This is a genomic window from Bacillus cereus (assembly GCF_002564555.1).
GTDB classification, from domain to species: Bacteria; Bacillota; Bacilli; order Bacillales; family Bacillaceae_G; genus Bacillus_A; species Bacillus_A cereus_K.
Genome location: NZ_NUVD01000017.1, coordinates 1 through 57671 on the forward strand (window position 1 = coordinate 1; position 57671 = coordinate 57671).

Here is a 57671-nt window from a genome sequence, read left to right on the forward strand (position 1 = left end):
TGCTTTTCTTGTTTATCTTGTTTACCTTGTTTATCTTGTTTGTCCTGTTTGTCTTGCGTGTCCTGCTTATCTTCAGTTTCTTGCTTGTCTAGCTCAAATTTGTCAGAGTCTAATTCAGAAGGCTTGTCTTTTTTAAAGCCCGTTCTTCTATAAATCTTTATTTTGTTCTGTTTTCTATGCTTTGGCATAGGAATCCCCTTTCGAATTGTGTTATTTTATTCTATTCTATGTAATTTAGTAGAGTTTGCTTGGACGATAGTTAGACGAGTATCTTGAATAGGTATTTGTTTTTGATTTGAGCCGAAATATTATATTTTCCGTTATTATATTTTCACGCTTTAAAAAAATTAGTGTTTTTTGTTTTAAACACAACTAGACAACTAAACACTAATCTATTTTCATACAGTTATGTGTTAAAAGCGTGTTGTTTTATAACACACTGTGTGTTTTTTGAGTGACACACTAATTGAAAGCGTTAACACACAAAGGGAATGCTCGGAAAAGTGCTGGTTTTAGTGGTTTTTAAAAGTTGGCGCGATAATTGCATTAACAAATAGCGTAAAGAAAAATAAATAACATAAACTTTTTATACTACACAAGGGGGATTTATAAATGAATATTTTATTATGTTGCTCAGCAGGGATGTCTACAAGTTTACTAGTTACAAAAATGGAAGCGGCTGCAAAAGCTCGCGGTCTAGAAGGAAAGATTTGGGCTGTATCTGGGGATGCCGTAAAAACGAATATCGATCAAGCAGATGTATTATTACTAGGGCCACAAGTTCGTTATATGCTTTCTTCAATGAAAACGCTCGCTGATGAGAAAAACGTTGGAATCGACGTTATCAATCCAATGCACTACGGCATGATGAATGGAGAAGCAGTTTTAAATCACGCATTAACACTTAAAAAATAATTAGGGGGGAAGCGAAATGCAAAAGTTTATTGCCTTCATGGAGAAATATATTGTTCCTGTCGCTGGTAAAATCGGATCGCAACGTCACTTAGCTGCGATCCGTGACGGATTTATTGCAGTTATGCCACTTATTTTAGTTGGTGCACTGGCATCACTAATTAATGGTTTTCCATCTGAAGCTTTCCAAGATTTCATGAAAGGTTTGTTTGGTGAAACGTGGAAACAAGTTGGCGGTGGAATGTGGACTGGTTCTTTCGCGATTCTAGCACTAATCATAGCATTTACAACAAGTTATAACTTAGCAAAATCTTACGGCGTTGATGGTTTGTCAGCAGGTATTATTTCATTTGGTGCGTTAATTATTCTTACACCAACAACACCGAAAGAAGGCGGATTAAACTTAGCCTGGACAGGGGCACAAGGGTTATTCGTAGCAATTATTGTGGCACTCCTTGTTACTGAGGTATTCCGTTTCTTTGTACAAAGAAACATTACTTTTAAAATGCCTGATGGAGTACCACCGGCAGTTTTAAGATCTTTCGCAGCTATAGTTCCAGCATTTGTTATCTTAACAGCAGTTGCAGGTATTCAATTAGCGGTGAAATTAGCTGGTACAAGTGTTCATGAATTTATCTTTAATACGATTCAATCACCACTGCAAAGTTTAGCAGGGACATTACCAAGTGCAATTGTCATTGTATTACTTGTTCATCTTCTTTGGTTCTTCGGTTTACATGGTCCAAATATCGTTGGTGGTATTATTGAGCCATTGTACTTACCGGCATTAGAGAAAAACATGAAGTTATTCCAAAGTGGTACATCTGCATTTGATGTTCCAAACATTGTTACAAAACCATTCTTTGATACTTTCGTATATCTTGGTGGTTCTGGTGCAACATTAGCGTTCTTAGTAGTTGTATTACTTGTAGCAAAAAGTGCACAATTACGCGGTGTATCTCGTCTATCGATTGGGCCAGGTGCATTCAACATTAACGAACCAGTAATCTTTGGTACACCAATTATTTTAAATCCAATTTTATTCTTACCGTTTATCCTAACACCAATTGTATTAGTAATTACTTCTTATACAGCTATATCTATTGGATGGGTACCAAAAACAGTTGTGATGATTCCATGGGCAACACCACCAATTATTAGTGGTTATCTTGTAACAGGTGGACATCTTTCAGGTGCAATTCTACAGTTATTCAACTTTGTAATTGCGATGGTAATCTATTATCCATTCGTTGTGTTATGTGACCGTTCAGTTGTTCGTACTGAAAAAGCAGCAGCGCAAGGAAATAACAACTCTGTACCTATGTAACATAAAGATTGTTCTCACAGACAGTATTGTCTGTGAGAACAATTACCTTTATATCATGTTCAAAAGATGTAATACATCTACAAGAACACCAAACTATCATTCATAAAATAATAATTTAATAGACATGTTCAAACTGAAGGGGTATTTCAATCGGTTGAACCTTATAGAGAGGGCGGTAATTATGATGACTACAGCAGAACAAATTCCATTCCAATTGATTTTAAATAGTGGTAATGCACGAAGCTTTGCAATGGAGGCACTTCAATTTGCCAAACAGGGGAAAATGGCAGAAGCAGATGAAGCGATGGTAAAAGCGAAAGAAGCGATTAATGAAGCACATCATTTCCAAACAGAGCTCATACAATCAGAAGCAAGAGGAGAAAAAACAGAGATTAGTGTTCTATTAATTCACGCACAAGATCATTTAATGAATGCGATTACAGTGAAAGAATTGGCAGCAGAATTTATCGACCTTTATAAAAAGCTTGAAGCGAAAGGGGAATAAAGCATGACTGGAATTAAAATTGCTACAATCGGCGGTGGATCTAGTTATACACCAGAGTTAATTGAAGGATTTATTAAACGTTATGATGAGCTTCCTGTTCGTGAAATTTGGTTAGTAGATATTGAGGCAGGAAAAGAAAAGTTAGAAATTGTTGGTGACTTAGCGAAACGTATGGTGAAAAAATCTGGTTTACCAATTGAGGTACATTTAACGCTTGATCGCCGCGAAGCATTAAAAGATGCTGACTTCGTAACAACGCAGCTTCGCGTAGGTTTATTAGAAGCTCGTGCAAAAGATGAAGCAATTCCGTTAAAATATGATGTAATCGGTCAGGAAACGAATGGTCCTGGTGGTTTGTTTAAAGCACTGAGAACGATTCCTGTCATTTTAGATATTTGTAAGGACATGGAGGAGCTTTGTCCGAATGCATGGCTTATTAATTTCGCAAATCCAGCAGGTATGGTAACTGAAGCTGTACTTCGCTATACAAATATTCAAAGAGTAGTTGGTCTATGTAACGTTCCAATCGGAATTCGTATGGGTCTTGCGAGATTACTGGAAGTAGATGCAAGTCGCGTCCATGTTGATTTCGCAGGTTTAAACCACATGGTATACGGACTAGATGTATACTTAGATGGCGTAAGTGTAATGGATCGTGTGCTAGAGCTTGTAACAGATCCAGAAAAGCAAATTACGATGGAAAACATCGCCGCGCTTAACTGGGAGCCAGACTTTATTCGTGGACTTCGTGCAATTCCATGTCCATACCATCGCTACTACTACAAAACACGTGAGATGCTAGAAGAAGAGAAAGAAGCTTCGATTGAAAAAGGTACACGTGCAGAAGTAGTAAAACAATTAGAAGATGATTTATTCGAGTTATATAAAGACCCGAACTTAGATATTAAACCACCACAATTAGAAAAACGTGGCGGCGCTTATTACAGTGATGCAGCATGTAGCTTAATTACGTCTATTTATAATAATAAAGGTGATATCCAGCCTGTTAATACACGAAACAACGGAACAATTGCAAGCTTACCACATGATTCTGCTGTTGAAGTGAACTGTATTATTACGAAAGAAGGTCCAAAACCAATTGCGGTCGGAGATCTTCCAGTACCAGTTCGCGGTTTAGTACAACAAATTAAATCATTTGAGCGCACAACAATTGAAGCTGCTGTTACAGGTGATTATCATAAGGCGCTGCTTGCTATGACTATTAATCCACTTGTACCATCAGATAAAGTTGCAAAACAAATTTTAGATGAAATGTTAGAAGCTCATAAAGAGCATCTTCCACAATTTTTTAAGAAGATAGAAAAGTAAAAGCGGCGCTATTTAGCCCGCTTTTTTTATTTCGATAGGAGGTATTAGGATGATTAAGCTAATTGTAAATGCAGATGATTTCGGTCTTACAGAAGGTACAAATTACGGCATTATTGATGGGCATATAAATGGACTTGTAAATTCAACGACGATGATGATGAACATGCCAGGAACAGAGCATGCGGTCCGCTTAGCGAAAGAGTATAAAACATTAGGAGTAGGAGTGCATCTTGTGTTAACGGCAGGAGAACCGCTTCTTGGGGACGTACCATCACTTGTGAGTAGCGATGGATTGTTTCATAAACAAAGCGTCGTATGGGAAGGAAAGGTAAGTCCAGAAGAAGTGGAGAGAGAATGGACTGCTCAAATTGAGAAGTTCTTATCTTATGGATTAACACCAACTCATTTAGATAGCCATCATCACGTACATGGATTGCCGATCTTGCGCGATGTTCTTGAGAGATTAGCTGCTAAATATAATGTTCCGATTCGTCGTTGTGAGAAAGAGCGAGCAGTACGCCCGTTTTCAGATGTGTTTTACAGTGATTTTTACGCGGATGGTGTGATGGAAGATTACTTTGTGAAGTTAAAAGAAAGAGTACAAGGTGAACAAACGGTAGAAATTATGGTTCATCCGGCTTATGTTGATCCAGAGCTTGTGAAGCGTTCTTCTTATGTAATGGATCGAGTGAAGGAGTTGCGTATTTTAACAGAGAGTAAGTTGCCAGAAGGAATGGAGCTTGTGAAGTTTTAAAAGGAAAACGACGGCTAAGTGGCTGTCGTTTTTTGAATTACAAAATGGATAGAACATATCCACCAAAGGCTCCAAGTATAACGATAACCCAAGGTGGTGTTTTCCAAAAAGCGAGCAAACAAAAAAGAAGAGAAGCAACGACGAAATCTGAAGAATTCATAATTGTGCTTGTCCAAATAGGATCATAAAAAGCTGCTAATAAAATACCGACAACAGCTGCATTGACTCCAAGTAGTGCACCTTGTATGTAGGATATTTTTCTCACACTGTCCCAAAACGGTAAAACACCAATAACCAGCAAGAAAGCCGGAAGAAAGATAGCGATTGTCGCGAGTATGGCCCCAAGCGTTCCGTTTAGCACTGCTCCTATATAAGAGGCGAATGTAAATAGTGGTCCTGGTACGGCTTGTGTTAATCCGTATCCAGCCAGAAATTGTTCTTTTGTCATCATTCCATTTTGTACGAACTCGCTCTCAAGAAGGGGAAGTACGACATGCCCGCCTCCGAATACAAGTGCACCTGAGCGATAGAAACTATCAAATAAGGCGATGTAATACGAGAACGGCCTTAACATTGGCAGTAGTAGTAATAGGCCAAAGAATAAGACGAGACAAGAAACTGCTACCATTTTGGAAATAGGTACTTTTATATTTTGAGATTGGTTAATTGGTTGGTTACGATATAAAAGCCAACCGATAAAACCAGATACTATAATGAGTAGGACTTGTGTCCAGCTACTTGGCCATAATAAGGCGATCGCTGCAGTGACAATGGCAATCGTTGCACGATTTCGGTCTGGTGTTAACTTTTGGGCCATTCCCCATATTGCGTGAGCAACAATTGCGACCGCTACAAGTTTGAGTCCGTGAATCCAGCCTGAACTTCCAAGTTCGAATTGATTAAGGAATGAAGCGAAAAAGACTAAAACGAGAACAGATGGGAGGGTGAATCCAATCCATGAAATAATCGCTCCTAATAGTCCGCCCCGTACCAATCCAATTCCCATACCGACTTGACTACTAGCAGGGCCAGGAAGGAATTGACATAGTGCTACTAAGTCGCCGTAACTTTTTTCATCCATCCATTTTCTTTTTTGTACGTATTCGTGATGGAAATAGCCGAGATGAGCGACAGGGCCTCCAAATGAAGTAAGTCCTAATTTAAATGAGACGAGAAAAATCTCTAATAATGATTGAAAAGAATAGTTGTTGTTTTTCAAAACTACCTCCTAGAATGTTGTTCTAAGTGCATTATACAAGAGGCTGTAAAACAAAAGAAACGATTCTAATGTAAAGATTGTGTGAATCTTTTCTTCGTAATTAAAATTGAAAAAGTCATAAATGATTATATGTAAACCATAAAGTAGTAGAAGAAGTGCTGGGAAATTTATATAAGGAGAATGCCTGTATGACAACACACTTTTTTGCTAGGCTAACGGGGAAGAGGGAAGTACCTCCTGTAAATACAGAAGCTTATGGAGTAGTAGAATTTATTTTTAGTGATGATTTAACGAAGTTGCATTACAGGGTAATATTAAAAAATATAGAAAAGATCACGTCATGTCAAATTCATTTAGGGAAATCCACTCAAATTGGTCCCGTTGTTTTTTATTTATATGGTCCGCTAGAACAAGGAATTAGTTTGAATGAGGGGAGCATTACTGGTGTAGTGAATGTGGAGAATTTCGAAGGACCTTTACAAGGGAAATCGTTTGTTCATTTCCTCCAAGAAATCATTCAATCTAATGTTTATGTAAATGTTCATACGAAATCACATAAAAAGGGAGAAATAAGAGGGCGGATTAGAAAAGTGAAGAAGTAAATGAAAAGGCTGTCCAAAAAAAATTTGGAACAGCCTTTTTGAGTTAGATAGGGTGACCCTTATTGATAGTAAATTCATATATTTTGAAAATCAACTAGTTTAACTTTTAACAGGTTGATTTTTAATGAAGAAGTCCATGACATAAAATACTTCATCATCGGGTATTTGTATTTCAAATGTATTTTCAATTGGTTGCAGTGCTTTTTTCACTTTCATATACATCCAGTACTCATCTTGTCTTCTTTTCTCTTTATCAGGATGAGGGAGAAGGCTTTCCCCTTTTTGAAGACGGTCAACCATACAGCTCATGTGCAAAATGACTCCCATTAAGCTATCCGGAGTTAACTGTAGGGAGATTAGTTCTTGAATCGTATTTAATGCGTAACGAATGGTTTTAATTAGTAATGCCCCGTCATTACGCTGCATTTGTTGTTCAAGAATCTCAGCCATTTTCGCGTACGTTTCTTCATACGTAATTAATTCTTGAATGGGTTGAATCGCTGTGTAGTTCACAATATCTTGGAAATGATATGTTAAGCATGGTACTTGCACATCGAAATTCGTGACGATACAAATAATGTTACGCTCTTTTTTTATGTTCTCAATCATTTTCGTTAAATCTTTTTCATGGACGATACTAATCGGAATGATTTCAATTAATTCCTTATCGAATCTTAAATAATTCTCTAACATTTTTTGAATAGCTAAAGCACTGCCTTCCCCAGTTAAACAAGCTGTTAAAATAACAGATTTCATTGGAGAGAGTGGCTTTTTCTTTTCTTCTTGTACGTTTAAGTAAAACGGTGTTAAATTTTTTACCGTCTCATATAGTGCGTCTAATGAATAACCAAGCTGAGCTTTTCGTGCCGCTTCTAGTGCGTGTGGTGTGCTCGTCATGGAAAGAACACGTACAGGAATTTTGAACTCTGTTTCTAATATGTCACCGATATAAGCAAGCGATCCCATATCAACGAGTAAGAGAAGCCCGTTTACATTTTGAAGTGTTTTCATATACACTTTCACACGTTCTAAGAAATCTTTCGGTGATTCGTGTAGCGGCATATCAATACCGGTCACTTCATCAATACCGAGAAGCTCGTTTGCCACGTTTGCCATTTCTGTTGCGATGCCATTACCGTGCGCTAATATTAATACTTTTACTTCTGTTTGTGAGGCAGGGATTAGATCGACAACGAAGAACATTGTTAAAAAACCTGCTTCATCGATAGGCATTGTTATTTGTAATTCTTCCTCTAGTAGTTGAATACATTGCATAGCTACGGAAAAGGCTTCTTTATATTTCGTACGAATTTGATTTAATTGTGGGTGATGAATTTGTTTCCCACTTTGTAAGCGTTGTAGAGTTGTCTGTACATGTAAACTTAAAGCGAGAAATACTTTTTCGTCAAACGTCTTAGATAAATGCTTTTCAGCGAGTTCCGCAATTTTTTCACATACGGAAACGATAGTAGGATCAACAATTTTAAAAACATTTTCATGACTTGTCTTTTTTGACATTTGGTTAAAATATTGTACGAAAAAGCTTTGGATATCATTTTCTATTAATAATTCTAATTCTTCCTCTTCAATACCGCGTGCTTGAAGTTCTTCATATTTATAATCGATATAGTCGTAAATAGAAGAACGTTTTTCATCTTCTGTTTTATGTTTGCTCCAACCTTCATCTCCCGTAAATACAAATGTTTCATTTGGTATTTGGTAGAGGTGACGGCTCTTTCTTTCAATAAACAGTCCTTCTTTCATATACCAAGGTAAATCTGTACTTGAAACATAGACAGAATCACGTTTCTTTGTCACAAAATCAGAATAAGCTTTCGCACAAGCGATTTGTACATCCGTTTTTAATTGACCGATGTTATTTGGGCAATTGTAAAAGACGAAAGCCCGCATTGTATTGGAGCTAACATGAATTTCTTTCCTTAGACGGATGGCTTCATTTGTGAAAAATAGTTGTAGTAAAGCAAAGCGTTCTTTATGTGTACGCTCACGAAGTGGTGGAAGCGTGACGGTCATCGGTATACGTCTTGTAAATGTTTTTAATAAGAATGAATTTGGTTCTTCTGTTGTTGCAGTAATGATTAATACTTGTGCTTTACGTTCGTTTTCTGTTTCCCCAAGGCGGCGGTATACTCCGCGGTCAATAAAGGTGAAAAGCATTTCTTGCCCTTCTGGAGGAAGGCGATGTACTTCATCTAAGAAAAGGATTCCTTCATGTGCTTTTTCAATTAACCCTTTTTGATCACTTGCGCCTGTGTAAGCTCCTTTTTTTATCCCAAATAACTGTCCAAGTAGTAATTGTGGATTGTTCGCATAATCAGCACAGTTAAATACGATAAACGGTGCGTTTTTTGGAAGCTGTCCAACTTCGATTGCATATTCGTGCATTAAAGAAGCGAACATAGACTTTCCGACCCCTGTTTCTCCTAGCAGCAAAGTATGCATACCGTTTGGAGGATAGAGGATAGAAGCTTTCGCTTTTTCAATTGCAATTTTAAGGCTGGTATTTTCAACTGCAAATGTATCTAATGAAGTGACGTCTTTTGAATGCGTTTCCAACGAAGGGTTCGTTTCTATATAAAAACGAACAGGGCGCGTATTTGTTTTTAATAAACGTGTATCTTTTACAAGCTTGTTTAAGTCGCTACTTACATTGGCACGATCTAGCTGTAGAAAGGTAGCAAGTTCTGATGCGGTTACACCTTCTGTATAATTTCCTTCTTGTATTGCGTTAAAAATGAGATCTATTCGTTTCATTTCTATTCACCTCGAAACTTCATCACTATTTAAAATTTTACACAAAAATGAGAAGTGTGGGAAGAGAAAAATAAAGTGAAACTTTAATCAGTGGGGTTTTTGTTCGTCCCCACTGATTATTAGCCTTCACCAATTGGGCGTTTAAGGGCAGTTGATTTTCCACCTAACGTCTTTGTTCTAACTGAATTTTGAGGTGGGAGTCTTACTGCCCGTTAACGCGGGGTAAAACAGCTTTAGCCCATAATCACTAAAGCTGTTACAATCTGGTGTCTTTCCAAAAATTCACTTCGAGATGGGAAGATGGATTATAAGGAAGAAGTTTGTATCCTTGTGACTGTAAATAGTCAATAACTTTTGGAAGTATTTGTACAGTGACACTCGAATCGTGCATTAAAATAACCTCTACTTGCTCATCGCTTTGATTACGTACCCTTTCTAGTACGGCAGAAGGGTTATCATAACTTTTCCAATCATATGTATCAATTGTCCAATCCCACATTTTATACTGGGCCGATACAAGTGCGTCGCGGTAATTTTTTTTTAAGTAAGGCATGCTACCGTATGGGACGCGAACGAGATGTGTATTTAATTTGGTAACTTGTTGGACAATGTTTTGTGTTTGTTCCATTTCTGTAATTAAAGCAGAAGGATCGCCAGTATAAAGGCGTTTTACATCGTGTGACATACTATGAAGTCCGATATAATGGCCATCTTTAATTAATCGTTGCATCGTTTTTTTGTAATGCGGCACTTTTCCGCCAATAACAAAGAAAGTTGCTTTTCCGTTCTTTTCTTTTAAAATGTTTAAAATTTGCGCAGTATATTTGTTTGGTCCGTCATCAAATGTTAAGTATGCAATTTTTTGTGTAGGAGAGTTGGCTTCAGTGTTTGGATGATGTTCAGCAGGAATAACTGTTGTTGCTTCGATAGTAGATGATGCGTACATAGTAATTGTTAAAAATAAAATGATGCACTGAAATACTCGCTTGATCATAACATTCACCCTCAGTTTGACAATCAAGATGTAAAAAATAAAATTTGATACTTTTCTTATTATGTATATCTTTCTCCAATAGAGGAACTCTCAAACAATCTATATTTTGGAAATGTCAAATAAGGAGTAAAAAAATAGCCTCCTCTTTCTTAGAAGAAAGAGGAGGCTATTTGAATATTTCATAATAGTAAAGGCTATACTACAATTAGTCTTCGCGTTTTTTCACTTTTTTATAGAAGGAAATAATTGGTTTGTAACGTTCGTGTACAAGGCCGATTACTTCAGCAATAATTTCTGTAAAGAAGATTAAAACGAAAAGAAGAATAATGGATAACCATAATGTCGCACTACTGAAAATAATTGCATTTATACTAAAGAAAATACCAAATGCATAAATAATTAGTACCGTTTTACGATGGGAGAATCCCATTGCAAGTAAGCGGTGATGTAAATGCGATTTATCTGGTGCTGAAATAGGTTTTTTATTAACGATACGGCGGATGATTGCAAATGTCGTATCGAATACAGGTACACCTAAAATGATAACTGGAACGATAAAGCTGAATAACGTTACGCTTTTGTATAATCCAAGTAACGATATAACAGAAATACAGTATCCTAAAAATAGTGCTCCTGTATCTCCCATGAAAATCTTTGCTGGATGGAAGTTGTAGAATAAAAATCCGATTGTACTTGCTAATGTAATTAATGCGAGTGGCAAGATAATAGCTGCTCCAGTACCCCAAGGGCTAGTGAAGGCCATATACGCCAGCGTTGCAAGTACGATAGATGAAATTCCAGCAGATAGTCCATCTAAACCATCAATTAAGTTGATGGCATTTGTAATACCTACGATCCAAAACACTGTAATTGGATAAGCAAGCCATCCAAGTTCAGTATCCCCAAGGATTGGAATATATAATACTTGCACTAATAATCCACTTTTTACAATCATAATGGCAACTAATAGTTGTCCACCAAATTTAACCTTCGCAGATAATTCGTACATATCATCTAAAATTCCGATGATTACAATGATGATCGCACCTAGCGTTATCGATAACATTCTTTGTTCATATAAGCCACCAACAACAAATCCTACAGCTACACCGATAAAAATTGCTAACCCGCCAAGACGAGGCATAATTTTTTGGTGCACTTTACGTGCGTTTGGCTTATCTGTTGCTCCTATTTTAAAAGCTAATTTAATAACTAAAGGAGTAACGATGAGTACAGTGATGAATGATGCCAAGATGGCATAAATCACTTGTGAGTCCATTAATACCCCACCTTTTTATAGTCTAACATAATTTTTTGATGATTTATCTGAAAATTATGATGTTTATTTGCAGGCTCATAACATATGGTATCACAAAAAGATTAGAATTCAATCTTTTTTTCTTTTTGCAACAAGTGGAAGTGAATAGAATATATGACAATTGTATAGGGAATGTTGGGCCATTTGAGAAGGTTGCGCGTGTTGGTATTTATAATAGGCCATTTCTGCTTCTCTCCTATAGTGAGTACTTTTACTTCAGTACTATAAGTGTTACACGTAGAAATGAGTAAGTTCCGTGTTAAAATGTGGGAATTTATATTATCTCATTTAACTTTACAAAAACTTAAAAAAGAATGGAAAAGTTCATTCATATAATAAAGAAGTAAAAGGGGTTTCTCATTTTCATTATGGGAGGAGGAAGCACAGGGGAATACTATGTATTCTTATATTTTCTATTGTATATTCCTGTGCGAAAGGAAAATGAAAATTACAGTAATCGGTACTGGATATGTTGGATTAATTACCGGAGTAGGTTTGGCGAGATTGGGACATTCGGTCACGTGTTTTGATATAAATCATGAAAAAATTGAACGGATAAAACAAGGGGATTTGCCTGTTTATGAATGTGGCTTACATGAATTAATACATGATACGCATCAGTATACACATTTAACTTTTACAACAAGTAAATCAAAGGCTTTTAGCGATGCCGAGTTTATATTTATTGCGGTTGGAACTCCATCATTAGCAGATGGGACAGCTGATTTAACGTATATTCAGCGTGCATGTGATGACATTGGGACATACGTGAATAACGATATTATTGTTGTTACGAAGAGTACGGTTCCTGTAGGTACAAATGATGCGATGAAGGGATGGATTGAGGAGAAGCTACAAGGGAGGCATACGTTACATATCGTATCGAATCCAGAGTTTTTACGAGAAGGTTCTGGTATTCATGATTTCTTCCATGGTGATCGCATTGTAATTGGAGCAGATGATGAGAAGGTAGCACGGAAAGTAGAGAATTTGTACAGTGCATTATGTTTACAAACGTATATTACAGATATTAAAAGTGCAGAGATGATTAAATACGCGTCTAATGCATTCTTGGCTACAAAAATTAGTTTTATTAATGAAATTTCGAATATATGTGAGAAGGTAGGGGCCAATGTGTTAGATGTAGCAAAAGGGATGGGTATGGATAAGAGAATTGGTACCCATTTTTTACAGGCAGGCATTGGATACGGGGGATCATGCTTTCCGAAAGATACGAAAGCACTTGTACAAATTGCAGGGAATGTTTCTCATGATTTTCGCTTGTTAAAAGCGGTCATTGACGTGAATAATAAGCAGCGTTTGTTATTAGTTGAAAAAGCGAAAAAAGTAATAAATATGAATAAGAAGCGGGTTGCAGTTCTTGGAGCTGCGTTCAAACCAAATACGGACGATATTAGAGAAGCACCATCTCTTATTATCATACAGGAATTAATTAATATGGGTGCAGATGTAGTGGTATACGATCCGAAAGCAATTCAACATGTACAACAAATATTTGGGAAGACGGTACAATACGCTGAATGTATAGATGAAACGATTAGAGATGCGAGTGCAGCTTTTATCGTAACCGAATGGGAAGTTATTCGAACGTATCCGTTAGAAAAGTATGTACAACTTATGGGGGAGCCTATTCTATTTGATGGGAGAAATTGTTATACTATTGAGGATGCGAAGAAGCAAGGGATAGATTACTACTCAGTAGGGCGAAAGAATGTTTGTAATCACCATGTTGCTACTATGCGTTAAAAAGAGATGCACCCTGTCTATTTTTTATATGTCATAATAGAGGTTGTAACTAGTGAAAGAAAAGAGGCAATAATATGACTGAACGTTTAAAAGTAATGACAATTTTCGGGACACGTCCAGAAGCAATTAAAATGGCACCTCTTGTATTAGAGTTGCAAAAGCATCCAGAAAAAATCGATTCGATTGTGACTGTAACAGCACAACATCGTCAAATGTTAGATCAAGTATTAAGTATCTTTGGAATTACGCCAGATTTCGATTTAAATATTATGAAAGACCGTCAAACTTTAATTGATATTACAACGCGTGGTTTAGAAGGTTTGGATAAAGTAATGAAAGAAGCGAAACCGGATATTGTACTTGTACATGGCGATACAACAACAACATTTATTGCTAGCTTAGCTGCTTTCTATAATCAAATTCCAGTAGGCCATGTTGAAGCTGGACTTCGTACATGGGATAAGTATTCTCCATATCCAGAAGAGATGAATCGTCAATTAACAGGCGTAATGGCGGATCTTCATTTCTCACCGACAACGAAATCAGCAACGAATTTACAGAAGGAAAATAAAGATGAGTCACGCATTTTCATCACAGGAAATACAGCGATTGACGCACTGAAAACGACTGTAAAAGAAACATATAGTCATCCTGTATTAGAGAAGCTAGGAAATGATCGTCTTGTACTGATGACAGCGCATCGACGTGAAAACTTAGGTGAACCAATGCGTAATATGTTCCGCGCAATTAAGCGCCTTGTTGATAAGCATGAAGATGTACAAGTTGTGTACCCTGTTCATATGAACCCTGTTGTTCGTGAAACAGCGAATGATATTTTAGGTGAACATAGCCGTATTCATTTAATCGAGCCGCTAGATGTAATTGATTTCCATAATGTTGCAGCTCGTTCATACTTAATGTTAACGGATTCTGGCGGTGTACAAGAAGAAGCTCCATCATTAGGTGTACCAGTTCTTGTTCTTCGTGATACAACAGAGCGCCCAGAAGGTATTGAAGCAGGCACGCTGAAGTTAGCAGGAACAGATGAAGAGGTAATCTTTACACTTGCTGATGAGTTACTATCTGATAAAGAAGCGCATGATAAGATGGCGAAAGCATCTAACCCTTACGGTGATGGTCGTGCATCAGAGCGAATTGTAGAATCGATTTTGCAACACTTCAATAAGTAAATAAAAAAAGCCAAATCGCATATGATTTGGCTTTTTTTTGTTATTGCTGATTTCTCATAATCCACTCTGCATGAGCATTTGTAGAAGGAGGCGGGTCAGTTGGTGTTTTGTTCTGGCTCGTTTCTTTCTTTGCTTTTTCGTTAGAGTTAGAATTTGAATCATGATTTGATTCAGTTTTTGTAGTTGGATCTGTAGAAGCTTTTGCTCCTATTTCTTTTTCAATTTCGTTACGTACCGTCTCTACACTGATTGGATCTGGAAGGAAGTAATAAATACCGTCTATTTTTCTGTCTTCTCCTTCAAGCTTTAACGTTTGTATTGTAGAAGGATCAAATCCAGCGAGTTTATTGTAAAGAGCAAGTCCGTCTGAAATAGGAATGTCGGTTTTTATATATTTTCCAACGACAGTTGTTAAATCTTTAATTTTAAATACAGTAGAAGCGGAATTTAGTTTTTGAGCAACAGCAGCTAGTAATTGTCTTTGTCTATCAGCTCGACCATAATCGCCATTTGGATCCTGCTTTCGCATACGGACGTAAGCGAGTGCTTCTTCACCGTTTAAGTTTTGCTTTCCCTGCTTAAATTGAATTTTTTTGTAGTAATCCACGTCGGAACGCTCCCAAAAATCGAAGGGGACATCAACGGTAACACCGCCAACAGCATCAACGATACCTTTAAAGCCTTGGAAATCAATTTTAATATAATGGTCTACAGGAACTTTTAGAAAACCTTCAACAGTTTTGATTGCCATTTTTTCTCCACCGTAAGCATGCGCAGCGTTAATTTTGTCTTCTTTATTCTTTCCAACAATTGGAACCTTGGTGTCACGAGGAATACTCATAAGCGAAACCTTTTGAGTTTTCGGATTGACTGTCGCAAACATTAATGAGTCTGTACGACCATTTTGACCGTCTGTTGCATAATCCTCAATCCCCATAATGAGGAGTGTAAAAGGTTCCTTTGTAATTTCTACATCTGCAGCTCTTAAATCTGATTTTTTACGAGCAAAACCACTATACATCCCCATAAGAGAAGAGTAGGAATTTAATATATATAACCCTACACTACTAAATAAAAAGGCGGAAATAATAAAGAAGAGAAGCTTTCTTCTACGTTTCTTTTTTATTCTTCTGTTTTGGAGATGGTGATAACGTTCTTCCATATATAATCTCCTTAGTCCATTTGTAGGGAAGTAATTCACTACATTAATCTTTAGATGTGAACAATAAGTTGTTTTTATACAACATCTTGTTCTAAGTACAACATATCTCCTTCTGTAATTGTACATTTTCCGTTTGTTAGTTCAATCATCCAATCTGTGAATGTTTGTTTTCCGTCTTCTTCTACATACGTATCAAATGTGACATTTTCTAGATAATGTATATCTTTAATGGCATATTTTGAATTTCGTAATTCATTTTCGACCTTACCAAGTAATGTGTAATCAATTTCGGTCTGCATAACTCGCATTAGCTTTCGTTCAACAACACCGACGTAATTAATACCTTCACTTGTACATTTTCCATACGCACGAATTAATCCACCTGCACCAAGTTTTATGCCGCCAAAATAGCGTGTCACAACAACGACAGTATCTTTTAGACCGCGTTTTTTTAGTACCTCTAACATAGGTACACCAGCTGTACCGCTAGGTTCACCATCATCATTTGCTTTTTGGATATGATCTTGTTCACCGATTAAATATGCGGAACAATTATGTGTTGCATTCCAATGTTGTTTTTTTATTTTTTGTATAAATTCTTGAGCTTCTTCTTCAGTTGTAGCTCTGCTTACATAACAAATAAATCTTGATTTTTGAATGACAATTTCGTTTTCGCCATAGCCTTTGATTGTTAAATATTGTAATAGCACTGATATACGCCCCTATCTATCAAAATGACCAGTACTTACATTTTAAAAGCGTACGTTTTTATATTCAAACATTTTTTATAAACATGTTGAAATTTTTGATGAGTATTTTATCTTTTTGTTGTAATTTGTCGAGATGGTGAGTATAATTTCTGACTGGCATTTTCATGTATGGATGCACCATTTCTAGTTTTCGTGTAAAATTAGGAAATAAAAACTTTTTTATAAGGCAGGTACGAAAATGAAAACAGCTATTGTTACTGATAGTACAGCGTATATACCGAAGCATATTCGTGAAGAACTCAATATATATATGATTCCATTAAACGTTGTGTTTGGAACGGAATCTTATCAAGAAGAAGCTGAGATTTCAGCAGATGATTTTTATGTGAAAGTACGTGAGCAAGAAGAACTTCCGAAAACATCTCAGCCAGCAATTGGAAAGTTTGTTGAGCTATATGAGGAATTATCTAAGGATTATGATGCAGTTATTAGTATCCATCTTTCTAGTGGAATTAGTGGTACTTACCAAACAGCAACGACAGCCGGACAGATGGTAGAGGGTATTGAAGTATATACTTACGACTCTGAAATTAGTTGTGAAGTACAAGGATTTTATGTACGTGAAGGTGCAAAACTAGCAAGTGAAGGCAAGGAACCAAAAGAGATTATCGCTCGTTTTGATGAAATGAAGCAAACAATTGATGCTTATTTTGTAGTGGATGATTTACACCATTTACAACGCGGTGGAAGATTAAATAGTGCGCAAGCTTTCATCGGTAGCTTGCTACAAGTGAAGCCGGTTTTATATTTTAGAGATAAAGTCATTATTCCATTTGAAAAGATTCGTACACGTAAAAAAGCATTAAAACGTATCGTTGAAATTTTTGATGAACAAGCAAGTAAAGGTGTACCTATGGAAGCGGTGATTATTCATGCGCAACGTGAAGAGGAAGCGAATGAATGGAAGCAAGAATTAGAAGCGAAATATCCTCATGTTACAATTCGCACTGGTTATTTTGGTGCTGTAATTGGTACGCATTTAGGTGAAGGTGCGCTAGGTCTTGGATGGTACACGAAGTAATAAAGATATAAAAAGCTCTCTTTTTGAAGAGAGTTTTTTTACGGACATTTTACGTTTAGTTGACAAGTTAATATTTGGGAATGGTAAAATGTACGTAAAATAAAATATCGGGGAAAGTTTTATAACTTACTTTTTACAAGAAACTATATTATAATAGAAGAGAGGTGAAACATATGGAGCATAATTCTTGTTTATGTCCAAAGTTTGAGTCAGCTTTTACTTTGCTTAGTAAAAAATGGACTGGCTTAATTATTAAATCTTTGCTCGAAGAATCGAAACGTTTTAGAGAAATCGCAGACATTATACCGAATATGAGTGATCGTATGTTGTCAGAGCGTTTAAAGGAATTAGAAGGCGAAGGCATTGTAGTTCGTAACGTTTATCCAGAAGTACCAGTTCGAATTGAGTATGGCTTAACTGAAAAAGGGAAAGCGTTAGAAGCTGTTATGGATGAAGTCCAAAATTGGGCTGAGAAATGGATGAAGTAGCGTTTCGATTTCATTTGTATTGGTATATTTAAAAAAACGTAAGGCCGCCTTACGTTTTTTCTTTGTTTATAAAAAGGGTAAGGCTTTTAAATTTCTACACATACATACAAAATTATACGTATTTTGCGCTAGAGGCGCATATAATATTACATTTGTTTTACAAAAGCGTAACATTAGCAAAAAAAATCCCGAATTATGGTATAAATTTTATAGGTTATATACGGAAAAAAGAAAAAGAAAGCGGTGTAAAAAATAAAATGAAAAAGCTAAAAATGGCGTCTTGCGCATTAGTTGCAGGGTTAATGTTTTCAGGGCTAGCACCAAATGCATTTGCAGAAGATAATATTTCTGATGTGAAATCACAAATTAACACACAAAATGACACTTTACATAAACAACAACAAGAGCGTGATGAATTACAAAAACAAATGAATGACTTAAACAAAACAATTCAAGGTTTAGATAAGTCTGTTCAAGATAATTCTGCAAAACTTGATGAAACAACGAAAAAAGTTGCTGATACAGAGCAATTAATTGAAAAGAAAAATCAAGACATTGCAGAGCTACAAACAAAAATTGCAAAGCGTGAAGAGTTATTAAGAAAACGTTTAGTTGCACTTCAAGAACAACCGAACACGAACGTTGTAACAGAAGTTCTTGTAAACTCTAAAAACATTGCAGATTTAGTTGATCGTTTAAATTCTGTTTCTAAAATTCTTGCGTCTGATGAAGACATCATGAAAACACAACAAGAAGATCAAGCGAACGTGAAAAAAGATGTTGCAACAGTGAAAGAAAAACAAAAAGAATTAAAAGAAGCACAAGCTCAAATTGAAACTGCTAAGAAAGAACTTGACGCTGAAAAAGCGAAAAAAGAAACGGCAGTAAATGATTTAAGTGGCAAAATGGATACGGTTGTAACTTCAATGACAAGTACGGAAGATCAATTGAAAGAGCTTGAAAAGCAAGCATTACAATTACAACGTATGGCTGAACAAGAAGCACAAGAAAAAGCGGCACAAGAAGCTGCGGCTCAAAAACAAGCAGAACAAGCTCAGCAAGCGGCACCAGCGCAAGCTCAACAAGCAGCAGCACCAGCGCAAGCGCCTGCAGCACCAGCACCAGCAAACAACGGTGGACAAGCTCAAAAAGAAGAGCCTAAAAAAGAAGAACCTAAAAAAGAAAAGAAACAACCAGCACCGGCACCAGCACCAGCTCCAAATGCGGGTGGTGTAATTGGTAAAGCGCAACAATACTTAGGTATGCCATATGTTTGGGGAAGTGCATCTCCATCAAACGGTGGTTTTGACTGTAGTGGATTCATTTCTTACGTCTATGGTGTAGGTCGTCAAGACGTTGCAGGTTACTGGAATTCAGTTTCTAGAGTAAGTAGCCCACAACCTGGAGATTTAGTATTCTTCCAAGGTACTTATAAAGCAGGTCCATCTCACATCGGTATTTACGTTGGCAATGGCCAAATGATTCATGCTAGTGATAAAGGAATTGCGTACGGTGATATTAATAGTTCATACAACCAAAAACATTTCTTAGGATACGGTAGATTCTAGGATTTATAATTGAATAAAACACGTGTATAAAGTCGATAGCTTACTATTTTATAAGTAGGTTATCGGCTTTTTTGAGTTTTTACGAGATTATGAGAAAAGCTTATAGTAGTGCTGGAGGTGGTTACTGATGCTCGCTGGAAAACAGTTACTAGTAGAGGAACTCTCTTCAGACTTGCGGGATGAATTAAATGATTTGAAAAAGAAAGGAGAGGTCGTATGTGTACAAGGCATAAAAAAGAAGGCTTCTAAATATATGTGTCAGCGCTGTGGAAATATAGTGCAGCGACTATTTGCATCATTTTTATGTAAAAGGTGCAGGAAAGTATGCACATATTGCCGGAAGTGTATAACGATGGGAAGAGTCAGTGAATGTGCTGTACTTGTTCGCGGTATTACTGAAAGAAAAGGAGAAAGTGATTTAAATCCATTACAGTGGAAAGGCAATTTGTCTACTGGTCAGGAGTTGGCGGCACAAGGTGTTGTGGAAGCAGTTAAGCAGAAAGAGTCGTTTTTTATTTGGGCTGTGTGCGGGGCTGGAAAGACAGAAATGTTATTTTACGGTATTAAAGAGGCACTTCAAAAAGGAGAAAGAGTTTGTATTGCAACGCCTAGGACGGATGTTGTACTGGAATTAGCACCGAGATTGCAAGAAGTGTTTCCATATACAAATGTAGCTGCTTTATATGGAGGTAGTATAGATAAGGAAAAAGATGCAGCGCTAGTCGTTGCAACTACTCATCAACTGTTACGTTACTATAGGGCGTTCCATGTCATGGTTGTCGATGAGGTAGATGCCTTTCCGTACCATGCTGATAAGATGTTACAACATGCAGCGAAACAAGCAATGAAAGAGAAAGCGGCACGTATTTATTTAACTGCAACTCCGGATGAAAAGTGGAAACGTAATCTCAGAAAGGGCAAGGAAAAAGGTGTCATTATCTCTGGACGATATCACCGTCATCCGCTGCCAGTTCCTCTATTTTGTTGGTGCGGAAATTGGAAAAAAGTCCTCATTCATAAAAGAATTCCTCGGGTTTTACTACAATGGTTAAAAATATACTTAAATAAAAAGTATCCTATTTTTTTATTTGTTCCCCATGTGCGATATGTAGAAGAACTGATCCTGTTATTGAAATCGTTAGATGATAGAGTCGACGGTGTACATGCAGAAGATCCGATGAGAAAGGAGAAAGTGGCTGCTTTCAGGAAGGGAGAAATTCCTTTGCTAGTTACAACAACGATTTTAGAGAGAGGAGTAACGGTGAAAAATTTACAAGTGGCAGTTTTAGGAGCGGAAGAGGAAATATTTTCAGAGAGTGCTCTTGTGCAAATTGCAGGCCGAGTAGGGCGGAGTTTTGAAGAACCGCATGGTGAGGTCATTTATTTTCATTATGGTAAGACAGAGTCGATGGTACGGGCGAAAAAGCATATTCAAAGTATGAACAAAAATGCTAAAGAACAAGGATTGATCGATTAATGCATTGCTTACTTTGTGATGAGGTTATTTCTTGCACGATTAGTTGGTACAGCTTTCTTGTTAAGGTTCAAAAAAAGTATATATGTGATAGGTGCGAGCAAAAGATTTCCTATATTATAGGAGAGATTTGTAGAGAGTGTGGTCGACCTTTAGACTCCTTGCCTGCTGAATATAAAGAAAGTGACATTTGTATGGATTGTGTAAGGTGGATGAATAAGGAGGGATATCGATCTTTTACAAATCGTTCGTTATACATGTACGATGATGAGATGAAAGGAATACTAGCACAGTTTAAGTTTCGTGGCGATGCTGAGTTAGTTCATATGTTTTATCAGCCCTTTCGCAGTCTTTTTCAAAAGTATTTTACACATGTTTCAGTTGTTATGGCTGTTCCGCTTAGTAGGGAACGGGAATATGAGCGCGGTTTTAATCAAGCAGAGTTATTGGTAGCTTGTTTACCTGTTAGCGTGTTTAATACATCATTGAGCAGAATAGAAACGGAAAAGCAAAGTAAGAAAACACGTGAAGAAAGAGTATCAGGAAGTAATCCTTTTTATTTTCAGGGAGAAGAGATGTTTCATGGGCAGCATGTTTTACTTGTTGACGATGTGTATACGACAGGCATTACAGTTAGGCAAATTGGAAGTCTTTTATACGAAAGAGGAGCAAGGGAAGTTTCTAGTTTGACGCTCTGTAGAAGTTAATCTGTAACTGTCGAAAGGGATAATAAAAAGACGATAAGTCTTCTTTGACTTCATATCTTGTCATTCGTTATAGTCAAAATATGGGGCAGATGCCCTGATTTTTAGAGTGAAGGGAATGGAATGAATATGCAAGGAAGAGTAAAATGGTTCAATGCAGAAAAGGGATTTGGGTTTATTGAGCGCGAAGATGGTAATGATGTGTTTGTTCATTTTTCTGCTATTCAACAAGATGGATATAAGTCATTAGAAGAAGGACAACAAGTAGAGTTTGACATTGTAGATGGAGCACGTGGACCACAAGCGGCTAATGTTGTAAAGTTGTAAGGATATTGTTTTTGGGAAGAGAGAGCTGCGTTTGTGGCACCGTTATATATATGTAGTAGAACCCCTTGTTTTTTTGCAAGGGGTTTTTTGTTATATGTTGAGTTGTCAAAAAGTTGTTTCTTTTCTGTAACGAATTGTCCACAGTTATATTCGTTATTCACGATGTTAATAGGATAAAATAAAGATAGAAACGATGCATCTTTTCATTTCAACAAAAAACGATAAAAAAATCGCAATTCCACTAATTTTTTTAAAAAAGTTAGAAGGAGTTTTTAAGCCAGTGTCGAAATTATAGTACATAGGCTTGAAAGGAGGAATTCATCTATGAAATTCAACATTCGTGGTGAAAATATTGAAGTAACTCCAGCATTAAAGGAATATGTAGAGAAAAAACTAAGTAAGTTAGAGCGTTATTTTGATACATTCCCAGAGATTAAGGTTAATTTAAAAGTATACTCTGACAAGCAACGTATCGAGGTAACAATTCCGTTTACTGATTTATTACTTCGTGCAGAAGAAAATAATAGCGATATGTACGCTGCTATCGATTTAGTAGTTGATAAAATTGAGCGACAAATTCGTAAACATAAAACAAAAGTAAATCGTAAACTACGTGAGAAAGGTTCTGTGAAAACAAACTTTATCCTTCCAGAAGCAGTAGCTGTTCTGGATGAGGTAGAAGAGGATGAATTAGAACTTGTACGTACAAAACGATTCGATCTAAAACCGATGGACGTTGAAGAAGCGATCTTACAAATGGATATGCTAGGACATAGTTTCTTCGTCTTCACAAATGCTGATACAAATGAAACTAATGTTGTATATGGCCGTAAAGATGGGAAATATGGTTTAATCGAAACTAAATAATAATTCGAAAGCGCAGCCGAATGAGGCTGCGCTTTTTTATATATTTTTGTATTTTATGATGAGATTTAGAAGTCATGTCTCGTTACTGTCAATTGTATTACAATTCCGAAAGGATCTCGAACAATGGCGTAACCCGGGCTGAATGAGTTTTTTTCAAAAGGTGTTAAAATATGAACTTCTTCATGTTTAATTAGATTATGATAGAGTGCTTCAATGGCTTGGAAATCTTTAGATTGAATACATAAAGATGAGCTATTACTTAATTGCCAAGGGCGTGTGGAATCAACTGCCTGCTCCGCAATCATAATTTTATTAGTGCCAATTTGTAAAACGGAATGGGTAATATAATGTTCTTGGCTTTCTTCGTAGGTGAAATTTGGATCTATTTCTTTCATCTCTTTATAATTCTTTTTAAATAAAACTTTTGCACCTAAATGTTGTTCGTAAAATGCAATTGCTTTGGCACCTTGCCCGTTTAATGATAAAAAAGGGATTACTTCAAAATTCATTGTATTGCCTCCTTCATATATGTTTACACTTATTACTATACAAATATAAGGTGCCAATGTATGACACCCATAGGGAGAGTTTATGAAAAAAGTTGAACGTTTAAATCAGATGCTGCGTTTTATCAATCAAAAACAAATATTCACATTGAAAGATTTAATGAATGAGTTTCAAATTTCGAAAAGGACGGCGTTACGTGATATTACATCATTAGAAGAAATGGGTGCCCCTCTTTTTGCGGAATATGGTCGGTATGGAGGATACCGTTTAATAAAATCGATGGCATTACCGCCAATTTCGTTTACAAACCATGAAGTTTTTGCACTTTATTTTGCAATGCAAGCTTTAAAAAGCTTTGTGAGTAGTCCCTTTCAAGTATCGTTTCATTCCATTAATAAGAAATTTTTAGACAGTGTCTCGCCAAAACAGCGCGAGCAAATTGAAAACTTGCAAAAGAGAGTTGCTTTTTATCATTTGGAACAGGCACATGAATGTAGCTATCTAGAAGAACTTTTATTAGCAGCTGTTCAAAATAAGGCATTAAATATAAATTATGTTACGCCGAAGCAAACGACAATGCGCCGTATTCAGCCGATTTCGATTTATGCAATGAAAGGATATTGGTATTGCCAAGCTTACGATTTAGACAAAACAGCGTATCGGGTATTTCGCGGTGATCGTATTAAGTCGTTAGAGGTGGTAGATGTTGAGGATAGTATGGATTTGAAAAATGTAAATATACATAACGCACATAGTCTTTGGAAGGAGACTGAACAAGCTATCCATTTTAAATGCTCGATTACTGCAAGGGGGATAGAGGTATTTAAGCAGCAACAATATCCTTCGATGAAGTTATGGGAAGAATATGGAGATACATATTTAGTAGGAACGTATGAGCCTGCGGAAATCAACTTTATTATTTCGTATTTGGCTAGCTTTGGTAAAACTATAAAAATAATTGAGCCATCCTCTTTAAAAGAGAACTTGAAAGAGTATTACTTAGATTTAATACGAAATTTGTAATCTGGAATAGAAAGAGAAAAGAAATATTAGTGTGTTGGAATAAGTGAAATAAAAACTTTTTCTGAATATAAGGCTAGACATTCTGCCGATTGTTGTCATAGTTATAAGACAAGTGTTACAATTATAATCAGGTATATACATTTTAGTTTTTTTAATTAGGAGAAAAATTGGCATAACATACATTTGATTTTTATAACGACTGATTGTAAAGAGAAAAAGAAAAGCAATCGGAAGTTTTATTTTAATAAAAAGAGGAGCGTATTTCCTATGATCGGTATTTTAAAAAAGGTGTTTGATGTAAATCAACGCCAAATTAAACGTATGCAGAAGACAGTTGAGCAAATTGATGCATTAGAATCATCTATTAAGCCGCTAACTGATGAACAATTAAAAGGAAAGACGCTTGAATTTAAAGAACGTCTAACAAAAGGTGAGACGGTAGATGATCTACTTCCTGAAGCTTTTGCAGTTGTTCGCGAAGCTGCGACTCGTGTTCTTGGAATGCGTCCGTACGGAGTACAGTTAATGGGTGGTATTGCCTTACATGAAGGTAATATTTCTGAGATGAAAACGGGTGAAGGTAAAACGTTAACATCGACATTACCTGTATACTTAAATGCTTTAACAGGAAAAGGTGTTCACGTTGTTACAGTCAATGAATACTTAGCACAACGTGATGCGAGCGAAATGGGACAACTTCATGAGTTCCTGGGCTTAACGGTAGGAATTAACTTAAATCATATGTCGCGCGAAGAGAAACAAGCTGCTTATGCTGCTGATATTACGTATAGCACAAATAATGAGCTTGGATTCGATTACTTACGTGACAACATGGTTTTATATAAAGAGCAGCGCGTTCAACGTCCACTTCATTTTGCTATTATCGATGAAGTCGATTCTATTTTAGTCGATGAAGCACGTACGCCGCTTATTATTTCTGGACAAGCTCAAAAGTCAGCAGAGCTATATATGTTTGCGAATGCATTTGTTCGTACGTTAGAAAATGAAAAAGAGTATACATTTGATGTGAAGACGAAAAATGTAATGTTAACAGAAGATGGTATTACGAAAGCTGAGAAAGCTTTCCACATTGAAAATTTATTCGATTTAAAACATGTAGCACTTCTTCACCATATTAATCAGGCACTTCGTGCGCACGTTGTTATGCACCTTGATACAGATTATGTTGTACAAGAAGGCGAAATCGTAATTGTAGACCAATTCACTGGTCGTCTTATGAAAGGTCGTCGTTATAGCGAAGGTTTACACCAAGCTATTGAAGCAAAAGAAGGCGTAGAAATTCAAAATGAAAGTATGACGCTTGCAACAATTACGTTCCAGAACTACTTCCGTATGTACGAAAAGTTATCTGGTATGACTGGTACAGCGAAAACGGAAGAAGAAGAATTCCGTAGTATTTACAATATGAATGTTATCGTAATTCCAACGAATAAAGATATTATTCGTGATGACCGTGCTGATTTAATCTTCAAATCAATGGAAGGTAAATTCAATGCAGTTGTTGAGGATATTGTAAACCGTCATAAACAAGGGCAACCTATTCTTGTTGGTACAGTTGCAATTGAAACGTCAGAGCTTATTTCAAAAATGTTAACACGTAAAGGTGTACGTCATAACATCTTAAACGCGAAAAACCATGCGCGTGAAGCAGATATCATTGCGGAAGCTGGTATGAAAGGTGCTGTAACGATTGCGACGAATATGGCTGGTCGTGGTACGGATATTAAACTTGGAGACGATATTAGAAACGTTGGTCTAGCAGTTATCGGTACAGAACGTCACGAAAGCCGTCGTATTGATAATCAGTTACGTGGTCGTGCTGGTCGTCAAGGGGACCCTGGTGTTACGCAGTTCTACTTATCAATGGAAGATGAATTAATGCGCCGATTTGGTTCTGACAATATGAAATCAATGATGGATCGCCTTGGTATGGATGATTCTCAGCCAATCGAAAGTAAAATGGTTTCTCGTGCAGTAGAATCTGCGCAAAAACGTGTAGAAGGAAATAACTATGATGCGCGTAAGCAGTTACTACAGTACGATGATGTACTTCGTCAGCAACGTGAAGTTATTTATAAACAGCGTCAAGAAGTAATGGAGTCTGAGAACTTACGCAGCATTATTGAAGGTATGATGAAATCTACGATAGAACGTGCTGTTGCACTTCATACGCAAGAAGAAATCGAAGAAGATTGGAACATTAAAGGTCTTGTCGATTACTTAAATACAAACCTTCTGCAAGAAGGAGATGTAAAAGAAGAAGAGTTACGTCGCCTTGCTCCAGAAGAAATGAGCGAATCAATCATCGCGAAATTATTAGAGCGTTATAATGAAAGAGAAAAACTTCTACCTGAAGAGCAGACGCGTGAATTCGAAAAGGTTGTTGTATTCCGTGTTGTAGATACGAAATGGACAGAGCATATTGATGCGATGGATCACCTTCGTGAAGGTATTCATTTACGTGCTTACGGTCAAATCGATCCACTTCGTGAGTATCAAATGGAAGGTTTCGCAATGTTCGAGTCGATGATTGCTTCTATTGAAGAGGAAATCTCTCGTTACATTATGAAAGCTGAAATTGAACAAAACCTAGAGCGTCAAGAAGTTGTTCAAGGTGAAGCTGTTCATCCATCTAGTGATGGCGAAGAAGCGAAGAAAAAGCCAGTTGTAAAAGGTGACCAAATGGGTCGCAACGATTTATGTAAATGTGGTAGTGGTAAAAAATATAAAAACTGCTGTGGTATTGGGAAGTAATACGAACCGGTAGTTCAGACCGTTTTGCAAACTTTTATATCAAAAATATATAATGAAAAGGATTAAACTCTCTCCGTAATAAGTGGAGAGAGTTTCCCTTGTTTTCATACGAAAGTAACAGCAATTACATAGAGGTGAAGGAAATGGAATTAGTAGAAATTAGACAAGAATTAGAGAAAATGGCTAAGAGATTAGCGGCTTTTAGGGGGTCTCTTTGACCTTCCTACTAAGGAGAAACAAATTGCAGAATTAGAAGAAACAATGATGGGCGCGGGATTTTGGGATGACCAACAAGGCGCTCAATCTGTAATTAACGAAGCAAATGCGTTAAAAGATATGGTTGGAAAGTTCCGTCAGCTAGATGAGACGTTTGAAAACTTAGAAGTAACGCATGAACTGTTAAAAGAAGAGTATGATGAAGATTTGCATGAGGAATTAGAATCAGAAGTAAAAGGTTTAATTCAAGAAATGAATGAATATGAGCTTCAGTTACTATTAAGTGATCCTTATGATAAAAATAATGCGATTTTAGAATTACACCCAGGTGCAGGTGGAACAGAGTCACAAGACTGGGGTTCTATGTTATTACGTATGTATACACGCTGGGCTGAAAAGCGTGGATTTAAAGTAGAAACGGTTGATTACTTACCGGGTGACGAAGCAGGTATTAAGAGTGTTACTTTATTAATTAAAGGTCATAACGCTTATGGTTACTTAAAAGCTGAGAAGGGTGTACACCGTCTTGTACGTATTTCACCATTCGATTCTTCAGGCCGTCGTCATACATCGTTTGTTTCTTGTGAAGTTGTACCTGAGTTCAATGATGAAGTTGAAATTGAAGTGCGTACAGAAGACTTGAAAATTGATACGTACCGTGCAAGTGGAGCTGGTGGGCAGCACGTTAATACGACAGATTCAGCAGTTCGTATTACGCATACACCGACAAATACGGTTGTAACATGTCAGTCAGAACGTTCTCAAATTAAAAACCGTGAGCATGCGATGAAAATGTTAAAAGCGAAACTGTACCAAAAGAAATTAGAAGAACAACAAGCGCAATTAGATGAGATTCGCGGAGAGCAAAAAGAAATTGGATGGGGTAGCCAAATCCGTTCTTACGTATTCCACCCGTATTCTCTTGTAAAAGATCACCGTACAAATACAGAGGTTGGTAACGTACAAGCTGTTATGGATGGAGAAATTGATCCGTTTATTGATGCGTATTTACGTTCTCGTATTTAATGTAAAAAAAGCCAACAGAATTGTTGGCTCATGCTGAGGAAATAGAGGATATACAGCATTTGATTTTATTTATATGGATGAAGTAAAGAGGAAGAGAAGTTGGAAACAACAACTTCTCTTTTTGATGGAATTATATGTAGAATACAATGCTGTACATTGTTTTGTAAAAAGTAGAGAATAGTAAAATAGAGCGGTAATAGAGTAGGGATTTATATAGAGATGTTCTAATTTGTTTTTTAGAAAAAGGTTCTTTATAGAAATTTCTAAGGTGTTCACAGAATTGAAACAAATTATGAAAGCTTTATTTTATCAGGGTTCTCACTACATTTATGAAAAATATGAAGTATACCTTGGTTTTTCTATATAAAGATAATGCTTATAATGAAAAATGAGTGTGTTAGGAATGAAAAGAATATCAACAATGGGGAGCGATAGAAGTGAAAAAGAAATTGTTGGCTATTGCGTTAGGGACATCAGTCGTTTTTGCTTTAGGAGCGTGCGGAAATAAAGAAGAGAGTAATTCTTCGAAACAATCTGCAAGCACAGATAGCGCAGAACAAATTTTCCAAAGAAGTTGTGCTGGATGTCACGCGACAGATTTATCGGGGGCAACTGGACCTGATTTAAGAAAAGTTGGCGGTAAGTACGATGCTGCAGATATCGAAGAAATTATTAAAAAAGGCCGCGGTTCAATGTCACCAGGACTTATTCAAGGTGAAGACGCGAAAAAAGTAGCTGAATGGTTAGCTGAACATAAATAAGAAAATGTTTAATAAACGAGCTGAGTGTATAATTTGCCCGAAAAGCTTTTCGGGTTAATAAATTACAGCAGCTCGTTTCTCTTTTGGGGGGATGTAACATAACTGTAACAAAACTGTATCCGAATTGGAAACCGATTGATGTTACAATGGGGTTTGTAGAATTTTGATGAAATATATTACATAGAGCAGCGTTGCTAATAAAAGGCATGTAAGGAAGCTGCCTTCAACAAGAATGGTGAACAGAGAATAAAAGTTTTTGTTTTATTTTCAAATGTACAGTAAAGTATTTCGAAAAAAAATCATTAAGTATTGGGTGATAAATAATGATAAAAATGACGAATGTTTATAAGGAGTACCCGAATGGTATGAAAGCCATTGCTGGTCTCACAGTTAACATTAAACAAGGTGAATTCGTATACGTAGTTGGACCGAGTGGAGCCGGAAAATCTACATTTATTAAAATGATGTATCGTGAAGAGAAACCATCTACAGGATCAATTAATGTAAATGGACTTGTAATTGAAACATTAGCAGAAAGAGATGTTCCGTATTTTCGTCGTCAATTAGGCGTGATTTTCCAAGATTTTAAATTGCTACCTAAATTAACGGTATATGAGAATGTTGCGTTTGCTTTAGAAGTAATTGAAGAAGAGAAGGAAGCGATTCGTGAGCGTGTTACGGAAGTATTAGGTCTTGTAGGCCTTGAAGATCGTGCAGATGCACTTCCAGGTGAACTTTCGGGCGGAGAGCAACAACGTGTGGCGATTGCCAGAGCGATTGTAAATAGACCAAAGGTTGTAATTGCCGATGAGCCAACAGGTAACTTAGATATTGAAACGGCTCTTGATATTATGAAGATTTTTACGCGCATTAATGAGCGCGGTACAACGATTGTTATGGCGACACATAACTCAGATATCGTAAATACAATTCGTCATCGTGTAATCGCGATTGAAGGCGGAAAAATTGTTCGAGACGAGATTGAGGGAGGATACGGATATGAAGACTAAAACCCTTAGTCGACATTTGCGAGAAGGTGTAAAGAATCTATCCCGTAATGGATGGATGACGTTTGCTTCTGTTAGTGCAGTAACGGTTACATTATTACTTGTAGGTGTCTTTTTAACGGCGATTATGAATATGAACCATTTTGCGACGAAAGTAGAGCAAGATGTGGAAATTCGTGTGCATATTGATCCAGCAGCAAAAGAAGCTGATCAAAAGAAATTAGAAGATGATATGAGTAAGATTGCAAAAGTAGATTCAATTAAATATTCTTCTAAAGAAGAAGAGTTGAAACGTTTAATTAAAAGTTTAGGTGATAGTGGAAAAACGTTCGAGTTATTCGAGCAAGATAACCCACTGAAAGACGTATTCGTTGTAAAGGCGAAAGAACCAACAGATACAGCGGCAATCGCGAAGAAGATTGAGAAGATGCAGTTTGTAAGTAATGTTCAATACGGCAAAGGTCAAGTTGAAAAATTATTTGATACTGTAAAAACTGGTCGTAACATCGGGATTCTATTAATTGCGGGTCTTCTATTCACAGCGATGTTCTTAATCTCTAACACAATTAAAATTACAATTTATGCTCGTAGTACTGAGATTGAAATTATGAAACTTGTTGGTGCAACAAACTGGTTTATTCGTTGGCCATTCTTGTTAGAAGGATTATTCCTAGGAGTATTAGGATCAATTATTCCAATTGGCATAATCTTAGTTATGTATAATTCATTGCAAGGTGTGTTTAATGAAAAACTTGGCGGAACAATTTTCGAGCTTCTACCATACAACCCATTCGTATTCCAATTAGCTGGTTTATTAGTGTTAATCGGTGCATTAATTGGTATGTGGGGAAGTGTAATGTCAATTCGTCGCTTCTTAAAAGTATAAAAAGTTGCAAACATAATTCGTACAAGCTTATCATATAGTAGAAATAGGTAAAGGCATCACACACTGTGTGATGCCTTTTGCTACACCACCTGTGTGTTTTGGAAAGGGGAATTCCGCATTGAAACGTAGAGTTGCAATTATTGGAATGGTTGTTGCATTTTTAATTGGTGCTGGCGGAATGTTTGCAGGAATGTCTTTATTTGGGGTTAACCCAGCAGAAGTAACGCAAACAATTTCGAGTGGGAACGCTAGCACAACGCAAGGGAATTTGGCAAAAATTAATGAGGCGTATGCACTAATTGATTCACGTTATGTGGAAGACGTGAAAGACGACAAGTTAGTCGAAGGTGCAATACAAGGTATGTTGTCTACGCTGAAGGACCCTTATTCCACGTATATGGATAAAGAAACAGCCAAACAGTTTAGTGAATCGCTTGATCCTGAATTAGAGGGGATTGGGGCTGAGGTGAACAAGACGGACGGTAAGCTTATTATCGTATCGCCAATTAAAGGTTCACCAGCAGAAAAAATAGGGATTAAACCGAATGACCAAATTTTATCTGTAGATGGAAACAGTGTGAAAGACTTATCACGTGAAGAAGCCGTATTAAAAATTCGTGGTAAAAAGGGAACGACTGTCGCAATTGAAATTAAACGTGCAGGAGTGACTGATCCGATTGTATTTAAAATTAAGCGTGAAAAAATTCCGATCTTCACGGTATTTAGTTCTGTGAAACAAGAGAACGGAAAAGATATCGGTTATATGCAAATTACTTCTTTTGCTGAAAATACAGCGAAAGAATTTAAGGATCAGTTAAAAGAATTAGAGAAGAAAAACATACAAGGCTTAGTTATTGACGTGCGTGGTAATCCTGGTGGCTATTTAAATAGTGTAGAAGAAATACTAGGAGAGATCATGACAGATAAAAAGCCAATGTTACAAGTAGAGCAGCGCAATGGTGAGAAAAAGAAAATCTCTACAGAACTGAAAGAGAGAAAGCCATATCCAATTTCAGTGTTAATTGATAAAGGAAGTGCCTCTGCTTCGGAAATTTTAGCTGGCGCGCTGAAAGAAGGAGAAGGTTACGATTTAATTGGTGAAACAACGTTTGGTAAAGGAACTGTTCAGCAAGCTGTTCCATTTAAAGATGGTAGTAACATTAAATTAACGATGTTCAAATGGTTAACTCCAGATGGAAATTGGATTCATAAAAAAGGAATTAAGCCAACTGTAGAAGTGAAACAACCAGATTACTATCATGCGACGCCAATTCAAATTGAAAAAACACTTTCATACAATTCAAATGATGAGCAAGTAAAGCATGCACAAGAAATGCTAAAAAGCTTAGGATATGTACCGGGTCGTGAAGATGGATACTTTAGTAAAGAGACAGAATCAGCGGTGAAAGCATTCCAAAATGCGAATGAGATGGAAGCGACAGGACAGCTTGATAAAAAGACAGCTGAAGCAATCCAAAATAAAATCATTGAAAAAATCCGTTCTGGAGAAAATGATTTGCAATTACAATCAGCGTTAAAATTAATGGCAAAATAAGAAGAAATACAGGCATTTTATTGCCTGTATTTTTTTGTGTTAAACAAACGTTTGTCCAGTTATGATAAGATAAAAAGAAAGAATGATATAAATGGTGGTGAATGAGTTCGTGGAGGCATGGATTTTTGAAATAATGCGGGCAGTTGGACGTTTTTTCTTACACCCTGCTGTCTATGTATTTTTAATAAGTAGTATCTTCGTTGGATACTTACGTATATTACGAGAACGAAAAGATTTTTCTTTTAAAGTTTACGATATTTGGTTTGAATTACGAACATCTCTATTTGCAGGAATTGGATACGGATTAGTGGTATCTATTGTTACGATTGGACTTGGACTTGTTGTTTCTAAAGCGAGCTTATGGGCCATTTTACTTTGGACGTTACTATTTGGATTAACTGCTATGTATCGATATTTATCAGCAGCGTATACGTTTAGTATCGCGATCGTATGTGTTCTATTGTCTTCTAAGCTACCAATTTCCTTCTTACAGCTTGGAGAAGGCGAAGAGGGTACGATTGTATCTCTTGCTATTTTACTAGGCGTCATGCTTATTGTAGAGGGCTTATTGATTTCTAAAAACGCGGTGGGATATTCTACACCGAGGATTAGGAAGGGGAAACGTGGGCTAAAGATTGGTTTACACGAATCGAAGCGTTTATGGATTGTTCCGATTTTTATTCTTGTGCCGGGTGATGCGGTAACTCAGTTTATTTCATGGTGGCCTGTTGTTTCAATAGGTTCAAATACATATTCTCTATTCCTTGTTCCGTTTTTAATTGGATTTATGAGAAAGATTAGAAGTTATGAGCCGACGGAAGCTTTATTATTTACAGGAAGACGTGTTTATGGATTAGCTGGGCTTGTACTTGTTTTAGGGATCGCAAGTTATTGGTGGCACGTACTTGCTATTATCGCGATGGGAGTCGCAATGCTTGGACGTTTCACGATCTCGATGCAAGAAAAAATTGTAGATGAGACAAGACCAGCGTATTTTGCTGCACGTAATGATGGGCTTGTTGTGTTAGATACAATTCCAAATACAATTGGGGCTGAGCTAAACTTACTGCCTGGAGAAGTTATTACGAAAGTAAATGGAGTCGTTCCAAGAAGCGCCGAGGAATTTTATGATGCGCTTCAAACGAAGACAACAGGAGCGTTTTGTAAATTAGAAGTAGTAGATACAAATGGTGAGCTTCGTCTTGCTCAAACTGCATTATATGCTGGGGGACATCACGAATTAGGTGTTGTATTCGTTCAGCAGGAACATGAGTGGGATTCGGAAGCGATGTAAATAGAAGTGAGGGTGTCACCACTAGGTGACACCCTTTTTGGTTTTGGTGGATTGGCGGCAGTAAATGAAATCTATATCGATTTTCTAGTAAAAAAGACAACTATCGCAAAACTCATTTTTAGTTTCATAGACGAATCACTTGAATAATTACTTGATAATGGTTATCATTTAGAGAGTCTTTTAATTTGGAGAAGGGAGGAAAGGTATGCTACGTAAATTTTTTTCTTACTATAAACCGTACAAAGGTTTATTTATACTCGATTTTTCTTGCGCAGTCATTGCAGGTTTGCTTGAACTCGGGTTTCCACTTATCGTAAACCAATTTATCGATAAGTTATTGCCAGGGCAAAACTGGACGCTTATTTTATGGGCTTGCTTCGGGTTATTTGCAGTTTATATGTTAAATGCAGGTTTGCAATATGTCGTTACATACTGGGGACATATGCTAGGGGTTAACATTGAAACAGATATGAGGCAGAAATTATTCGATCACATTCAAAAGCTATCATTCAGATTTTTTGATAATAATAAAACGGGTCATTTAATTTCACGTCTTACGAATGATTTAATGGAAATTGGGGAAATAGCTCACCACGGGCCGGAAGATTTATTCATCGCCGTAATGACTTTAGTTGGGGCCTTTTCATTTATGATGATGATTAACTGGAAGTTAGCTCTGCTAACATTCTTCGTCATTCCATTCTTATTATGGTTAGCACTTTACTTCAATAAAAAAATGACGGGTACGTTTAGACGATTATTCTCAGACGTTGCTGATTTCAATGCGTGTATTGAAAATAACGTCGGTGGTATTCGCGTTGTACAAGCATTTGGAAATGAAAAGTTTGAGAAAGAGCAATTCGCTGTAAACAACGCTCGTTTCCGTACAACAAAATTAATGGCGTATAAAATTATGGCACTCAACTCATCTATTAGCTACATGCTCATGCGTCTCGTAACGCTCTTCGTATTAATATGCGGCACATGGTTTGTTCTGCAAGGTGAGTTAACGTATGGTGGATTTATCGGATTTGTTTTATTAACAAATATTTTCTTCCGCCCAATTGAAAAAATTAACGCGGTTATTGAAAGTTATCCGAAAGGAATTGCAGGTTTTAAAAGATATGTAGAACTGCTTGAAACAGAGCCTGATATTGTAGATTCTAAAGATGCGATAGAAGTAAAACATGTACACGGTGACATTCAATATAACAACATTACGTTCGGATATGAAAACAAAGAACCGATTTTAAATGATATTAGTTTGAAAATCCATGCAGGTGAAACAGTTGCGTTCGTTGGGCCATCAGGAGCGGGGAAAACAACGTTATGTAGTTTATTACCACGATTTTATGAGCAATCGTCTGGTTCAATCCAAATTGATGGCATTGATACGAAAGAGATGACATTATCGTCACTTCGTAAGCAAATTGGAATTGTACAGCAGGATGTGTTCTTATTCTCAGGAACGATTCGTGAAAATATCGCTTACGGAAATTTAAAAGCGTCAGAAGCTGACATTTGGCAGGCGGTAAAGAGAGCACAGTTAGAGGATTTAATTTACTCACAACCAGACGGTTTAGATACAGTTATCGGTGAGCGCGGCGTGAAACTTTCAGGTGGACAGAAGCAGCGTCTAGCCATTGCTCGTATGTTCTTGAAAAACCCGCCAATTTTAATATTGGATGAAGCAACTTCTGCATTAGATACAGAGACGGAGCTGGCGATTCAAAAATCACTTGCAGAACTAGCTGTTGGCCGTACAACATTAGTTATTGCTCATAGACTTGCGACGATTAAAAACGCAGATCGCATCGTCGTTGTAAATAAAGACGGCATCGCAGAGCAAGGTTCGCATGATGAACTAATTGAAAGAGGCGGAGGATATAGTAGGTTATACGAAGCGCAGTTTAGTTCGTAAATATAATTTTTACCGAATTAGCACACCATATAAGTAGGTGAAAATCTTATATGGGAGGCTATAAAGTATGATTGTAACAACAACGTCTACAATTCAAGGGAAAGAAATTATTGATTACATTGATATCGTGAACGGGGAAGCAATTATGGGGGCGAATATCGTTCGTGACCTTTTCGCTTCTGTCCGTGATGTTGTCGGCGGTCGTTCTGGCGCTTATGAAAGCAAATTGAAAGAAGCACGCGACATCGCAATGGAAGAGATGAAAACTCTCGCAAGACAAAAGAATGCGAATGCTATTGTTGGCATCGACGTGGACTACGAAGTAGTTCGCGAAGGGATGCTAATGGTTGCAGTGAGCGGGACTGCTGTCCGTATATAAAGTGAAACTTTAATCAGTGGGGGGGTGTTCATCCCCCACTGATTATCAGCCCTCACCAATCGGGCGTTTACGGGCAGCCCGACTCCCACCTAACTTCTTTGCATAAGAAGAATTTTGAGGTGGAGTCTTACTGCCCATAAATAGCGCGATAAAGTGAAAAGCCGTGCTGATGCACGGCTTTTTGTTGTTATCATGTCTAATATTATAGGTTGGTCAATATTCTATGTCGAAGCTGCGATATTTCTTGGGAAATGCGGAAGATCCCGTCGATATATAGGGAAGACATTAGAGCGCTTCTTTACATTTTTGAATTTGAACTAATAATTTTTCGTATTCTTGTTCGAGACATGTGATGTCATTGTGAGGATTTGGTATAGAAATCCGGCTGATGATTTCAGTTAATTTTGTTTGTAATCGTAATAATTCTTGTTCAGTAACTTTTACAGAAGCTTCGGTTGTTCTTTTTGTGTATTGCTCGTAATTGCCGTGGAATATTCTTGGCTCGCTCTCATCTACTTGTAGAATATGGTCTGCAACAGAACGAATAAAGGCACGGTCATGACTAATGAAAAGTATAGTGCCAGGATATTCTTGTAACATGCTTTCTAGTTCTTCTTGCGTCGCTAAGTCTAAATAGTTTGTCGGTTCATCAAGTAGAAGCATATTATAGTTTCCTAAAAATACTTTTGCGAGTGCGACCTTCATTCGTTCACCGCCACTTAAGACATGCACAGGTTTATGAACATCTTCACGGCGGAATAGGAGCCGTGCAAGTATTGTTCGAACGAACGCCTCTGTATAGTTTGTTTCTTCTAAAACATTTTCTAAAATTGTTTTATTCGTTTTCAAAATGGAAAGTGTTTGTTCAAAGTATCCGATTTTACAACTCTTCGAAAGCTGAATGCCACGCTCGTTTGCGAGAAGCATGTTGAACAAAGTTGTTTTACCGCTTCCGTTTGCGCCTAAAATAGCAAGCTTTGCACCGGGGGCAATAGTCCCACTCATATTTTTAAATAATGTGCGTTCGCCTATTTTCTTTGTTGCTTTATTAAACTGTACCACTACTTTACTATGAATGGGTGTATGGTATTGCACGTCAAACTGGGCTTGAGAAAGATCCTTTGGCTTTTCTTTTTTTTCTAATTTTTCGAGGCGTGTCTCTAATGCTTTCGCTGCGTTGCTAACCTGTTCTTGGCCATGAGCCCCACTTAATTTATAGAGTTTAGCTTCAGATGAACTGAACCGCGTTGGGACTTTTGTCATACTAGAAGCACGTTGCTTTCTTTGTGAAATCGACTGCTCTAAACGATTTTTTTCTTGTATATATTGATCATACTCTGCTTGCTTTTGTGCTCGCTCACGTTCTTTTTGTTTTCGATAGTTTGAATAATTTCCTTTATACTCTTGAATAGTGCCGTCTTCGATTTCGATGATTTTTGTACATATCGTATCTAAAAAATCGCGATCATGTGATATTAAAACAATGGCCCCTTTATAAGATAAAAGTGTCTGTTCTAATTGCTCTGTACCGGACATATCTAAGTGGCTTGTTGGTTCATCAGCGAATAGAATGCCTGCATCCTGTTCGAGAGCATGGGCAATCTTTAGGCGCATTCGTTCGCCGCCACTCATTGAATCTGCAACGTTTGAAATACTCCATTTTCCTTTTGCGAGAGAAGAAGCGGCTTCCGGTAGTTCCTCGCTAAGCTGAGGAATGATGGCGATCGAACTATGATGAGTTACTGTACCTTGGTCAGCTTCTATTTCTTTACTTAATATTTGTAGTAACGTAGATTTTCCAGCTCCGTTGACTCCGACAATTCCTATACGATCCTGCGCTTGAATTTCCAGTGATGGTAACGTAAATAGGGTGCGATCACCAAAGCTCTTTTCAATATTACGCGCGAATAAAATAGTCATAAAAAAACCTCCCTAGTTTTACTAGAGAGGATAAACGTCGCCCTTGCATGTAAAAATCGTACATAAATAAACGATTTTTTACATGATCGTCTCGAAAGAAAGTATCGACAAATGGACAGACTAATCCCCTGCTAGTTTTCATCATTTTTGTTCACTATTTGTGATGGATGAAATAAATAAGAGAATTAGAACTTCATTGGTCAAAGTACCTTCCTTTCATAATATTATTTTTATTGTATGCGCATACAAATGAGTTTGTCAAACTTATTTCTGTTTGTGATTTTTGAATTCGTTATTATAAATTTGTGCCTTTGCTAGTGCCTCAGCATCATTTTGGATTTCATCTAATCCATTCGCATCCCCAATAATATAGCCTTCAAATGATGAACCAACAAAATCAAAGATGTACTGGAATTGAGCAATAAGCGGCAATGCCTTTAGTTTCGGATTATCCCCACCAACAATGACAACGTACATCTTTTTCCCTTTCATTTTCTCTTTGAAGTGAAGAGATGTGTCGCGCAAGCTTTGTGACCAGCGATCGACGAAGTTTTTCATATGACCGCTCATTCCGTACCAGTATAACGGTGTAGCGAAGATAATCGTGTCGTGCTCTAGCATACGCTCGATTAACTGCTCGTAGTCATCATTTACAGGTTGAAATCCTTCTGCATCATGACGTTGATCTGTAATAGGATGGACTGTATGGTCTCGCAAGTAAATTTGTTCTATTTCAATTCCATCAATCATCATATGTGTTAAAGCTTCTGTATTCCCGTTTTGTCTTGAACTGCCGTGTATAACAAACATGTAATCATCCCTTTTCTTTTGCTCGTTTTAGGAGTGAAACGTGTTTTTGCAAATTCGTTTGAATGCTGGAAAGTAATGAGATTTGCCTTGTTACTTCATTGAGCTTATCTTCGTAAAGTGCCAAGATACTGCTGCAAGGATTTTCGTACAGGTGTGGTTCGATTTCGAGGCAGCGCATCATTTTTGCCGTCTCTTCTAAATTTAAGCCAAGCTGTAAGTACATTTGAATAAGCTCTACTTTTTCAATGGCACTTTCGTCGAAATCACGATAGCCGTTCGTGAGGCGATTTGAAGGGAGCAATCCCTTTTCTTCATAATGTCTTAGTGATCTTTCGCTAACGCCAGTTTTTTTTGATAACTCTCCGATTCGCAATGTGTTTCACTCCTTTTACATGTATTGTAAACCTTCACACTAATGTGAAGGTCAACTCTGTTTTTTCGCAAAAGAATCTACATAATTTAAAAATACTTGAATGGCTTTAGATGGAATGAAATATTTGCCGCGCACGATGGAGAATGGCCGGATTAGTTGTTCATTTGGAACTTCGACGTGGAATAGCTCTTTTGCCAGTAGCTCTTTCCGTACAGTCCAATCAGAAAGGATAGCGATGCCAAGCCCGGCAGCGACGGCTTCCTTTACGCTTTGTATACTACTGAATGTAAAGAATCGCTTCATTTTTAAATGGTGTTGATGAATAAAGCGGTCACTATAAGCACGTGTCCCAGAGCCACTCTCTCTTAATACCCATACTTGGTCTTGGAGTGTGCTTTCATTTATTTCATTTGTGCGGAGCAGTGGATGATTTGGTGGAACGACGAGCTTCATTTCATCTTGCATAAACGTTTCAACGTCCACATCGGCGTATACGACTTGACCTTCCACTAAGCCGATATCGATTTGATTAGAGCGGAGGCTTTGCAAAACTTCTTCTGTATTTGAGATAAAGGTATGAACTTCGACGTACGGATTTTCATTCGCATAGTTAGCGAGTATTTTCGGAAGCAAGTATTCGCCAATTGTAAAACTAGCGCCGATACGAAGCGTCCCTGTTACAACGTTATGTAGTTCGTTAATTTCCTGCTTAGCATCTTCATAAAGAGAGAGCATTTGCTTTGCATGTATGTATAAAATGTTTCCGGCCTCTGTCACTTGAACGTGCTTCGGGGATCGCTGAATGAGTGTAGTTCCAAATTCGTTTTCTAAGTTACGAATATGCATACTTACGCCGGGCTGGGAAAGGTTTAATAATTCTGCTGCACGTGAGAAATGTTTCTGTTCAACGACAGTAACGAAAATCTTTAAAATATCTACGTTCATTTGCTAGGCTCCTTTCGTTTTCTTTCATCTTATCATAAGTATTTCTGATGATAGAGATTTGGTATTGGTATTAAACTTATTATTAAAACTCTTTTATAATGTAAGTAGAAAGAACATGCATGTTCCAATACGATTATTGGGGTGGTACAAAGTGGAACAAACACTTGTTATACAAAAGAAGAAGGGCTTTGGATTTTCGCAAGGAATTGGGATTACGTTATTAATCGCCATTGTCGCGAAATATTTAGCAGAGCTTCCATTTTTAAATATTATGGGGCAATTAGTAATTGCTATTCTAATTGGGATGGTTTGGCGAGCATCTATCGGAATTCCGCAAGAAGCGATAGTAGGAACGAACTTTGCAAGTAAGAAGTTACTTCGCTTTGGGATCATCTTACTTGGAATGCGGTTAAATCTTGTTGATATTGCGAAGGCGGGGCCGAAAGTATTGGTCATCGCAGCAGTTGTGATTACATTTACTATTTTCGTTGTATATGGACTAACGAAAGTATTTAAAGTAGAAAAGAAACTTGGGATTTTAACAGCATGTGGAACAGCAATTTGCGGCGCGGCCGCGGTTGTGGCAATTGCACCGCAAGTAAAAGCGAAGGATGACGAAACGGCAGTCGGGGCAGCGATTATTGCAATTTTAGGTACGATATTTACACTTATTTATACGCTATTATACCCAGTACTTGGCTTATCTCCGTACGGTTACGGCGTGTTCTCAGGCGCGACGTTGCACGAAATTGCGCACGTTATCGCAGCTGCGGCGCCAGGAGGGAGCACGGCTGTAGACATCGCAGTTATTGTAAAATTAACACGCGTTGCGATGCTCGTACCAGTAGCGATTTTAATTGGATTATGGTTTGGTAAGAGCGAGGGAAGCAAAGAAAAAGGTTCTTGGCGTGATCTCCCAATTCCATGGTTCATCTTCGGATTTTTAGCGATGAGCGCGGTGCATTCACTTGGTATAATTCCAGAAGTTGTTGCGGGATACATTGTAGTCATTGCTTATATGCTAATCGCAATGGCGATGGCAGGGCTTGGTTTAAATGTAGAGTTTAAAACGTTCCGCAAATTAGGAAGCAAAGCGTTCGTGGCCGGGTTGATTGGTTCGGTTTGTCTATCGGTTCTTGGGTACGTTCTTGTATATGCATTAGGATTTATGTAGCGGTGAAGAGGCATCTTATTAGATGTCTCTCTTTTTTTACCTTTTTTTGTAAAGATATCTTTACTTGTATTTGGAAAATATTTATAATTCAAGTAAAGATATCTTTACTTTTAAAGGTGGAGCCTATGGGTGTAAAAAATAAAATTAAAGAATTAAGAAAGCAAAATCATATAACACAAGTTGAAATGGCAAAGGCGATGCAGGTGACGCGTCAGACAATCGTGGCGATTGAAAATCATCATTACAATCCAAGTCTAGAGTTATCCCTAAAAATCGCCAAATATTTTGAGATGAAGGTGGAGGAAATATTTACGCTGGAGTAAGGGGAGAGAAAATGAACGATGAGTTTGAGAGATTTCAGTCTGATAAAGCGTTTAAATATGTAGGGTTATTTTTTACGATTAGTTTAGCTATATGGAGTTTGTACAATTTAATTGTTTATGGAAATGCTGGTATGCCGTTTGTTTTATTTGTACTAGGACAGTGGGTGTATTTTCTTGTGAACTATTGGCCGAAGTGGAAATATAGAAATAGTAAAGAGACTGATATTGTAGGAATAAGCAAGAAGTTGTGAGATTTGTAGGGTATTTTTCTTTAGTGGGGTTTCTTTTAAATACGAGTTTAGTCATCAAATAAATATATAAAGGGGAAACGGGATGGTATTAGCGATATTATGCGTTGCGACGGCTATATTTGCACTTTTGTGGGGGATGCAGAACTTCTCTCGTAATCCAGTACCAAGTGTATGTATTATGATTGGTACTGTAGGTTTATCATACTATTTATTAATTTTAGCGTATTATCATAAAACAGCAACAAGTGTTGTTGTTGGGGCAATTATTTTATCTTGTGGACGTGCTATACAAAAGGGTTTTCTTCCATAAAAGCTGTTTATACAAAAGGTATAAGCGGCTTTTTGTATTTTTTTTACAAACTACTTGAAAGTTACGTTACGTCACCTTTTATAATGAAGGAGAAGAGGTGATGGAGTTGATTTCGATTCAAGAACTAACGAGGGAAACAGGAGTTACAGTAAGGACGTTACGTTATTATGATCAAATCGATTTATTAAAGCCAAGTGGGAAAACGGATGGGGGACATCGGTTATATAGCGAGAGAGATGTTGTTCGTTTGCAACAAATTTTATTTTTAAAAGAAATGGGATTTTCATTAAAAGAAACTGCGAATATGTTAGTAAAAGGTGAGCTGGATTTAAAAAAATCGCTTGAAAATCAACTTCGATTTGTACAGGAAGAACAAAAGAAATTTAATCGAATGGAGCGTATCTTACAAGCTGTTGTTTATTCGGTGGATGTGGAAGGGGAACTGGATTGGAAAGTTATGTTTGAGCTTATTCAGCTTTCGAAGCAGTCTCCGCGAATACGTGAGATGTTCCAAAATGAAGTGTTTTCTAAGGAAGAACAAAAGTTGCTTCATAATTTGCCGAACATGAGTGAAGAAGATCCGAATGTTTTAGAGTGGGTAGATTTATTAAAGAAACTACGTAACTTTATGAAAGACGGTAAGGAAGCATCATGTGATGAGGTACAAGGTGCAACAAAGAAATTAATGCAAAAGTGCTTAGAGATGGCAAATGGTGATGAAGCATTTTTAGATAAATTGTGGGAAGTAAGAAAGTCAAAAGAAGATTCACAGAAAATGAGTATGTATCCAATTGAGGAAGAGCTTCTAGTATATATGGATGAGGCTTTTCGTATTTATGATGAAAAGGAGCGGGATAAATGAGTATACTGGCAGAATATCGATGGTATTTTTTAATTGGTGCAGAGATTGTATTTTGGTTATCAGCTATCGGTTTCTTTTTACTTCGTTACGGATTCCGTTTGAAAAAGGCGAGTTTTATTATGGGGATTGTGCTGCTAATAAATGAAGTGTTCATTTTAACATTAGGGGTAGTCGATTATTATCAAACAGGAAAGTTTTCTAACTTCCAGATCATTACGGTAATCATTTTATTATATGCAGTATTTTACGGGAAAAAGGATTTAAAGAAGCTAGATATATATGTGCAAAAACTAGTTGCAAAGTGGCGGAATGAATCAGCGCCTATTATGGAGGAACAAATAGAACTGACAGGTATGGCCTATGCGAAGCAGGAAATGAAAAATTGGGTATTACATCTTGTTTTATTCGTTGCTGTTCATATAGTTTTTTTCTTCGCGTATGGATTGATTCCATTTGAACAATGGGGCGATTGGTTAGAGTCAGGAATCGTTTTAAATAAAGCTGCGAGCCGTGTGAGCCGAGTGTGGGCGATTATACTTTTAGTGGATACAGTTATTTCATTTTCATATGTGATTTTTCCGAAAAAAGGGAAAGGAAAAGAGAAGCTACTTTCATAGAGGAAAGTAGCTTTTTGGGTATACAAATAATTTTTATAGGAGAGGATGACAATAGGGAAAAGAATCGCATGTAGAGGTTGCTTATAGGTTAGTAGATTGTACGAATGAAGCTGGGCGCAATGGATATGACTTATTATATGTACCTAAAAAATAAAATTGATAGAGGGAGGAAGCGCTTATGCCTTCCTTTTTTTATGTAGATATTGTCGAAAATTTTACCGAATATCTGTTCGTTTTTTTAGGTTTTTTATGGGCATTCGTGGTAAAATAATAATACAGATTTTTATGAGGAGGTCGGATTTTTCTTGGAACATCAATTTGAAATTGTCTCAGCGTATTCCCCGCAAGGTGATCAGCCGGTAGCTATAGAGAAGCTTGTAGAGGGACTTAATAGTGGAAAGAAAAAACAAGTGTTGCTTGGAGCGACAGGAACGGGTAAGACATTTACGATTTCAAATGTCATTAAAGAAGTGCAGAAGCCAACACTTGTGATGGCTCATAATAAAACGTTGGCAGGACAATTATATAGTGAGCTGAAAGATTTCTTTCCGAATAATGCAGTTGAATATTTTGTTAGTTATTACGATTATTATCAGCCAGAAGCGTATGTACCGCAAACAGATACGTTTATTGAAAAAGATGCGCAGATTAATGATGAAATCGATAAATTGCGTCACTCAGCAACGTCTGCATTATTTGAACGGGACGATGTAATTATCGTTGCGAGTGTTTCGTGTATATATGGTTTAGGTTCTCCTGAAGAGTACCGCGAGTTAGTTGTTTCACTTCGAGTTGGCATGGAAAAGGACCGCAATCAATTGCTTCGTGAACTTGTTGATGTACAGTATGGACGTAATGATATTGATTTCAAGCGTGGTACATTCCGTGTGCGCGGAGATGTAGTTGAAATCTTCCCAGCATCACTTGACGAGCATTGTATTCGAATTGAATTTTTCGGTGATGAAATCGATCGTATTCGTGAAGTAAATGCGTTAACAGGTGAAGTGTTAGCAGAACGTGATCATGTAGCAATCTTCCCAGCATCTCACTTCGTTACACGTGAAGAAAAAATGAAGGTCGCTATTGAAAATATCGAAAAAGAATTAGAAGAGCGTTTAAAGGAATTAAATGATAACGGTAAGTTGTTAGAAGCGCAGCGTATAGAGCAACGTACACGTTATGATTTAGAAATGATGCGCGAGATGGGCTTTTGTTCAGGTATTGAAAACTATTCCCGTCATTTAACACTTCGCCCAGCAGGTGCAACGCCGTATACGTTATTAGACTATTTTTCGAAGGATTTCTTAATTGTTATGGATGAGTCGCACGTATCAGTGCCGCAAGTAAGAGCAATGTATAACGGGGACCAAGCGCGTAAGCAAGTGCTTGTGGATCATGGATTCCGTCTGCCATCAGCTTTAGATAATAGACCGCTCACGTTTGATGAGTTTGAAGAGAAAACGAATCAAGTTATTTACGTTTCGGCAACGCCAGGACCGTACGAGTTAGAGCAGTCACCGGAAGTAATAGAACAAATTATTCGTCCAACAGGGCTTTTAGATCCGCCAATCGATATACGACCAATTGAAGGTCAAATTGACGATTTATTAGGAGAAATTCAAGATTGTATTGCAAAAAATGAACGTGTATTAATTACGACTTTAACGAAAAAAATGTCAGAGGATTTAACAGATTACTTAAAAGATGTAGGAATTAAAGTAAACTATCTTCACTCTGAAATTAAAACGTTAGAACGTATTGAAATTATCCGTGACCTTCGTCTTGGTAAGTTTGATGTACTTGTCGGTATTAACTTATTACGAGAAGGATTAGATATTCCAGAAGTATCACTTGTAGCTATTTTAGATGCAGATAAGGAAGGGTTCTTGCGTTCAGAGCGTTCATTAATTCAAACAATTGGTCGTGCCGCGCGTAATGAAAACGGCCGCGTTATTATGTACGCAGATCGCATAACGAGATCAATGGGAATTGCAATTGAAGAAACGCAGCGTCGTCGTACGATACAAGAAGCTTACAATGAAGAGCATGGTATCACGCCGAAAACGATTCAAAAAGGCGTCCGTGATGTAATCCGTGCAACGACAGCGGCTGAAGAACCGGAAACATATGAAGCAACTCCTGCTAAGAAGATGACGAAAAAAGAGCGTGAAAAGACAATTGCAAAGATAGAAGCAGAGATGAAAGAAGCAGCAAAAGCGTTAGACTTCGAGCGTGCAGCTGAATTAAGAGATTTACTATTAGAATTAAAGGCGGAAGGGTGAAAAGAGTGAGCATGAGCAAGGATTTTATTGTTGTAAAAGGTGCTAGAGCACATAATTTGAAAAATATTGATGTAACCATTCCGAGAAATCAGCTTGTTGTTGTAACGGGATTGTCTGGTTCGGGTAAATCATCATTAGCGTTCGATACGATTTATGCAGAAGGGCAACGCAGATACGTAGAATCGTTATCTGCGTATGCACGCCAGTTTTTAGGACAAATGGATAAGCCGGATGTGGATACGATTGAAGGATTGTCACCAGCGATTTCGATTGATCAAAAAACGACGAGTCGTAACCCGCGTTCAACGGTTGGAACGGTAACGGAGATTTATGATTATTTACGTTTATTATTTGCGCGAATTGGTACACCAATTTGTCCAAATCACGGAATTGAAATTACATCACAAACAGTAGAACAGATGGTAGACCGTGTACTCGAATATCCGGAACGTACGAAATTACAAGTGTTAGCTCCTATCGTGTCAGGACGTAAAGGTGCGCATGTGAAAGTGCTTGAAGATATTAAGAAACAAGGCTATGTTCGTGTACGTGTTGATGGTGAAATGCTTGATGTATCTGAAGAGATTACGTTAGATAAAAATAAGAAGCATTCTATTGAAGTCGTAATTGACCGTATTGTTGTAAAAGAAGGAATTGCAAGTCGTCTTGCTGATTCACTTGAAAGTGCATTAAAGCTTGGCGGGGGACGAGTGTTAATCGATGTTATGGGAGAAGAGGAACTTCTATTTAGTGAACATCATGCTTGTCCGCATTGTGGTTTTTCCATCGGAGAATTAGAGCCGCGCATGTTCTCGTTCAATAGTCCGTTCGGGGCATGTCCTTCTTGTGATGGACTTGGCTCAAAGTTAGAGGTGGATTTAGAGCTTGTCATTCCAAACTGGGATTTAACATTAAATGAACATGCGATTGCTCCTTGGGAACCGACAAGTTCACAATATTACCCACAACTTTTACAATCTGTATGTAATCACTACGGCGTTGATATGGATATGCCGGTGAAAGATATACCGAAAGATTTATTTGATAAGGTGTTGTATGGAAGCGGTGAAGAGAAAGTTTACTTCCGCTATGTAAATGAATTTGGGCAAGTAAAGGAAAATGAGATTTTATTTGAAGGTGTTATCCCAAATATTGAACGTCGTTATCGTGAGACGAGTTCTGATTATGTTCGTGAGCAAATGGAGAAATATATGGCAGAGCAAGCTTGTCCGAAGTGTAAAGGCGGACGCTTAAAGCCGGAGAGTTTAGCTGTTTTCGTTGGTGATAAAACGATTGCTGACGTAACGAAGTATTCTGTTCAAGAAGTACAGGAATTCTTCTCGAATGTTGAGTTAACGGAGAAACAACAAAAAATTGCTCATTTAATTTTAAGAGAAATTCAGGAGCGCGTTGGGTTCTTAGTGAACGTTGGTTTAGATTATTTAACGTTAAGTCGTGCGGCTGGTACTTTATCAGGTGGTGAGGCGCAGCGTATTCGTCTAGCGACACAAATTGGTTCTCGTTTAACGGGCGTACTTTATATTCTTGATGAGCCTTCTATCGGTTTACACCAGCGCGATAACGATCGTCTGATTCGCACATTGCAGGAGATGCGTGACTTAGGAAATACGTTAATCGTTGTTGAGCATGATGAAGATACGATGATGGCGGCGGACTATTTACTTGATATCGGACCTGGTGCAGGTATTCACGGCGGGCAAGTTGTATCAGCAGGGACGCCAGCTGAAGTGATGCAAGATGAGAATTCATTAACAGGAAAGTATTTAAGTGGTAAAGAGTTTATTCCAGTTCCACTTGAAAGACGTAAAGGTGACGGACGTAAAGTGGAGATTGTCGGTGCAAAAGAGAATAACTTAAAGAATGCGAAGATGTCATTCCCACTTGGTACATTTGTAGCAGTAACAGGTGTATCTGGTTCTGGTAAAAGTACGATGATTAATGAAGTGTTATATAAATCATTAGCTCAAAAGCTATATAAAGCGAAAGCGAAGCCAGGAACTCATAAAGAAATTAAGGGTCTTGAGCATTTAGATAAAGTTATTGATATTGACCAATCACCAATCGGTCGTACACCACGTTCTAACCCAGCAACGTATACAGGTGTATTTGATGATATTCGTGATGTGTTTGCGCAAACGAACGAAGCGAAAGTGCGCGGATATCAAAAAGGACGTTTCAGCTTTAACGTAAAAGGTGGCCGTTGTGAAGCTTGCCGCGGTGATGGAATTATTAAAATCGAAATGCATTTCTTACCAGATGTGTACGTTCCGTGTGAAGTTTGTCACGGCAAACGTTACAACCGCGAAACGTTAGAAGTGAAGTATAAAGATAAGAACATTTCTGAAGTATTAGGGATGACAATTGAGGACGGGGTAGAGTTCTTCGCCAATATACCGAAAATTAAACGTAAACTTCAAACGCTTGTAGATGTTGGGCTTGGTTATATGAAATTAGGACAGCCAGCAACGACATTATCTGGTGGTGAAGCACAGCGCGTGAAATTAGCTTCTGAATTACACCGTCGTTCAACAGGACGTACGTTATACATTTTAGATGAACCAACGACTGGCTTACATGCACATGATATTGCGCGTCTTCTAGAAGTATTGCAGCGCCTTGTTGAAAGCGGAGAGACGGTTCTTGTAATTGAACATAATTTAGATGTTATTAAAACAGCTGATTATATCGTTGACCTTGGACCAGAAGGTGGAGACAAAGGTGGGCAAATCGTTGCTTCCGGAACGCCAGAACAAGTAGTGAAAGAAGAACGCTCGTATACAGCTAAGTATTTAAAAGAGATTTTAGATCGTGATAAAGCAAGAATGAAAGAGAAGATAAAAGAAGTAGAGTTATCGCAATAAGTTTATTAATGAAAACCGAGTGGGAATGACACTCGGTTTTTATTTCATAGGGGGAAAAATGGAGTTTATAGATGTTTTAAGAAAGAAAAATATGAAGGTGAGAGAGTTTCAAAGTTGGGGTGTATATTTTCGCAAGCGCTGGGAGGATTGTTTTGCAAATCATTTAAGTGATAAAGAAAAAGAAGATATTTTTCTTTATGAGGATAAGTATGTATGTGGTTATCTTTGGCACATATTTAGTTATGAGAAAAAGAAGCGTTTAGAAGGAACAGAAGCAGAGAGAGCGTTTCATAATGAAGTGAAAAAGGAGTGTTATATATTCTATCAACATTGTGATGAAGTACTTCTCATAAAAGATGCGAGCTTATTACGTATGGATGATATATTACGGGGTACGGATGATTTTTTAAGAGGTGATATCTATATTGTAGATAAAGATTTCACTTGGACCTTGGTGAAAACGCATGAACATGGATGGTGTGGTCCTTATTTCGCAAGGAAGTGTTAGTAGGTATACAAGCATGAAGGGTAGAATAAGTTGATACAAAGGTTTATAGGATACTTGCGTTTATTATCTATTAGCGTATGATGAAATATATATGTTAAAAGGATGTGTAAGAAAATGAGATGGATTGTATCACTTCTTGTAAATAGCGTTGTGTTAATCGCTGTATCGGGACTTTTAAAAGGGGTTGCACCAGATGCATTTTACGTAGCAAATATACAAACTGCAATTATTGCGAGTATTATATTGGCGGTTTTAAATGTGTTCGTAAAGCCGTTTTTAATTTTAATTACGCTACCAATTACTGTTGTAACGTTCGGTTTCTTCCTAATTGTTATTAATGCGATTACGTTAAAAATGGCAGATTCATTATTAGGAGATGCGTTTAATATATCTGGATTTGGTGTAGCGATTGTCGCGGCAATTTGTATTTCTATTTTTAATATGATTATTGAAAAGGCAATTGTCGAACCGTTATATGAAAAAAAGAGAAAATGACAAAAAGAAAAACATTTCATCATTCGTATGAAATGTTTTTTTCTATTTATTAGAAACCGTGTTTCTTGTTTTAAGAAAAAAATGGTACAATATCCGTTAGAATGGGATTTTACATCAAATGAGACTGAACCCGCAGCGGAGTGGAGGTTTATACATATGCCGAAAGTAAGGACAAAGGATTTAATTGAACAATTTCAATTGGAGTTAGTAAGTGGTGAAGAGGGAATTCATCGTCCGATTGATACAAGTGATTTATCACGACCTGGAATTGAAATGGCCGGATTTTTTACATATTATCCAGCTGATCGTGTGCAACTTCTTGGGAAAACGGAGCTTACGTTCTTTGATACGTTAACGCCAGAGCAAAAGCAAGTGAGAATGAAAGCGCTTTGTACTGAGGAGACACCTTGTATTATTGTAACTCGTAATCAAGATGTGCCAGATGAGTTATTACAAGCATCACGTGAATCAGGTGTGCCTTTATTACGTTCTGCTCAAACGACGACGAGATTATCAAGTCGTTTAACTAACTATTTAGAAGGTAAGTTAGCGCCGACAACAGCAGTTCATGGTGTGTTAGTTGATATTTACGGCGTTGGTGTTTTAATTACAGGTCAAAGTGGTGTTGGTAAAAGTGAGACAGCACTTGAGCTTGTAAAGCGTGGTCATCGCTTAGTCGCTGATGATAGCGTAGAAATTCGCCAAGAAGATGAGGACACATTAATAGGAAGCTCCCCTGATTTGATTGAGCATTTATTAGAAATTCGTGGTCTAGGTATCATTAACGTAATGACGTTATTCGGTGCGGGGGCAGTGCGAAATTATAAGCGTATTACACTTGTTATTAATCTTGAAATTTGGGATCAAAAGAAAAATTATGATCGCTTAGGTCTTGATGAAGAGAAGATGAAGATTATTGATACAGAACTTACGAAGATTACACTTCCAGTTCGTCCTGGTCGAAACTTGGCTGTTATTATTGAAGTAGCAGCGATGAACTTCCGTTTAAAACGTATGGGAGTCAATGCAGCACAACAGTTCTCTGAACGATTAATGAGTGCGATTGAGTTAGGAAATCAAGAGTAAACTCTGGAGAGGGAGGTCATACATATGCTGTTAGGTTCTGTACCACAGCTTGACCGTATAGCAATCCAGCTCGGACCGTTCCCTGTTTATTGGTATGGGGTTATTATCGGTACAGGTGTGCTATTAGGTCTTTGGCTAGCAACTCGCGAGGGAGAAAGGCTAGGTATTCCAAAAGATACATTTATTGACCTTGTATTAATTGCAGTACCAATCGCTATTCTTTTCGCGAGAATGTACTATGTCATTTTCGAATGGGAATATTATTCGCAAAACCCAAGTGAAATTATTAGAATCCGTCAAGGTGGTTTGGCGATTCATGGTGGTTTAATTGGGGCTGTTATTACAGGGATTCTTTTTGCGAAACGACGCGGGCTTTCATTCTGGAAGCTAGCGGATATTGCTGCGCCAAGTATTTTACTAGGACAAGCAATTGGCCGATGGGGAAACTTTATGAACCAAGAGGCACATGGTGGCGAAGTAACGAGACAGTTTTTAGAAGGGCTTCATTTACCACAGTTTATTATTAATCAAATGTATATTGATGGCGTGTATTATCACCCAACGTTTTTATATGAATCATTATGGAACTTTGCAGGTGTGATTTTACTACTCGCATTACGAAAAGTGAATTTACGCCGCGGGGAATTATTCTTCACATATTTAATTTGGTATTCAGTTGGGCGTTTCTTCGTAGAAGGCTTGCGTACAGATAGTTTAATGTTAGGACCACTTCGTATTGCACAAGTAATGTCTATTGGAATTGTTGTTATTTCTATTATTTTCATTATTGTGAGACGAAAAATGGGGCAAGCTGATAAAAGATATTTAGAAAATTAGAGAAAAGTAGCATCTTATTATAAGATGCTGCTTCTTTCATATTCAGGAAAGTGAAAGGACTAGGGCGATGCAAATAAATACAGTGTTATTTGATTTAGATGGAACGTTAATTAATACAAATGAACTTATTATATCTTCTTTTTTACATGTGTTACATACATATTATCCAAATCACTATAAGCGTGAAGATGTATTACCGTTTATCGGCCCATCTTTGCATGATACTTTCAGCAAGATGGATGAAAGTAAGGTTGAAGAGATGATTACATGTTATCGCCAATTTAACCATGATCATCATGATGAATTAGTGGAAGAATATGAAACTGTATATGAAACAGTTCAAGAGTTGAAGAAACAAGGTTATAAAATAGGGATTGTTACAACGAAAGGGAGACAGACGGTTGAAATGGGACTACGGCTTTCAAAACTGGATCAGTTTTTTGATGTTGTTGTGACAATTGATGACGTGGAACATGTGAAACCACATCCAGAACCACTTCAAAAAGCGCTTGAGTTATTAGATGCGAAACCCGAAGAAACATTGATGGTTGGGGATAATCATCATGATATTGTCGGAGGACAAAATGCGGGTACGAAAACAGCTGCGGTTTCATGGACATTGAAAGGTAGAGCATATTTAGAAGCTTACAAGCCAGACTTTATGTTAGATAAAATGAGTGATTTATTACCAATTTTGTCCGGTATGAACCACTCATAAAGTTTTACTTTTTTAAGTAGAGGAGAGAATTGCGTGCGACGGACAACGCGCTATCCTGTTTCAGGAGAGAATTCATTATGGAATGTGTATAAAACGGTCTCTTTTTGGAAGGTAATGAAGAATTTTATTATCATTCAAATTGCACGTTACACACCATTTTTAACTGTGAAGAATTGGTTGTATCGTACGTTCCTACGAATGAAAGTAGGAAAAAAAACATCATTTGCACTTATGGTTATGCCGGATATTATGTTTCCAGAAAAGATCACTGTGGGTGACAATTCAATTATCGGGTACAATACAACGCTTTTAGCACATGAGTATTTAATTCGTGAATATCGACTTGGAGAGATTGTTATAGGAAATGAAGTGATGATCGGAGCGAACACGACAATCTTACCGGGGGTAGTGATTGGAGATGGCGCTATTGTCTCAGCTGGTACACTTGTTCATAAAGATGTACCAAATGGTGCTTTCGTAGGTGGAAATCCGATGCGTATTATTTATACGAAAGAGGAAATGGCCACTAGAGAAGGTTCATGCTAAAAATGTAACATTTCTCTTCGTTTTTTATGAATAAAAAGGAAATAATTGATTATAATATACTGTTTTGTTTTTTACGGAATCGTTTATACTTATAGATAGAAGAATGTGTGAGCGAAGAAAACAAAAAACTGGAGGATATATGGGGAAAAATCAAAGAATATATAAGGAGAACGGACAAGTTATCTCTTTTAACCAATTAGCGGACTTCTTTTATAAAAAAGGGATGAGGGCTTACAAAGGGCAAAAATTGCAAGATGCAATTAAATATTTTCGAAGAGCGGCACAAAGTGAGAAGGAGCCGTTTATTTTATGTCAATTAGCAACAGCATTATCTGAGGCTGGTGAATATCAAGAGTCGAATCAAATCTTCTTAAAGCTAGTTAGATCTAATCCTGAACTTGAACAATGCTATTATTTTATTGCAAATAACTATGCATATATGGGTCTATTTCAGCAGGCGAAGAAGTATGCGGAGCGTTATTTAGAAGTTGCAGAAGAGAAGGAATTCGTAGAAGATACATTAGAATTACTTGAGATTATGGAAGAAGAAGCGATGGGTGCGGAAGAGATTGAAGATGAAGATGATTTAATTGTTATGCAGGAAGAAGCGAATCGCTATATTCGTAACGGACAATTGGAAGAAGCAATTGCTACGTTAGAAATTGTTACGAAAGATTATCCGGAGTTTTGGTCGGGTCATAATAATTTAGCTATTGCGCATTTTCAATCTGGCAATGTAGATAAGGCGCTCAAGTTAACGGAAATGATTTTAGAGAAAAATCCTGGTAATATGCATGCGCTTTGTAATACGCTTATTTTTCTATATTCAATTGGAGAGCATAAACAAGTAGAAGCGTTAGCTGGGCAATTAGTCTCAGTCTATCCAATTTCATTTGAACATCGATTGAAACTTGGAACGACACTTGCAACAATTGGTCATTTCGAGCATGCCTATAAATGGTTCAAAGTGTTAAAACGTCAAGGATACGAGGGAGACGTCAGTTTTTATTATTGGTTTGCATATTCTGCGTATATGGTGAAAGATCAGCAAGTAGCTGAAAAAATGTGGCAACATGTTGTAGAATTGCACCCTGATAAAAAAGGGAAAGAACCGTGGAACGCGCTGAATTTAGCGGATGAAGGACAAAATATATTATTTGAAGAATTACAAAAGTCATTTCAGCAAAGCGCGACGCTAGAGGAACAAATGCTAGCTTTATATTTAATGAACGAATTATCTACACCTGAGAAGGTTGGATTTTTCTTTGATGCAATGCAAGCGAAAAATGGCGTTCCAATTGTATCGCAACTTGCAAAGTATTTCTTCTTACTTAATAGTCATAAGAGTATTCCTGCTGATTTACAGCAATTTGAACAGTGTGTGCGAATCGCGGATGCGTTATACAATTATACGAAAAAAGATGATGAATTAATCGAAGAGTGTTTACACTTTTGGTTTTGTACGTTTATACGTTTATATACATCCGGGGCAGTTTTTACAAACGTGTACGGTTGGTCAGCGGCAATTGAATATATTGTGCGCGGCGAACAAAAAAATAAGATGACACAGTCGGAGCTTGGAGATGTATATAATGTATCTGTAGCGACTGTACGAAAGTATGTGCAGGCTGTGAAGCGTACGCACACATAGGGTAGGCAAATCATTGGGAAAAAAATGATGCTAACAGTATAATGAGGGTAACTTAATTGTGTAGGAATGGATAGGAGTGAATAGTGTGTCAGAAGAAAAAATTTATGATGTCATTATTATTGGTGCAGGACCAGCTGGTATGACAGCTGCAGTATATACATCTCGTGCGAATTTAAGTACATTAATGCTTGAGCGTGGTATTCCAGGTGGACAAATGGCAAATACAGAAGATGTAGAAAACTACCCAGGTTATGAGTCTATTTTAGGACCAGACTTATCAAATAAAATGTTTGAGCATGCGAAGAAATTTGGTGCTGAATATGCATATGGTGATGTGAAAGAAGTCATCGATGGTAAAGAATACAAAACAATTATTGCTGGTAAAAAAGAATATAAAACACGTGCAATTATCGTTGCAAGTGGTGCAGAGTATAAAAAAATCGGTGTACCAGGTGAAGCAGAACTTGGCGGCCGCGGTGTATCATACTGTGCGGTATGTGATGGCGCATTCTTTAAAGAAAAAGAACTTGTTGTTATTGGCGGCGGAGACTCTGCTGTTGAAGAGGGTGTGTTCTTAACACGCTTCGCATCAAAAGTAACAATCGTTCACCGTCGTGACACGCTTCGTGCACAGAAAATTTTACAAGATCGTGCTTTCCAAAACGAGAAAGTAGATTTCATTTGGAATCACACTATAAAAGAAATTAATGATACAAATGGTAAAGTAGGAAGTGTAACACTTGTAGACGTAAATAGTGGCGAAGAAACAGAATTCAAAACTGACGGCGTTTTCATATACATCGGTATGTTACCATTATCAAAACCGTTTGTTGAGCTAGGTATTACAAATGAAAATGGTTACGTTGAAACGAACGAGCGTATGGAAACGAAAATTCCTGGTATTTTCGCAGCTGGTGATGTTCGCGAAAAAATGCTTCGTCAAATTGTAACTGCAACAGGTGACGGTAGTATTGCAGCACAAAGTGCACAACATTACGTAGAAGAATTATTAGAAGAACTAAAGACTGTAACAGAGAAATAAGGGATAATATACCTTTTGAGAAGGAAGCTACCGATAGGAGCTTTCTTCTTTTTTGTGAAAATGTCAAAGTTTTGTCAAAAATAATAAGGATTATAAGCTTTCTTATTGATATACTGGACTTTACGGAAAAAATCACTATAAGAAATGAGGAATTTATTCAGTATGGAATGGCGTAATATATATCGTGGATTTTGTATGGGCGTTAGTGATTTAATTCCTGGTGTGAGCGGCGGTACAATCGCTGTTGTGTTAGGAATTTATGAACAATTGCTTGCGGCAATTAGTGGGTTCTTTAGTCGTGAATGGAAAAAACATTTAGGATTTTTAATTCCCCTTGCTGCTGGTGTGGCGGCAGCGTTTTTAACGTTAAGCCATGTTATTAAATATTTACTTGAATATCATTATGAACCGACTCAATTTTTCTTCCTCGGTTTAATTATTAGTATATTACCGATGTTAATGAGAGAAGCTGATGCAAAGGCGACGTTTAAAGGTGGTCATATCGTCGTATTAATCGTTGCAGCAATTCTTGTTGCGATAACAGCATTCTTTAAGCCGGATAAGGCAGCAGATCCAATTACGACGTTAACAATTCTAAATGCAATCGGTTTATTTTTCGCAGGATGGATGGCTAGTATGGCTATGCTTCTACCTGGAATTAGTGGATCGTTTATTTTATTAATTATTGGTGTGTATCCAACAGCAATTAATGCTTTAACTACACTCAATTTACCGTTAATCGCGGTTATTGGTGCCGGTGTTATGGTTGGATTTGTTGTAAGTAGTAAAGGAATTAGTTTTTTATTGGATCGTTATAAAAGTATGACATTTGCGGCAATTATTGGACTTGTTATTGGTTCGATTGTAATTGTATTCCCTGGTATTCCAACTGGTGGATTTTCAATTGTAAGTTCAATTATTACCTTTATTTTAGGATTTGCGATTGTTACTTATTTCGGAAAGAAATAAGGGCCCTAATCCCCTTGGCGATAAAAATCGTTAAGGGGATTTTTCTATGCCATTCATTGGAAACTTAGGCATTTAGATTGCGTGTTCTAGAAAGCTTTCTTACAATTGTTTAGTATTATATGCTTAGTAAAAGAGGACTGGCTCCTTCGTTGTAGCAAACTGTTTTTGATAGTATAATAAAATGAGTATGCAGTGAGTGATTTTACTGCAAGTAGCTGAGGTGAAGGAACATGCAAAGAGTGACAAACTGTGTGTTAATTAGAGATAATGAAGTACTCTTACTCCAAAAACCTCGCCGAAATTGGTGGGTTGCACCAGGCGGGAAAATGGAGCGTGGTGAGACAGTAAGAGAATCTGTTGTTCGCGAATATCGTGAAGAAACAGGTATTTATTTAAAGAACCCAGCGTTAAAGGGGGTCTTCACTTTTGTCATCCAAGAAGGCGATAAAGTTGTTTCTGAATGGATGATGTTCTCCTTTTTAGCGACAGATTTTGCAGGAGAAAACAAACTAGAGAGCGAAGAAGGCATCATTGGTTGGCATACATTTGATAAGATTGATGATTTAGCAATGGCGCCAGGAGATTATCACATTATTGATTATTTAATTAAAGGGAATGGTATAATCTACGGTACATTTGTATATACC

At 37.3% G+C, this 57671-nt stretch carries 54 protein-coding genes and 2 pseudogenes (1 of these 56 running past the window's edge); 44 read left to right on the forward strand and 12 right to left on the reverse strand.

The window, feature by feature from the left end; all coding sequences use genetic code 11:
- Positions 1-188, reverse strand: a pseudogene (locus tag COI75_RS08910) (polyamine aminopropyltransferase); the annotation flags it as partial.
- A gap of 424 nt (positions 189-612) precedes the next feature.
- Between COI75_RS08910 and COI75_RS08915 the strand changes: the two are divergent.
- From COI75_RS08915 to chbG, 5 genes are all read left to right on the forward strand, one after another.
- Positions 613-915 carry a PTS sugar transporter subunit IIB gene (locus tag COI75_RS08915; RefSeq protein ID WP_001023568.1) on the forward strand — a complete coding sequence of 101 codons (303 nt, stop codon included), beginning with the start codon at positions 613-615 and terminating at the stop codon, positions 913-915.
- A 16-nt stretch (positions 916-931) separates the two neighbouring features.
- Entirely contained in the window at positions 932-2239 is a 1308-nt protein-coding gene (gene celB / locus COI75_RS08920; protein ID WP_001168818.1) for a PTS cellobiose transporter subunit IIC, read from the forward strand.
- 181 nt (positions 2240-2420) lie between these two features.
- Positions 2421-2744, forward strand: coding sequence for a PTS lactose/cellobiose transporter subunit IIA (locus COI75_RS08925; RefSeq protein ID WP_000989050.1), 324 nt, complete (start codon positions 2421-2423; stop codon positions 2742-2744).
- Between the two features lie 3 nt (positions 2745-2747).
- A complete protein-coding gene (celF, locus tag COI75_RS08930) occupies positions 2748-4073 on the forward strand; it encodes a 6-phospho-beta-glucosidase (RefSeq protein WP_000145736.1) in 1326 nt (441 codons plus the stop codon).
- A 49-nt stretch (positions 4074-4122) separates the two neighbouring features.
- The gene (chbG, locus tag COI75_RS08935) at positions 4123-4827 is read left to right on the forward strand and encodes a chitin disaccharide deacetylase (protein ID WP_000593470.1); all 705 of its coding nucleotides are present in this window, start codon (positions 4123-4125) and stop codon (positions 4825-4827) included.
- Between the two features lie 37 nt (positions 4828-4864).
- Here the strand turns inward: chbG and COI75_RS08940 are convergent, their stop codons facing one another.
- Entirely contained in the window at positions 4865-6046 is a 1182-nt protein-coding gene (locus COI75_RS08940; RefSeq protein ID WP_000794687.1) for a chromate transporter, read from the reverse strand.
- A 188-nt stretch (positions 6047-6234) separates the two neighbouring features.
- Between COI75_RS08940 and exsM the strand changes: the two genes are divergently transcribed.
- Positions 6235-6648 carry an exosporium regulatory protein ExsM gene (gene exsM / locus COI75_RS08945; protein ID WP_000207050.1) on the forward strand — a complete coding sequence of 138 codons (414 nt, stop codon included), beginning with the start codon at positions 6235-6237 and terminating at the stop codon, positions 6646-6648.
- Positions 6649-6747: 99 nt separating this feature from the next.
- On the opposite strand, the gene COI75_RS08950 is transcribed toward exsM, so the two are convergent.
- The 3 genes from COI75_RS08950 to COI75_RS08960 all read right to left on the reverse strand — a co-directional run bounded on the left by COI75_RS08950 (position 6748) and on the right by COI75_RS08960 (position 11696).
- Entirely contained in the window at positions 6748-9423 is a 2676-nt protein-coding gene (locus tag COI75_RS08950; protein WP_000820951.1) for a PRD domain-containing protein, read from the reverse strand.
- 256 nt (positions 9424-9679) lie between these two features.
- Positions 9680-10417 (reverse strand): polysaccharide deacetylase family protein, encoded by a 738-nt coding sequence (locus COI75_RS08955; RefSeq protein ID WP_000597146.1) that lies wholly within the window; start codon positions 10415-10417, stop codon positions 9680-9682.
- A 205-nt stretch (positions 10418-10622) separates the two neighbouring features.
- Complete coding sequence (locus COI75_RS08960) at positions 10623-11696, reverse strand: glycosyltransferase family 4 protein (protein ID WP_000378303.1); 1074 nt, start codon at positions 11694-11696, stop codon at positions 10623-10625.
- Between the two features lie 435 nt (positions 11697-12131).
- Here COI75_RS08960 and COI75_RS08965 point away from each other — a divergent pair, with 435 nt between their 5' ends.
- Both COI75_RS08965 and wecB read left to right on the forward strand, forming a co-directional pair.
- Positions 12132-13502: a UDP-glucose dehydrogenase family protein gene (locus COI75_RS08965; protein ID WP_141535093.1), complete on the forward strand. Its 1371-nt coding sequence runs from the start codon at positions 12132-12134 to the stop codon at positions 13500-13502.
- 74 nt (positions 13503-13576) lie between these two features.
- On the forward strand, positions 13577-14692 hold the full coding sequence (wecB, locus tag COI75_RS08970) for a non-hydrolyzing UDP-N-acetylglucosamine 2-epimerase (protein ID WP_000140116.1): 1116 nt from the start codon (positions 13577-13579) through the stop codon (positions 14690-14692).
- Positions 14693-14732: 40 nt separating this feature from the next.
- On the opposite strand, the gene COI75_RS08975 is transcribed toward wecB, so the two are convergent.
- Together COI75_RS08975 and COI75_RS08980 are read right to left on the reverse strand one after the other, a co-directional pair.
- On the reverse strand, positions 14733-15854 hold the full coding sequence (locus COI75_RS08975; protein ID WP_000392751.1) for an LCP family protein: 1122 nt from the start codon (positions 15852-15854) through the stop codon (positions 14733-14735).
- 74 nt (positions 15855-15928) lie between these two features.
- Positions 15929-16564: a YigZ family protein gene (locus COI75_RS08980; protein WP_000926692.1), complete on the reverse strand. Its 636-nt coding sequence runs from the start codon at positions 16562-16564 to the stop codon at positions 15929-15931.
- Between the two features lie 238 nt (positions 16565-16802).
- Between COI75_RS08980 and COI75_RS08985 the strand changes: the two genes are divergently transcribed.
- The 7 genes from COI75_RS08985 to hpf all read left to right on the forward strand — a co-directional run bounded on the left by COI75_RS08985 (position 16803) and on the right by hpf (position 23073).
- Positions 16803-17645: a DegV family protein gene (locus tag COI75_RS08985; RefSeq protein WP_000844778.1), complete on the forward strand. Its 843-nt coding sequence runs from the start codon at positions 16803-16805 to the stop codon at positions 17643-17645.
- A gap of 173 nt (positions 17646-17818) precedes the next feature.
- Positions 17819-18133, forward strand: coding sequence for a winged helix-turn-helix transcriptional regulator (locus tag COI75_RS08995; protein WP_000400854.1), 315 nt, complete (start codon positions 17819-17821; stop codon positions 18131-18133).
- Positions 18134-18285: 152 nt separating this feature from the next.
- Complete coding sequence (locus COI75_RS09000; protein WP_141535094.1) at positions 18286-19701, forward strand: C40 family peptidase; 1416 nt, start codon at positions 18286-18288, stop codon at positions 19699-19701.
- Positions 19702-19828: 127 nt separating this feature from the next.
- Positions 19829-21178, forward strand: coding sequence for an ATP-dependent helicase ComFA (gene comFA / locus COI75_RS09005; RefSeq protein WP_098448326.1), 1350 nt, complete (start codon positions 19829-19831; stop codon positions 21176-21178).
- Positions 21178-21882 (forward strand): ComF family protein, encoded by a 705-nt coding sequence (locus tag COI75_RS09010; protein WP_002097038.1) that lies wholly within the window; start codon positions 21178-21180, stop codon positions 21880-21882. The genes comFA and COI75_RS09010 overlap by 1 nt, the downstream gene beginning before the upstream one ends.
- Positions 21883-22008: 126 nt before the next feature.
- On the forward strand, positions 22009-22206 hold the full coding sequence (cspC, locus tag COI75_RS09015; protein ID WP_033657108.1) for a cold shock protein CspC: 198 nt from the start codon (positions 22009-22011) through the stop codon (positions 22204-22206).
- A gap of 324 nt (positions 22207-22530) precedes the next feature.
- The gene (gene hpf / locus COI75_RS09020; RefSeq protein ID WP_000671181.1) at positions 22531-23073 is read left to right on the forward strand and encodes a ribosome hibernation-promoting factor, HPF/YfiA family; all 543 of its coding nucleotides are present in this window, start codon (positions 22531-22533) and stop codon (positions 23071-23073) included.
- A gap of 65 nt (positions 23074-23138) precedes the next feature.
- On the opposite strand, the gene COI75_RS09025 is transcribed toward hpf, so the two are convergent.
- Positions 23139-23582, reverse strand: a complete 444-nt coding sequence (locus COI75_RS09025) for a VOC family protein (protein ID WP_001008699.1) — start codon at positions 23580-23582, stop codon at positions 23139-23141.
- 82 nt (positions 23583-23664) lie between these two features.
- On the opposite strand from COI75_RS09025, the gene COI75_RS09030 reads away from it, so the two are divergent.
- The 10 genes from COI75_RS09030 (at position 23665) to COI75_RS09080 (ending at position 36423) form a co-directional block, all read left to right on the forward strand.
- Positions 23665-24603, forward strand: coding sequence for a helix-turn-helix transcriptional regulator (locus COI75_RS09030; protein ID WP_000755075.1), 939 nt, complete (start codon positions 23665-23667; stop codon positions 24601-24603).
- Between the two features lie 267 nt (positions 24604-24870).
- On the forward strand, positions 24871-27378 hold the full coding sequence (secA, locus tag COI75_RS09035) for a preprotein translocase subunit SecA (protein WP_000579376.1): 2508 nt from the start codon (positions 24871-24873) through the stop codon (positions 27376-27378).
- 143 nt (positions 27379-27521) lie between these two features.
- A protein-coding gene (prfB, locus tag COI75_RS09040; RefSeq protein ID WP_097807495.1) for a peptide chain release factor 2 occupies positions 27522-28620 on the forward strand; the annotation gives its coding sequence in 2 pieces (ribosomal slippage) (positions 27522-27593 and positions 27595-28620; 1098 coding nt in all).
- A gap of 437 nt (positions 28621-29057) precedes the next feature.
- Positions 29058-29381, forward strand: coding sequence for a cytochrome c551 (gene cccB / locus COI75_RS09045; RefSeq protein ID WP_000727974.1), 324 nt, complete (start codon positions 29058-29060; stop codon positions 29379-29381).
- Between the two features lie 323 nt (positions 29382-29704).
- A complete protein-coding gene (ftsE, locus tag COI75_RS09055) occupies positions 29705-30391 on the forward strand; it encodes a cell division ATP-binding protein FtsE (protein WP_000594324.1) in 687 nt (228 codons plus the stop codon).
- The gene (ftsX, locus tag COI75_RS09060) at positions 30381-31274 is read left to right on the forward strand and encodes a permease-like cell division protein FtsX (RefSeq protein WP_000853148.1); all 894 of its coding nucleotides are present in this window, start codon (positions 30381-30383) and stop codon (positions 31272-31274) included. Before ftsE ends, ftsX begins: the two co-directional genes overlap by 11 nt.
- Before the next feature lie 118 nt (positions 31275-31392).
- Positions 31393-32829 carry a S41 family peptidase gene (locus tag COI75_RS09065; RefSeq protein ID WP_000830302.1) on the forward strand — a complete coding sequence of 479 codons (1437 nt, stop codon included), beginning with the start codon at positions 31393-31395 and terminating at the stop codon, positions 32827-32829.
- Positions 32830-32938: 109 nt separating this feature from the next.
- Entirely contained in the window at positions 32939-34123 is a 1185-nt protein-coding gene (locus COI75_RS09070) for a PDZ domain-containing protein (protein WP_000388626.1), read from the forward strand.
- A 205-nt stretch (positions 34124-34328) separates the two neighbouring features.
- Positions 34329-36044: an ABC transporter ATP-binding protein gene (locus COI75_RS09075; protein ID WP_000944597.1), complete on the forward strand. Its 1716-nt coding sequence runs from the start codon at positions 34329-34331 to the stop codon at positions 36042-36044.
- A gap of 67 nt (positions 36045-36111) precedes the next feature.
- Positions 36112-36423, forward strand: a complete 312-nt coding sequence (locus tag COI75_RS09080; protein ID WP_000637520.1) for a YbjQ family protein — start codon at positions 36112-36114, stop codon at positions 36421-36423.
- Between the two features lie 285 nt (positions 36424-36708).
- On the opposite strand, the gene abc-f is transcribed toward COI75_RS09080, so the two are convergent.
- The 4 genes from abc-f to COI75_RS09100 all read right to left on the reverse strand — a co-directional run bounded on the left by abc-f (position 36709) and on the right by COI75_RS09100 (position 40471).
- Positions 36709-38343: a ribosomal protection-like ABC-F family protein gene (abc-f, locus tag COI75_RS09085; protein WP_098448327.1), complete on the reverse strand. Its 1635-nt coding sequence runs from the start codon at positions 38341-38343 to the stop codon at positions 36709-36711.
- 264 nt (positions 38344-38607) lie between these two features.
- Entirely contained in the window at positions 38608-39153 is a 546-nt protein-coding gene (locus COI75_RS09090) for a flavodoxin family protein (protein WP_000497597.1), read from the reverse strand.
- A 4-nt stretch (positions 39154-39157) separates the two neighbouring features.
- The gene (locus COI75_RS09095; RefSeq protein WP_098380284.1) at positions 39158-39526 is read right to left on the reverse strand and encodes a MerR family transcriptional regulator; all 369 of its coding nucleotides are present in this window, start codon (positions 39524-39526) and stop codon (positions 39158-39160) included.
- Positions 39527-39577: 51 nt separating this feature from the next.
- Positions 39578-40471 carry a LysR family transcriptional regulator gene (locus COI75_RS09100; RefSeq protein WP_098380285.1) on the reverse strand — a complete coding sequence of 298 codons (894 nt, stop codon included), beginning with the start codon at positions 40469-40471 and terminating at the stop codon, positions 39578-39580.
- 151 nt (positions 40472-40622) lie between these two features.
- Here COI75_RS09100 and COI75_RS09105 point away from each other — a divergent pair, with 151 nt between their 5' ends.
- The 19 genes and pseudogenes from COI75_RS09105 to COI75_RS09190 form a co-directional block, all read left to right on the forward strand.
- Positions 40623-41645, forward strand: coding sequence for a YeiH family protein (locus COI75_RS09105; RefSeq protein ID WP_000438428.1), 1023 nt, complete (start codon positions 40623-40625; stop codon positions 41643-41645).
- Between the two features lie 125 nt (positions 41646-41770).
- The gene (locus COI75_RS09110; RefSeq protein ID WP_000538361.1) at positions 41771-41968 is read left to right on the forward strand and encodes a helix-turn-helix transcriptional regulator; all 198 of its coding nucleotides are present in this window, start codon (positions 41771-41773) and stop codon (positions 41966-41968) included.
- Positions 41969-41979: 11 nt separating this feature from the next.
- Positions 41980-42219 (forward strand): hypothetical protein, encoded by a 240-nt coding sequence (locus COI75_RS09115; RefSeq protein WP_098380286.1) that lies wholly within the window; start codon positions 41980-41982, stop codon positions 42217-42219.
- 82 nt (positions 42220-42301) lie between these two features.
- Positions 42302-42529 (forward strand): hypothetical protein, encoded by a 228-nt coding sequence (locus COI75_RS09120; RefSeq protein ID WP_098448328.1) that lies wholly within the window; start codon positions 42302-42304, stop codon positions 42527-42529.
- Positions 42530-42629: 100 nt separating this feature from the next.
- Positions 42630-43391: a MerR family transcriptional regulator gene (locus tag COI75_RS09125; RefSeq protein ID WP_000420468.1), complete on the forward strand. Its 762-nt coding sequence runs from the start codon at positions 42630-42632 to the stop codon at positions 43389-43391.
- A complete protein-coding gene (locus COI75_RS09130; protein WP_000025197.1) occupies positions 43388-44008 on the forward strand; it encodes a hypothetical protein in 621 nt (206 codons plus the stop codon). The genes COI75_RS09125 and COI75_RS09130 overlap by 4 nt, the downstream gene beginning before the upstream one ends.
- A 73-nt stretch (positions 44009-44081) precedes the next feature.
- Positions 44082-44162: pseudogene (locus COI75_RS27780) on the forward strand (DUF4362 domain-containing protein); the annotation flags it as partial.
- A gap of 151 nt (positions 44163-44313) precedes the next feature.
- The gene (gene uvrB / locus COI75_RS09135) at positions 44314-46290 is read left to right on the forward strand and encodes an excinuclease ABC subunit B (protein WP_000401010.1); all 1977 of its coding nucleotides are present in this window, start codon (positions 44314-44316) and stop codon (positions 46288-46290) included.
- 11 nt (positions 46291-46301) lie between these two features.
- On the forward strand, positions 46302-49172 hold the full coding sequence (gene uvrA / locus COI75_RS09140; protein ID WP_000030981.1) for an excinuclease ABC subunit UvrA: 2871 nt from the start codon (positions 46302-46304) through the stop codon (positions 49170-49172).
- Positions 49173-49230: 58 nt separating this feature from the next.
- Positions 49231-49680, forward strand: coding sequence for a DUF4275 family protein (locus COI75_RS09145; RefSeq protein WP_000394322.1), 450 nt, complete (start codon positions 49231-49233; stop codon positions 49678-49680).
- A 114-nt stretch (positions 49681-49794) separates the two neighbouring features.
- A complete protein-coding gene (locus COI75_RS09150; RefSeq protein ID WP_001267315.1) occupies positions 49795-50175 on the forward strand; it encodes a phage holin family protein in 381 nt (126 codons plus the stop codon).
- A 156-nt stretch (positions 50176-50331) separates the two neighbouring features.
- Positions 50332-51261 carry an HPr(Ser) kinase/phosphatase gene (gene hprK / locus COI75_RS09155; protein WP_001127252.1) on the forward strand — a complete coding sequence of 310 codons (930 nt, stop codon included), beginning with the start codon at positions 50332-50334 and terminating at the stop codon, positions 51259-51261.
- 24 nt (positions 51262-51285) lie between these two features.
- Positions 51286-52098, forward strand: coding sequence for a prolipoprotein diacylglyceryl transferase (gene lgt / locus COI75_RS09160; RefSeq protein ID WP_000924227.1), 813 nt, complete (start codon positions 51286-51288; stop codon positions 52096-52098).
- 67 nt (positions 52099-52165) lie between these two features.
- Positions 52166-52816 carry a pyrophosphatase PpaX gene (ppaX, locus tag COI75_RS09165; RefSeq protein ID WP_098448329.1) on the forward strand — a complete coding sequence of 217 codons (651 nt, stop codon included), beginning with the start codon at positions 52166-52168 and terminating at the stop codon, positions 52814-52816.
- A gap of 33 nt (positions 52817-52849) precedes the next feature.
- Entirely contained in the window at positions 52850-53362 is a 513-nt protein-coding gene (locus COI75_RS09170) for an acyltransferase (RefSeq protein WP_098448330.1), read from the forward strand.
- Between the two features lie 139 nt (positions 53363-53501).
- Positions 53502-55013, forward strand: coding sequence for a tetratricopeptide repeat protein (locus COI75_RS09175; protein ID WP_000517722.1), 1512 nt, complete (start codon positions 53502-53504; stop codon positions 55011-55013).
- A gap of 85 nt (positions 55014-55098) precedes the next feature.
- Positions 55099-56055, forward strand: coding sequence for a thioredoxin-disulfide reductase (gene trxB / locus COI75_RS09180; RefSeq protein WP_001288074.1), 957 nt, complete (start codon positions 55099-55101; stop codon positions 56053-56055).
- A 162-nt stretch (positions 56056-56217) separates the two neighbouring features.
- Entirely contained in the window at positions 56218-57024 is an 807-nt protein-coding gene (locus COI75_RS09185; protein WP_000455206.1) for a DUF368 domain-containing protein, read from the forward strand.
- A 230-nt stretch (positions 57025-57254) separates the two neighbouring features.
- A protein-coding gene (locus COI75_RS09190; RefSeq protein ID WP_001190083.1) for an NUDIX hydrolase crosses the window boundary here: on the forward strand, positions 57255-57671 show its 5' portion. The gene runs 42 nt beyond the window's last position; only the first 417 of its 459 coding nucleotides appear in the window; the start codon lies at positions 57255-57257; its stop codon lies beyond the right edge, outside the window.

Coding starts and splice junctions, on each gene's coding strand:
- COI75_RS09115 (WP_098380286.1), top strand. CDS start 41,980: ATGAACGATGAGTTTGAGAGATTTCAGTCTGATAAAGCGTTTAAATAT.
- COI75_RS08995 (WP_000400854.1), top strand. CDS start 17,819: ATGGAGCATAATTCTTGTTTATGTCCAAAGTTTGAGTCAGCTTTTACT.
- COI75_RS08960 (WP_000378303.1), bottom strand. CDS start 11,696: ATGGACTCACAAGTGATTTATGCCATCTTGGCATCATTCATCACTGTA.
- COI75_RS09100 (WP_098380285.1), bottom strand. CDS start 40,471: ATGAACGTAGATATTTTAAAGATTTTCGTTACTGTCGTTGAACAGAAA.
- COI75_RS09025 (WP_001008699.1), bottom strand. CDS start 23,582: ATGAATTTTGAAGTAATCCCTTTTTTATCATTAAACGGGCAAGGTGCC.
- COI75_RS09030 (WP_000755075.1), top strand. CDS start 23,665: ATGAAAAAAGTTGAACGTTTAAATCAGATGCTGCGTTTTATCAATCAA.
- COI75_RS09110 (WP_000538361.1), top strand. CDS start 41,771: ATGGGTGTAAAAAATAAAATTAAAGAATTAAGAAAGCAAAATCATATA.
- ppaX (WP_098448329.1), top strand. CDS start 52,166: ATGCAAATAAATACAGTGTTATTTGATTTAGATGGAACGTTAATTAAT.
- exsM (WP_000207050.1), top strand. CDS start 6,235: ATGACAACACACTTTTTTGCTAGGCTAACGGGGAAGAGGGAAGTACCT.
- COI75_RS08915 (WP_001023568.1), top strand. CDS start 613: ATGAATATTTTATTATGTTGCTCAGCAGGGATGTCTACAAGTTTACTA.
- ftsX (WP_000853148.1), top strand. CDS start 30,381: ATGAAGACTAAAACCCTTAGTCGACATTTGCGAGAAGGTGTAAAGAAT.
- COI75_RS08985 (WP_000844778.1), top strand. CDS start 16,803: ATGAAAACAGCTATTGTTACTGATAGTACAGCGTATATACCGAAGCAT.
- COI75_RS09150 (WP_001267315.1), top strand. CDS start 49,795: ATGAGATGGATTGTATCACTTCTTGTAAATAGCGTTGTGTTAATCGCT.
- COI75_RS09120 (WP_098448328.1), top strand. CDS start 42,302: ATGGTATTAGCGATATTATGCGTTGCGACGGCTATATTTGCACTTTTG.
- COI75_RS09175 (WP_000517722.1), top strand. CDS start 53,502: ATGGGGAAAAATCAAAGAATATATAAGGAGAACGGACAAGTTATCTCT.
- COI75_RS08955 (WP_000597146.1), bottom strand. CDS start 10,417: ATGATCAAGCGAGTATTTCAGTGCATCATTTTATTTTTAACAATTACT.
- hpf (WP_000671181.1), top strand. CDS start 22,531: ATGAAATTCAACATTCGTGGTGAAAATATTGAAGTAACTCCAGCATTA.
- COI75_RS09010 (WP_002097038.1), top strand. CDS start 21,178: ATGCATTGCTTACTTTGTGATGAGGTTATTTCTTGCACGATTAGTTGG.
- cspC (WP_033657108.1), top strand. CDS start 22,009: ATGCAAGGAAGAGTAAAATGGTTCAATGCAGAAAAGGGATTTGGGTTT.
- secA (WP_000579376.1), top strand. CDS start 24,871: ATGATCGGTATTTTAAAAAAGGTGTTTGATGTAAATCAACGCCAAATT.
- COI75_RS08925 (WP_000989050.1), top strand. CDS start 2,421: ATGATGACTACAGCAGAACAAATTCCATTCCAATTGATTTTAAATAGT.
- chbG (WP_000593470.1), top strand. CDS start 4,123: ATGATTAAGCTAATTGTAAATGCAGATGATTTCGGTCTTACAGAAGGT.
- ftsE (WP_000594324.1), top strand. CDS start 29,705: ATGATAAAAATGACGAATGTTTATAAGGAGTACCCGAATGGTATGAAA.
- COI75_RS09130 (WP_000025197.1), top strand. CDS start 43,388: ATGAGTATACTGGCAGAATATCGATGGTATTTTTTAATTGGTGCAGAG.
- celB (WP_001168818.1), top strand. CDS start 932: ATGCAAAAGTTTATTGCCTTCATGGAGAAATATATTGTTCCTGTCGCT.
- lgt (WP_000924227.1), top strand. CDS start 51,286: ATGCTGTTAGGTTCTGTACCACAGCTTGACCGTATAGCAATCCAGCTC.
- abc-f (WP_098448327.1), bottom strand. CDS start 38,343: ATGACTATTTTATTCGCGCGTAATATTGAAAAGAGCTTTGGTGATCGC.
- hprK (WP_001127252.1), top strand. CDS start 50,332: ATGCCGAAAGTAAGGACAAAGGATTTAATTGAACAATTTCAATTGGAG.
- COI75_RS09080 (WP_000637520.1), top strand. CDS start 36,112: ATGATTGTAACAACAACGTCTACAATTCAAGGGAAAGAAATTATTGAT.
- COI75_RS08965 (WP_141535093.1), top strand. CDS start 12,132: ATGTATTCTTATATTTTCTATTGTATATTCCTGTGCGAAAGGAAAATG.
- COI75_RS09185 (WP_000455206.1), top strand. CDS start 56,218: ATGGAATGGCGTAATATATATCGTGGATTTTGTATGGGCGTTAGTGAT.
- comFA (WP_098448326.1), top strand. CDS start 19,829: ATGCTCGCTGGAAAACAGTTACTAGTAGAGGAACTCTCTTCAGACTTG.
- COI75_RS08950 (WP_000820951.1), bottom strand. CDS start 9,423: ATGAAACGAATAGATCTCATTTTTAACGCAATACAAGAAGGAAATTAT.
- COI75_RS09125 (WP_000420468.1), top strand. CDS start 42,630: ATGGAGTTGATTTCGATTCAAGAACTAACGAGGGAAACAGGAGTTACA.
- celF (WP_000145736.1), top strand. CDS start 2,748: ATGACTGGAATTAAAATTGCTACAATCGGCGGTGGATCTAGTTATACA.
- COI75_RS09075 (WP_000944597.1), top strand. CDS start 34,329: ATGCTACGTAAATTTTTTTCTTACTATAAACCGTACAAAGGTTTATTT.
- uvrA (WP_000030981.1), top strand. CDS start 46,302: ATGAGCAAGGATTTTATTGTTGTAAAAGGTGCTAGAGCACATAATTTG.
- COI75_RS09145 (WP_000394322.1), top strand. CDS start 49,231: ATGGAGTTTATAGATGTTTTAAGAAAGAAAAATATGAAGGTGAGAGAG.
- COI75_RS09090 (WP_000497597.1), bottom strand. CDS start 39,153: ATGTTTGTTATACACGGCAGTTCAAGACAAAACGGGAATACAGAAGCT.
- wecB (WP_000140116.1), top strand. CDS start 13,577: ATGACTGAACGTTTAAAAGTAATGACAATTTTCGGGACACGTCCAGAA.
- COI75_RS08975 (WP_000392751.1), bottom strand. CDS start 15,854: ATGGAAGAACGTTATCACCATCTCCAAAACAGAAGAATAAAAAAGAAA.